At 61.3% G+C, this 57,671-nt stretch carries 47 protein-coding genes and 13 pseudogenes (1 of these 60 running past the window's edge); 23 read left to right on the forward strand and 37 right to left on the reverse strand.

Annotated elements, in window-relative coordinates:
- From NKJ09_RS17665 to NKJ09_RS17680, 4 genes and pseudogenes are all read left to right on the forward strand, one after another.
- Positions 1-476: TCP-1/cpn60 chaperonin family protein (locus NKJ09_RS17665; RefSeq protein WP_352763128.1), on the forward strand; the 476-nt coding region annotated here is incomplete at its 5' end.
- Positions 477-597: 121 nt separating this feature from the next.
- Positions 598-1,016: pseudogene (locus NKJ09_RS17670) on the forward strand (sulfite exporter TauE/SafE family protein); the annotation flags it as partial.
- Between the two features lie 38 nt (positions 1,017-1,054).
- A pseudogene (locus tag NKJ09_RS17675) lies at positions 1,055-1,339 on the forward strand (3-oxoacyl-[acyl-carrier-protein] synthase III C-terminal domain-containing protein); the annotation flags it as partial.
- Between the two features lie 445 nt (positions 1,340-1,784).
- Positions 1,785-2,389, forward strand: a pseudogene (locus tag NKJ09_RS17680) (IS5 family transposase); the annotation flags it as partial.
- An 843-nt stretch (positions 2,390-3,232) separates the two neighbouring features.
- Here the strand turns inward: NKJ09_RS17680 and NKJ09_RS17685 are convergent.
- From NKJ09_RS17685 to NKJ09_RS17705, 5 genes and pseudogenes are all read right to left on the reverse strand, one after another.
- The gene (locus tag NKJ09_RS17685) at positions 3,233-3,517 is read right to left on the reverse strand and encodes a hypothetical protein (RefSeq protein ID WP_023723021.1); all 285 of its coding nucleotides are present in this window, start codon (positions 3,515-3,517) and stop codon (positions 3,233-3,235) included.
- Positions 3,518-3,759: 242 nt separating this feature from the next.
- Positions 3,760-4,110 (reverse strand): annotated as a pseudogene (locus tag NKJ09_RS17690) (transposase); the annotation flags it as partial.
- A 143-nt stretch (positions 4,111-4,253) separates the two neighbouring features.
- Positions 4,254-4,494 (reverse strand): annotated as a pseudogene (gene nifH, locus NKJ09_RS17695) (nitrogenase reductase); the annotation flags it as partial.
- Between the two features lie 382 nt (positions 4,495-4,876).
- Positions 4,877-5,122, reverse strand: a complete 246-nt coding sequence (locus NKJ09_RS17700; RefSeq protein ID WP_023723018.1) for a hypothetical protein — start codon at positions 5,120-5,122, stop codon at positions 4,877-4,879.
- A 28-nt stretch (positions 5,123-5,150) separates the two neighbouring features.
- A complete protein-coding gene (locus tag NKJ09_RS17705; protein WP_023723017.1) occupies positions 5,151-5,354 on the reverse strand; it encodes a hypothetical protein in 204 nt (67 codons plus the stop codon).
- A 28-nt stretch (positions 5,355-5,382) separates the two neighbouring features.
- Here NKJ09_RS17705 and NKJ09_RS17710 point away from each other — a divergent pair, with 28 nt between their 5' ends.
- Together NKJ09_RS17710 and NKJ09_RS17715 are read left to right on the forward strand one after the other, a co-directional pair.
- Complete coding sequence (locus tag NKJ09_RS17710) at positions 5,383-5,661, forward strand: Fic/DOC family N-terminal domain-containing protein (protein WP_245278789.1); 279 nt, start codon at positions 5,383-5,385, stop codon at positions 5,659-5,661.
- A 160-nt stretch (positions 5,662-5,821) separates the two neighbouring features.
- On the forward strand, positions 5,822-6,103 hold the full coding sequence (locus tag NKJ09_RS17715) for a Fic family protein (protein WP_352485048.1): 282 nt from the start codon (positions 5,822-5,824) through the stop codon (positions 6,101-6,103).
- Between the two features lie 694 nt (positions 6,104-6,797).
- On the opposite strand, the gene NKJ09_RS17720 is transcribed toward NKJ09_RS17715, so the two are convergent.
- From NKJ09_RS17720 to NKJ09_RS17790, 15 genes and pseudogenes are all read right to left on the reverse strand, one after another.
- A complete protein-coding gene (locus NKJ09_RS17720) occupies positions 6,798-8,180 on the reverse strand; it encodes an AAA family ATPase (RefSeq protein ID WP_352485047.1) in 1,383 nt (460 codons plus the stop codon).
- A 102-nt stretch (positions 8,181-8,282) separates the two neighbouring features.
- Positions 8,283-8,524: pseudogene (locus tag NKJ09_RS17725) on the reverse strand (AAA family ATPase); the annotation flags it as partial.
- A gap of 1,172 nt (positions 8,525-9,696) precedes the next feature.
- Positions 9,697-10,949 (reverse strand): annotated as a pseudogene (locus NKJ09_RS17730) (type II toxin-antitoxin system HipA family toxin).
- A complete protein-coding gene (locus NKJ09_RS17735) occupies positions 10,924-11,253 on the reverse strand; it encodes a helix-turn-helix domain-containing protein (protein WP_502901807.1) in 330 nt (109 codons plus the stop codon). The pseudogene NKJ09_RS17730 and the gene NKJ09_RS17735 overlap by 26 nt, the downstream one beginning before the upstream one ends.
- A gap of 348 nt (positions 11,254-11,601) precedes the next feature.
- Entirely contained in the window at positions 11,602-12,651 is a 1,050-nt protein-coding gene (fni, locus tag NKJ09_RS17740) for a type 2 isopentenyl-diphosphate Delta-isomerase (RefSeq protein ID WP_352483742.1), read from the reverse strand.
- Between the two features lie 102 nt (positions 12,652-12,753).
- Positions 12,754-13,638: pseudogene (locus NKJ09_RS17745) on the reverse strand (terpene synthase family protein); the annotation flags it as partial.
- Complete coding sequence (locus NKJ09_RS17750; protein WP_352763132.1) at positions 13,635-15,185, reverse strand: hypothetical protein; 1,551 nt, start codon at positions 15,183-15,185, stop codon at positions 13,635-13,637. The pseudogene NKJ09_RS17745 and the gene NKJ09_RS17750, both read right to left, overlap by 4 nt.
- Positions 15,186-15,331: 146 nt before the next feature.
- On the reverse strand, positions 15,332-16,324 hold the full coding sequence (locus NKJ09_RS17755) for a polyprenyl synthetase family protein (protein WP_352763268.1): 993 nt from the start codon (positions 16,322-16,324) through the stop codon (positions 15,332-15,334).
- Positions 16,325-16,478: 154 nt separating this feature from the next.
- A complete protein-coding gene (locus NKJ09_RS17760; RefSeq protein ID WP_352763135.1) occupies positions 16,479-17,822 on the reverse strand; it encodes a cytochrome P450 in 1,344 nt (447 codons plus the stop codon).
- Complete coding sequence (locus NKJ09_RS17765; RefSeq protein WP_352763271.1) at positions 17,822-18,667, reverse strand: SDR family oxidoreductase; 846 nt, start codon at positions 18,665-18,667, stop codon at positions 17,822-17,824. The genes NKJ09_RS17760 and NKJ09_RS17765 overlap by 1 nt, the downstream gene beginning before the upstream one ends.
- Before the next feature lie 168 nt (positions 18,668-18,835).
- Positions 18,836-18,979, reverse strand: a pseudogene (locus tag NKJ09_RS17770) (ferredoxin); the annotation flags it as partial.
- Positions 18,963-20,252, reverse strand: a complete 1,290-nt coding sequence (locus tag NKJ09_RS17775; protein ID WP_352763138.1) for a cytochrome P450 — start codon at positions 20,250-20,252, stop codon at positions 18,963-18,965. The gene NKJ09_RS17775 and the pseudogene NKJ09_RS17770, both read right to left, overlap by 17 nt.
- A 92-nt stretch (positions 20,253-20,344) precedes the next feature.
- Complete coding sequence (locus tag NKJ09_RS17780; protein WP_352591431.1) at positions 20,345-21,547, reverse strand: cytochrome P450; 1,203 nt, start codon at positions 21,545-21,547, stop codon at positions 20,345-20,347.
- A gap of 153 nt (positions 21,548-21,700) precedes the next feature.
- Positions 21,701-21,894, reverse strand: a pseudogene (gene nifH / locus NKJ09_RS17785) (nitrogenase reductase); the annotation flags it as partial.
- 431 nt (positions 21,895-22,325) lie between these two features.
- On the reverse strand, positions 22,326-22,490 hold the full coding sequence (locus tag NKJ09_RS17790; protein ID WP_156937376.1) for a hypothetical protein: 165 nt from the start codon (positions 22,488-22,490) through the stop codon (positions 22,326-22,328).
- 732 nt (positions 22,491-23,222) lie between these two features.
- Between NKJ09_RS17790 and NKJ09_RS17795 the strand changes: the two genes are divergently transcribed.
- From NKJ09_RS17795 to NKJ09_RS17825, 7 genes are all read left to right on the forward strand, one after another.
- A complete protein-coding gene (locus NKJ09_RS17795) occupies positions 23,223-23,756 on the forward strand; it encodes a peroxiredoxin (protein WP_352466644.1) in 534 nt (177 codons plus the stop codon).
- A 70-nt stretch (positions 23,757-23,826) separates the two neighbouring features.
- Positions 23,827-25,263, forward strand: a complete 1,437-nt coding sequence (gene rpoN, locus NKJ09_RS17800; protein ID WP_352542089.1) for an RNA polymerase factor sigma-54 — start codon at positions 23,827-23,829, stop codon at positions 25,261-25,263.
- A 57-nt stretch (positions 25,264-25,320) separates the two neighbouring features.
- Positions 25,321-26,538, forward strand: coding sequence for an MFS transporter (locus NKJ09_RS17805; protein ID WP_352763140.1), 1,218 nt, complete (start codon positions 25,321-25,323; stop codon positions 26,536-26,538).
- Between the two features lie 89 nt (positions 26,539-26,627).
- On the forward strand, positions 26,628-26,957 hold the full coding sequence (locus NKJ09_RS17810) for a hypothetical protein (RefSeq protein WP_352763142.1): 330 nt from the start codon (positions 26,628-26,630) through the stop codon (positions 26,955-26,957).
- Between the two features lie 31 nt (positions 26,958-26,988).
- Positions 26,989-27,267, forward strand: a complete 279-nt coding sequence (locus tag NKJ09_RS17815; RefSeq protein WP_352710455.1) for a type II toxin-antitoxin system RelE/ParE family toxin — start codon at positions 26,989-26,991, stop codon at positions 27,265-27,267.
- Between the two features lie 93 nt (positions 27,268-27,360).
- A complete protein-coding gene (locus NKJ09_RS17820; RefSeq protein WP_023801991.1) occupies positions 27,361-27,756 on the forward strand; it encodes an XRE family transcriptional regulator in 396 nt (131 codons plus the stop codon).
- A gap of 66 nt (positions 27,757-27,822) precedes the next feature.
- Positions 27,823-29,166 (forward strand): hypothetical protein, encoded by a 1,344-nt coding sequence (locus tag NKJ09_RS17825; RefSeq protein WP_352763144.1) that lies wholly within the window; start codon positions 27,823-27,825, stop codon positions 29,164-29,166.
- A 127-nt stretch (positions 29,167-29,293) separates the two neighbouring features.
- Here NKJ09_RS17825 and NKJ09_RS17830 read toward each other — a convergent pair.
- The 17 genes and pseudogenes from NKJ09_RS17830 to NKJ09_RS17910 form a co-directional block, all read right to left on the reverse strand.
- Positions 29,294-29,925, reverse strand: a pseudogene (locus NKJ09_RS17830) (IS91 family transposase); the annotation flags it as partial.
- A 3-nt stretch (positions 29,926-29,928) separates the two neighbouring features.
- Positions 29,929-30,782 (reverse strand): annotated as a pseudogene (locus NKJ09_RS17835) (tyrosine-type recombinase/integrase).
- 449 nt (positions 30,783-31,231) lie between these two features.
- Positions 31,232-32,263: an IS110 family RNA-guided transposase gene (locus NKJ09_RS17840; RefSeq protein ID WP_352763147.1), complete on the reverse strand. Its 1,032-nt coding sequence runs from the start codon at positions 32,261-32,263 to the stop codon at positions 31,232-31,234.
- A gap of 430 nt (positions 32,264-32,693) precedes the next feature.
- Complete coding sequence (locus NKJ09_RS17845) at positions 32,694-33,425, reverse strand: PP2C family protein-serine/threonine phosphatase (protein WP_352710451.1); 732 nt, start codon at positions 33,423-33,425, stop codon at positions 32,694-32,696.
- 4 nt (positions 33,426-33,429) lie between these two features.
- Positions 33,430-34,872 (reverse strand): hypothetical protein, encoded by a 1,443-nt coding sequence (locus tag NKJ09_RS17850; RefSeq protein WP_352763149.1) that lies wholly within the window; start codon positions 34,870-34,872, stop codon positions 33,430-33,432.
- Positions 34,862-38,215: an AAA domain-containing protein gene (locus tag NKJ09_RS17855; protein ID WP_352763152.1), complete on the reverse strand. Its 3,354-nt coding sequence runs from the start codon at positions 38,213-38,215 to the stop codon at positions 34,862-34,864. Before NKJ09_RS17855 ends, NKJ09_RS17850 begins: the two co-directional genes overlap by 11 nt.
- 727 nt (positions 38,216-38,942) lie before the next feature.
- Positions 38,943-39,863: a Kiwa anti-phage protein KwaB-like domain-containing protein gene (locus tag NKJ09_RS17860; RefSeq protein WP_352763154.1), complete on the reverse strand. Its 921-nt coding sequence runs from the start codon at positions 39,861-39,863 to the stop codon at positions 38,943-38,945.
- Positions 39,864-39,865: 2 nt separating this feature from the next.
- Positions 39,866-40,462: a KwaA family protein gene (locus NKJ09_RS17865; protein WP_352763156.1), complete on the reverse strand. Its 597-nt coding sequence runs from the start codon at positions 40,460-40,462 to the stop codon at positions 39,866-39,868.
- A complete protein-coding gene (locus NKJ09_RS17870) occupies positions 40,462-41,043 on the reverse strand; it encodes an ATP-binding protein (RefSeq protein ID WP_352710440.1) in 582 nt (193 codons plus the stop codon). The genes NKJ09_RS17865 and NKJ09_RS17870 overlap by 1 nt, the downstream gene beginning before the upstream one ends.
- A gap of 212 nt (positions 41,044-41,255) precedes the next feature.
- Positions 41,256-42,389: a hypothetical protein gene (locus tag NKJ09_RS17875; protein ID WP_352763159.1), complete on the reverse strand. Its 1,134-nt coding sequence runs from the start codon at positions 42,387-42,389 to the stop codon at positions 41,256-41,258.
- On the reverse strand, positions 42,383-42,733 hold the full coding sequence (locus NKJ09_RS17880; protein ID WP_352763162.1) for a hypothetical protein: 351 nt from the start codon (positions 42,731-42,733) through the stop codon (positions 42,383-42,385). The genes NKJ09_RS17875 and NKJ09_RS17880 overlap by 7 nt, the downstream gene beginning before the upstream one ends.
- A complete protein-coding gene (locus NKJ09_RS17885) occupies positions 42,723-43,043 on the reverse strand; it encodes a hypothetical protein (RefSeq protein ID WP_352763165.1) in 321 nt (106 codons plus the stop codon). Before NKJ09_RS17885 ends, NKJ09_RS17880 begins: the two co-directional genes overlap by 11 nt.
- A gap of 655 nt (positions 43,044-43,698) precedes the next feature.
- Positions 43,699-43,806, reverse strand: a pseudogene (locus NKJ09_RS17890) (ABC transporter permease); the annotation flags it as partial.
- A 252-nt stretch (positions 43,807-44,058) separates the two neighbouring features.
- A complete protein-coding gene (locus tag NKJ09_RS17895) occupies positions 44,059-44,679 on the reverse strand; it encodes a nitrogen fixation protein NifQ (RefSeq protein ID WP_352763276.1) in 621 nt (206 codons plus the stop codon).
- Between the two features lie 360 nt (positions 44,680-45,039).
- Complete coding sequence (locus NKJ09_RS17900) at positions 45,040-45,234, reverse strand: ferredoxin (RefSeq protein ID WP_352763166.1); 195 nt, start codon at positions 45,232-45,234, stop codon at positions 45,040-45,042.
- 40 nt (positions 45,235-45,274) lie between these two features.
- Positions 45,275-46,492 carry a cytochrome P450 gene (locus NKJ09_RS17905; protein ID WP_352763168.1) on the reverse strand — a complete coding sequence of 406 codons (1,218 nt, stop codon included), beginning with the start codon at positions 46,490-46,492 and terminating at the stop codon, positions 45,275-45,277.
- A gap of 853 nt (positions 46,493-47,345) precedes the next feature.
- The gene (locus tag NKJ09_RS17910; protein ID WP_352494970.1) at positions 47,346-48,413 is read right to left on the reverse strand and encodes a hemin-degrading factor; all 1,068 of its coding nucleotides are present in this window, start codon (positions 48,411-48,413) and stop codon (positions 47,346-47,348) included.
- 726 nt (positions 48,414-49,139) lie between these two features.
- Here NKJ09_RS17910 and NKJ09_RS17915 point away from each other — a divergent pair.
- The 10 genes from NKJ09_RS17915 to nifA all read left to right on the forward strand — a co-directional run.
- Positions 49,140-49,460 carry a HesB/IscA family protein gene (locus NKJ09_RS17915; protein WP_023678237.1) on the forward strand — a complete coding sequence of 107 codons (321 nt, stop codon included), beginning with the start codon at positions 49,140-49,142 and terminating at the stop codon, positions 49,458-49,460.
- Positions 49,461-49,724: 264 nt separating this feature from the next.
- Positions 49,725-49,970: a NifU family protein gene (locus NKJ09_RS17920; RefSeq protein WP_352646939.1), complete on the forward strand. Its 246-nt coding sequence runs from the start codon at positions 49,725-49,727 to the stop codon at positions 49,968-49,970.
- On the forward strand, positions 49,921-51,138 hold the full coding sequence (gene nifS / locus NKJ09_RS17925; protein WP_352763171.1) for a cysteine desulfurase NifS: 1,218 nt from the start codon (positions 49,921-49,923) through the stop codon (positions 51,136-51,138). The genes NKJ09_RS17920 and nifS overlap by 50 nt, the downstream gene beginning before the upstream one ends.
- Positions 51,135-52,340 carry a homocitrate synthase gene (gene nifV / locus NKJ09_RS17930; protein WP_352763173.1) on the forward strand — a complete coding sequence of 402 codons (1,206 nt, stop codon included), beginning with the start codon at positions 51,135-51,137 and terminating at the stop codon, positions 52,338-52,340. Before nifS ends, nifV begins: the two co-directional genes overlap by 4 nt.
- The gene (gene nifW / locus NKJ09_RS17935) at positions 52,337-52,717 is read left to right on the forward strand and encodes a nitrogenase stabilizing/protective protein NifW (RefSeq protein ID WP_352763279.1); all 381 of its coding nucleotides are present in this window, start codon (positions 52,337-52,339) and stop codon (positions 52,715-52,717) included. Before nifV ends, nifW begins: the two co-directional genes overlap by 4 nt.
- Before the next feature lie 187 nt (positions 52,718-52,904).
- Positions 52,905-53,756, forward strand: coding sequence for an electron transfer flavoprotein subunit beta/FixA family protein (locus tag NKJ09_RS17940; RefSeq protein WP_352763175.1), 852 nt, complete (start codon positions 52,905-52,907; stop codon positions 53,754-53,756).
- An 18-nt stretch (positions 53,757-53,774) separates the two neighbouring features.
- Positions 53,775-54,884 (forward strand): electron transfer flavoprotein subunit alpha/FixB family protein, encoded by a 1,110-nt coding sequence (locus NKJ09_RS17945; RefSeq protein WP_352763178.1) that lies wholly within the window; start codon positions 53,775-53,777, stop codon positions 54,882-54,884.
- A gap of 9 nt (positions 54,885-54,893) precedes the next feature.
- The gene (locus tag NKJ09_RS17950) at positions 54,894-56,201 is read left to right on the forward strand and encodes an FAD-binding protein (protein ID WP_352763281.1); all 1,308 of its coding nucleotides are present in this window, start codon (positions 54,894-54,896) and stop codon (positions 56,199-56,201) included.
- Positions 56,202-56,212: 11 nt separating this feature from the next.
- Positions 56,213-56,512, forward strand: coding sequence for a ferredoxin family protein (locus tag NKJ09_RS17955; protein WP_023678245.1), 300 nt, complete (start codon positions 56,213-56,215; stop codon positions 56,510-56,512).
- Between the two features lie 181 nt (positions 56,513-56,693).
- A protein-coding gene (nifA, locus tag NKJ09_RS17960; protein ID WP_352763180.1) for a nif-specific transcriptional activator NifA crosses the window boundary here: on the forward strand, positions 56,694-57,671 show its 5' portion. It continues 786 nt past the right edge of the window; 978 of the gene's 1,764 nt are visible here — the first part of the coding sequence; its start codon is at positions 56,694-56,696; its stop codon lies beyond the right edge, outside the window.

Here is a 57,671-nt window from a genome sequence, read left to right on the forward strand (position 1 = left end):
GCGTCGATGACGCCCTCAACGCGACCCGCGCGGCCGTCGAAGAAGGCATCGTTCCCGGCGGCGGCGTCGCCCTGCTGCGCGCTTCGCTGGCCATCACCGTCACCGGCGCCAATGCCGACCAGACCGCCGGCATCGCCATCGTTCGCCGCGCCCTGCAGGCTCCGGCCCGCCAGATCGCAGCGAACGCAGGCGCCGAAGCTTCGATCGTCGCCGGCAAGATCCTCGACAACAAGGGCGCGACCTTCGGCTTCAACGCCCAGACCGGCGAATATGGCGACATGATCGCCATGGGCATCGTCGATCCGATGAAGGTCGTGCGCACGGCTCTCCAGGACGCGGCCTCGGTCGCCGGCCTGCTGGTCACCACCGAAGCCATGATCGCCGAGGCTCCGAAGAAGGAGTCGGGTGGCGGCGGCGGCATGCCTGGCGGCATGGGCGGCGGCGGCATGGGCGGTATGGGCGGTATGGATTTCTGATCCAGCCAACCTCCAACTACAGGAAAAGGGCGGCAGCGATGCCGCCCTTTTCTCTGGCGCGGATCCAAGCCGGCTGCCCGATCCACAGGCCTGCATGCGGCGCACTTTATGGCGGACACCAATGACTGAATTCATTCTGTTCGCCATAGTCGGCTTTCTCGCCCAGGCGGTCGACGGTGCGCTTGGCATGGCATACGGCGCGATCTCCTCGACGGTTCTGCTTTCCTTCGGCGTTCCGCCGGCGCAGGCTTCGGCCGCGGTGCACGCGGCGGAAGTGTTCACCACGGCCGCATCCGGCACGGCGCACCATTACCACCGCAATATCGACTGGAAGCTGTTCTGGCGGCTTGCACCGTTCGGCATCCCCTCGGCGGCTGCCTCGGCGCCTTCGTGCTGACCTTGTTTCGACGGCGACATGGTGAAACAGCTCCGGTGGTTCCGCAAGATCCCCAACAATCCGGTTCCTACCTGCCTGGTGGCTCCGCTGGGCGCCGCAGGCGCGTTCCTCCACCGGCCGGTGGCGGTGGTTGGGGTCCGATGGTCGGCGGCTGAAACACCGCTGGGGGCAATGTTCAACGGATTTCCTGGCCGAGCACGGCCTGACCCCGCATGGCATCCGCCGGTTCTGGCTGCATCAGGCCAATGCGCGCATGAACGCGATGATCCTGAAGCTCTCCTTCGGCCATGATGTCGGCATGACCGGGCGCCAATGGTGCTGGAGCGGCTCGGCAACACGGCGGCGGCCGGCGCGATCATCGCCTTCAAGGAAAACCACGAGGATATGAAGGCGGGCGATTACGGCCTGCTCTGCACCTTCAGGGCGGGGATACTCGATCGGCGGCGCACTGCTCAAGAAGCTTTGACGGGTTTTGCCCGCTCGTTGGCCGGCGCTCTCATGCGCGGCACACGTGAAGGCTGTTCGCCAGTTTGTCACTCGCCCGACCAATGCTATTCTGGATGGACTGGAGCTTCGGACGGCTTGTTCATGAAGGCAGTGTTTCGCCATGCCGGTTTGCCTTGGATCGTCGGGCTCGCGGGCTTCGCGCGTTATGCTCGACGATCGCGAGACGCCGAGCATAATCCGATCCGTCAACCGCACGGCACTATCAGCAAGGCTACGGCGGGGGGCCGCTATCCTCACGCACCTCGGTCATGCCGCAAGCCGCCCTCGCATTCAATGTGTTAGTGGATTCGTGTGAATCTACATCCACACAAACATGTGCTCCAATATTGATCTCGCCGAAGGGGTTGAGCAGCTGGCGCGGTCGTGATTCCAACGGGTTGTCGAAGCCTGATTGGAGAGACCTGATGTGGACGCCAGCTACTCGCCGCCAGCATAACCGCGGAAGCCTGCGTTACGAAACAGACATGACGGACGCAGAGTGGAGTTTGATCGCGCCACTCATGCCCACGGCGCGCCCGACGGGGCGACCGCGCAAATGGCCATTGCGCGAGATCGTGAACGCGATCTTCTACGTCATGCGCGGCGGGATCGGGTGGCGTCTTCTGCCATCGGATTTTCCGCCGAGGAGCACGGTGTTTCGCTGGTTTTGCTTGTTCCGTGACACATGCCTGTTCGAGAAGATCAACCACAAGCTCCTGATGCTGGATCGCGAACGTTGCGGCCGAGAGGCTTCACCCACGGCCTCCGTCATCGACAGCCAGACCGTGAAGACCTGCGAGAGTGGCGGGCCGCGTGGCTATGACGCCGGCAAGAAGATCAAAGGCCGCAAGCGCCATGCGCTGGTCGACACCGACGGTCGGGCTCTCGTCCCTTATCCGCATCCCGCCAGCATCCAGGATCGCGACGGCGCCGGCCCGGTCCTGAACGCCTCGCGGCGACCATTCCCCTTCATCCGAAAGGTGTTCGCCGACCTGGATATCAGGGACCGCGTGTGGCCGAAGGCACCAGTGCGGTTACCAACCCGCGGATAAGAGCTGGATCAACCGTCGTCTTAAGCCCCATCTCGTCCCGTGCTGCCCATCAACGAAGGACAAACCTGTGACAAAGGACATGGGGCGGAAAAGCTCATCCATCACCCTTGACCACGGTCCGCTCCGTCGTCTGCTCCGTCGTCTGGCGGATTGCACAACAAAGATTTAGGAAATTTCTCACATTTCCGTCCCCCGTTGTAAGTGGCGCCCGGATCCGGAGCGGTCGTTACCAGGGCCAGCGCGATCGCAGGAAGTATCGGGCGCAGCCAGTCAGGCCGAAATTTCGTCGACGGTTTCGGGAGGCCCGGGGCCGCGACATCTTTTGGTGACGGTGTCATTGTTGCCTTTCTCTCGTTCTTTAATGTTTTGCGGATGATCCGGTGTCGTTTGCCATCTGCGATCGGCACGTCGGACGGTTTTGGTAAGGTGACTGGTTTCATAAGGTCGCCAGTTGTTGTCCCAACAACAACCCTTTTGGCAGAGCTAGCTGACAGTAGCCTCAAAAGCAGTCAGCGAATTTCACGACGTAGTGGTCGAGGCCGAGATCGTCTTTGGTGCGCTCGAAGCCATTCCTCGACCGCCCAGCGCAGGCGGCGGCACCGGCCAGTTCGGCCAACGCCGTGCCCCAGACCAGATAGTAGGCGAGCTTCTCCGGCTCCTTGCGGTGGTCGGAATGACGCTGCTGCCAAAACCTGTGGCGACGAAGCCGAGATCCCCCGCTTCATCGCCGGACCAGCTCTAGCCGCACACGCCTTTGATCCTATCGAGTGCCCGGTCGCGTCGTAAGGAACATCCTGACAGGCTGCATAAACGACATGAATCTACCAATCTTCAAAACAGGGCCATGGGCGGATGATGACCGGACGATAGATCACCGGCCGGTCCCAAGGATCGAAAGCGCACGCGCTTCTCAGGTCCGCGCGGCGCTCGAGCTCGATGCGCTGCAGACATTCGGCGAAGGCATCGTTCCCGACGAAGCCGTAGGACCGGCATTGCGCCTCGTCCGCGGCACGGCGGTCCTCGTCCGCGGCACGGCGGTCTTCCGCCGTCATGCAGCCTGTGCAGATTGTGGCCAGCGCGACCACCATCGCCGTCTTATACCACATACTTTCCTCCTCGACACAAAAGTTGATTGTAGAGATTCTGGGAAGCATTAGATCGCCCGCGGAACCTAGCCCGCTTGATGCACGGCGAAGAGCTTTCGGCGGCCTGAAGCGGCGATCTGGTTTCCTTTGCTGTGCGTTTTCCCAAGCCTCATCAGGCGCCGGCGGTGATCCGTCGTGATGGAAGGCGAGGGTTTGCGGGTTGAGGTCAGCGGGTTTGTTCCGGGACGTCTGCGCCCCATTGCTTATATCGCGAGTTGCGGGATGCGACTGAGGACGATGCGTAGAATGCGCTGGTCCGGGCAGGATGTCGGCAGGTGCAGGCGGATTTGGGTCTTCATGTCGACCATGCGAGCGGCGATCTTGATGAGGCGCAGTCGCAGCGTGTCGAGTTGAGCGACTGCAAAGCTGGAGCGTTTCGGCATCGCGGCACGCAGGCCCCCCATAAGCCAGTAGGCGCCGGCATGCAGGAACAGCCGGAACTGGTTGGCCGTCGCTCTTGTGCCGGAGGTGCGGTCGGCGGCGAGATGCGTCTTCCACGACTTGATGTGGTTCTCGGCAGCGCCGCGCCGGCAGTAGACATCCTCGTAAAGCGCCAATGGGCATGGAGTGCCTGCCATGCAAAGCGAACGGCAGTCATGATGATATCCTTTGCGAGCTCATAATGGAGCGACGATTTGCGCGACAATGCATCAGGTGTCCTCACAGCATGCTGTACAACAAGTCAGGATGCATGGAAGTAGCCGGCCTTGAGCACGTCCTGGAGTTCGAGATCTTCCACCGGGCCTTCTTGTGCTGCGAGGTGCAGGACGTATCCTGCGCCTTCGCGTTCAGGATCAGGCGGGTGGAGTCGGCTTTGTGGCCGCAGCCGACGATGAGGATCCTTTGCCCGAGGTCGACAAGGGCGGCGAGCGTGGGACGTCGTCGACTTTGCCGATGCCCCCCTTGCCGTAGAACGCGATCTGACGCAGACGTGACATGTAGCTTTCCTTCTTCTGTTCCATTTGCGGCTGCCCGCGCCATGAAGGCAGCTCGCCGCCTTGCACCAAGGGCTTCAAGACCCGTGCCAACTCGGCTGAGTTGGGCCGGAGCAAAATTTGTGAATACTTTTCAGCTGCTTAGCCCGAGGCAACAAGAGATTGGCTAAGCAAACCGTGTGTAGCGGACCCGACAAAGACGACAATGTGTCGGATTCCGTTACTTGCGACCGCTATTGATCTCCCAGGAGCCCGACAACTGGCCGGCCTCCAATCGGGTGATCCATGTTGAACGTTAGCACATGCTTGGTCTCTGCGCCTCGCTGCGGCCGCATTAGGTAAGCGTCAGCCGCTGGGTGACGTTGACGGCGTAGATTCTTCACGGCTAGACACCCGAAATCGGCGTGTTGGGCGGGTTCGGGATAGGGGAGAGCTTCGCAGTGTGGATCGGCCCGCCGGTTAAGGAATCGTACTCGCTGGCGATCCTGACCGCTTCCTCGGCCGTTCTGCCCGCGTGCAGCGGGCCCAGTGCAAACTCCGTGCCGGAGCCGATCGCGAAGAATGGCGCCTCGAGCGGCCCGGTAAAGCAGGACCAATGGTTCCAGTAGTGGACGGTGCCGTCGGTCCACACCAGCAGCGCCTTGACGCCGATCTTGCTGTCATGGGTGGGGATGGCCTTCGTTGACCACCTGGCTGCACCATTTGGCGAAGGCGTCGGTCTGGCCGCCGTGGCTCGCGGCGTCGGTCTGGCCGACATCACTCGACGAGGACGCGACCAGGGCGCCATTGGGCAGGACGTGCAGGTTTTTCTTGAAGCCGATCGGGCTGCCGTCGCTCGAATAGACGCGGCTGTCCGTTGCCATGATCCCATCTCGGTACACAATGGTCGTCATGGCAATCACCCGAGGTCGACAAGGGCGGCGAGCGCTGGCGATATGGTGCCTTGACCTCGATTGGTTCATCTATGCCTTCGTGCGCAAGGAGGCAGTGATCTCGTCGCAGATCGAGGGCACGCAGGCAGCACTCGTGGACCTTCTGGCTTTCGAGGCCGAAGAGGGGCCGGCACCCAACGCCGATATGGAAGCGGTCACGAACTACCTCGACACGCTCGCCTATGCCCGCGACCAGCTTGCGTCGAAGCAGGGGCTGCCGATTTCCATGCGCTCCTGAACGAGACGCACAAGCGGTTGATGCGCGTCGTGCGTTGTTCGAACAAGAAGACGTACGCCGCAGCCAGAACTGGATCGGGGGAAGTCGGCCAGGCAATGCGACCTAGGTCCCGCCGCCACCGGATAAGCTTCCCCAGCTTCCCAGCGAATTTGAGAAATACATCCACGTCGACGATCCGCTAGCGAAGCTGGTGCGGGCAGGTTTTCGCCACGTGCAGTTCGAGATCATTTATCCCTATCTCGACCGCAACGGGCGGATCGGGCGACTCCTGATCGCCCTGCTCTTGGAGCACTGGGGCTTACTAAAGGCGCGGCTCCTCTATCTCAGCCTGTTTTTCAAGCGCCACAGGGAAGAGTACTACCGGCGCCTCGATTTTAATCCGGTGGAAGGGAACTGGGAGGGCTGGATAGACTTCTTTCTCGATCGCCACCACTTCCGGTGAAGCCGTCGCTTCGGCGCGTGAACTGTTCAATCTCGTATCCTCGCACCGGGTGCGACTGCTCCAAGCCCAATCCGCCTCCGGCTCCGCAGTCAGACTGTTCGAGCAATCGCCGCGTCATCCGGTCGTGAGCGTTGCCTCGGTCATAAAGTTGATCGGCGTAAGCAAGCGACCGCGATCCGTGCGATCGAGGCGCTGACCGAAGCCAATATTCTCGTGGACACCATGGGGAAGAAGCGCGACCGCAGCTTCGCCTATCGCGCCTATCTGGAATGCGTGCGAACCGGAACGGAATTGGACAGTGGCTGATCGCTACCAACCGCGAAATCATATCACGCTGTCAATGACCGTGGAATCCCGACCCCCCATTTTCGCGTGCTCATTCCATGAAAATCACACCACGCTGCGCGAACGACTCCTGCAGCCTCGCCAATTAGTGGCGACGCTTCGGCTATCGGAGGCTGTTCATCCAGGGCTGGCAGTGCGCAAGCGTCGTTCACGACGAACACTGACTGCGGCGGATCGGAGCGGTGCGGGACCGCTCCGCAGGTGAGCCGCCAGGTGAATTCGGGCACTCATCGTTCCTGGCCTCGCATCGAGCCGACCAGGCATGGCCGAGGGGCGCCCACTGGCGCCTTGCGCTGATTAGAGCGAAGTCATCGAAAATCAGCACAAGGCGCACTCGGGCCGCAGAACTTTAGCCGCAGCAGTCACTGTCATCTTCTTCGGCCTTTTTTCTTCTTGACGCCTTGTCGGTGAGGCCGACGATGCGCCTGTTGAGACGGCTGGACAATACTCCGGAGTCGCCGAAGACCACCTCCACATCGTCGCGCGAGACAAAATGAGAGCCATCTCGCGCGAGGCTCCGTTGGGCCAGACGACGGACCATCTCCTTGACATAGACCGCGCTGCTGCCGTCTGAGCGTGCGACGGCATCGGCCACCGCTCCGCTCTCGAAGGTGAGAGCACCACCATAGAGCGCTATCAGCCGCTCGCGGCAACCAGCGTCGGGGAGCGGAATTTCAATAGCTTCGTCCACGCGGCCCGGGCGCGAAGCGAGCGCTTCCTCAATGTCCTCCGGCCGGTTCGTCGTCAGGAAGAAAAAGATATCTGTCCCTGACTCAAGACCGTCCATCTCGTTCAACAGACGGTTGAGGAGGCGTTCGGCCTTTTGACCATGAACATCCTCTCGCGACCGGCCCACCAGATCGACGTCCTCCAGCACGACGATGCTCGGCTGCAAGGTACGCGCCAGCGCGATGTAGAACCCAATCGCAATTGTCTGCTCAGCCGTGACCAGAACGGTAGTGCGGCCAGGCAGGTTGGCACAAACATGACGGATGACGTGCGTCTTGCCTGTCCCAGGAGGTCCGTAAAGCAGAATACCCTTTTGCGTCGATTGGCCGAGACGCTTCAGCTCCTCTCGGTGTCCATCGAAATCGAAGATGTGGGCATCAAGACGCGCCATAGTTGCCTCGGAAAGCACCAGGTCGTTCCGGCATACGGCAGGAAGACCATGAACCCGCATCGTACCCTGCATCCCAGAGGTTCCTGCATCTTCTTCGAAAGAGAGGACCTTGTTGCGATAATATCGTGAGCTCTCGCAGCCCTCCTGGATCTTGCGAAGAAATTCGCGCGAGAAGTCGCATGCCTGCTCGCCGGGCAGAAAAGCGATTTCCACTTGAACGTATGTCATGCCATTGTATGGGGCGGTGAACTGCGACAGAAAAACCGCAACCGGCTCGTCGCCGATCTGGAACAACCACAGGCCGTTGTGCAGAGACGCATAAGGCTCCTCTTCGCCGATGTCGATGTCCTGATATTGCAAGGGTGTTATCGGAACGACGGCATGTTCCTGGCGAATGATAAGGTCTGATAGCTTCATGGGCTCAGAGTCGTAGAACTGGTGGACGCCGACCAGCTTGGGAGACAGAGGCGCGATCTGCTCTTCGATCATGGTTTGAAGATCCGGCAGGAGATGTGGATAAAACCGTCGGTGGGAGCTCGTCAGCTCCATCAAATCATCGGTTTTGAAATGGGCATGAAGTGCCTGCCAGGTAAAGCGAATAACCTCAGTCATGGTGATATCCTTTGTGAGTTCACAATTGATCGACGATTCGCGCGACAATGCATCAGGTGTCCTCACAGCATGCTGTACAACAAGTCAGGATGCTTGGAAGCAGCCGACCTTGAGCACGTCCTGAAGTTCGAGATCTTCCACCGAACCTTCTTGTTCTGCGAGGTGCAGAACGTATCCTGCGCCTTCGCGTTCAGGATCAGGCGGGTGGAGTCGGCTTTGGGGTCGTAGCCGACGATGAGGATCCTTCGCCCGAGGTCGACAAGGGCGGCGAGCGTATTTTGGGACGTCGTCGATTTGCCGATGCCCTCCTTGCCGTAGAACGCGATCTGACGCAGACCTGACATGTAGCTTTCCTTCTTCTGTTCCATTTGCGGCTGCCCGCGACATGAATGCGTTGGCAGCTCTCGCCGCCTTGCACCAAGGTTTTCAAGACTCGTGCCAACGTGACTGACTGGGCCGGAGAAGAAAATTCGTGAATTCTTTTCAGCTGCTTAGCCCGAGGCAACAAGAGATTGGCTAAGCCAGCCTGTGTCGCGGACCCGACAAAGGCGACACAACGTGTCGGCTTCCGTTACTTGCGACCCGCATACCTCGCAGACCGGAAAGAAGTTGGGAATGTCAGGCAGCGAGTCTGAGGCGATTTTGATCGGGGAGACCGCAGCAAGGACGTCGGTCTACGCATACCTCTGTATCGCTCCAGCCTGCCATTGATCTGGGCCGGCCGTTCGCACATTGAACACGAGCTGGCGCTCAACCGCGACCAACACATCTGCCGCTTTTTACAATGCGTTCGTTGACGGCTCGACCTCGCCTGTCTTGTCTTGGCGCACCCTGGTTATCTTCAGATAGTGGTGCCGAGCGGAATTTCTTACACGCCGCCCAAGCGGTCGTTGGGCCGTCGCGCTGGTGTTGTCACTAATCGCACGTATGATGGCACTCGTGCTGCACCCCGATTTGCAGCTGCTGCTGGGCCAGCTTCTGGTGCTCCAATTCGGCTGGAGTATCGCCAATCATGTCGCCGCGCAAGCCAAGAGGTTCTTGAGCTGTCCCGGAGCGTCGGGTCCTGCAATCGTGACACGCGCCGGGGGTCTCATTCTGAACCGCAGTCGCGTCGGTCCACACGGCGCATATCTGACGGGCACTCGAGAACGCTCAGTTGATTTTGTCGCTTGTCGGAGATGACTGTCGGGCCGCTTAACCGCAATGTTGGATGAGTTTTGCCGGAGCCATACTTTCTAACGCTATCTTTGTTGGTCCAATTCGCCGCAGCCAGAGCACCGGATAAACATCATCTGCATGCGACAAGCGTTTCCCTCAGCACCTAAGGCTCGCAGCGGAACCTGCATGTACGTGTTTTATAAAGAACATCATAGTTCTACTGCGACTATGTCGCAAATCCGACATCGTTGGACAGCGGACAAAACTGACGCGCAACAAAAAGGGAGAAGCCTGCCAAGTGAGGCTGGGCCACCGGCGCTGGCGATCATTCCGCCAACGTTAAGCCAAGAGGCTCGGCTCACTTCTCGGCGCAGGAGTTCAGTATCGGCGTCATCGCCTTCACATGCTCGTCGATCCACCCGAGCACTTTCCCCGCGACAACGTCGCGCTCAGGCAGATGCCACCAGTGCTCGTTGACGAGTTCGACGGTCTCGACCACTGCCTTCAGGACTGGCGGCTCCGGATTGCACGGTTCGCAAATGCTTTCCATCGCGGTGCTGCTAGCGCCTTGAACGAGCGCTCTCCTCCAAGCGAAAGCGCCATGGCGTCGGCGGGACTATATGGCACGGTCGACAGAACGTCGTAGATTGGTGCAAGCACCGGCTTGTCGCCTTTACCGGGATAGATCAACGACCAGTTCTTCAGGTGCATGTCGCCATTGCCGGTGATGACAGTCAGCGCCAAGCGGCGGACGAATTCGAGAGCCGCCGTAGTCAAGACGGCCACGCCAAGAGCCGAGGCTATGTCATGGTAAGCAGCGCCCTCGTATTTGCGCGAGGAATAGACACCGAAGACCTGAGCAAAATCCTCAATGTGAATCCTATCGCCATCGGCGCCGCGATCGAAACGTTTGACGAGAAGGACCTTGCCCTCCGACAGCGTGTTGAATTCTTCGGGAATGCCCTCAAAATTGGACTTCTCGACCAGTTCGCATTCAGGCACCTCCATGCCGATTGCTGCGGCCAGCGCCAGGTTGGCGAATTCGTTCTCCGAAACGCCCGGAAACACCGTTGAAGAAAACTTGGCGATGTACCGGCCTTGCTCGTCGTCCATCGGCAAGGTAAGGCCCCCGCCTTTTCCAGTTTCCATTCTGACCGACAGCTTCATCTGCACGCCGGCAAGTGAGAACCGTGCCTTGGGCTTATCCTTTGAAGCATCCTGCGAAACCGCTATCGCGCCGTCACTTGGCAACGCCCGTACGGCTCCCGGCAGATCGGCGCCCAGCGCCGCTAAGAGATCGAAATCATTGCCTGGCCGGACATTGCCTTCGTGGTGCTTTTCCATCGCCTCGCGTAGCTTCTCCTCCGGTAGGAGGTTCGCGAAAAAGGCCGGCAAGGCGCCCGCCAGAGGCTTCGGTCCTTTCCGCAATCCTCCGGTCGCTGCCCGGAACGACAGGCTGAAAACCGGAAAGCCGCCCGTCGCGCGGTAGGCCTCATCGAAGTTGAATGCATTGAAATCGCCCGGCGTCCTAACGATTGTGCCGATCTTCAGTGCGTTCAAGAGCACGTCCAGCGACGGGATCGTCTTAGGTGCGTGAAAGACTGGAGCCATGATCGTCATCGTCAGATTGAGGAACAAAGGCGGGCAGGTCGTCATCATCATGCGGACGCAACAGAGCCTGGACAGCCGGCACCATGACTTGCGGAACCAGCATCATTTCCAGACCGAGCGCGCGAGCGATATTCATGAGCGTCGTCGCACGCGCCGCCGCGGCTCCCTTTTCGATGTCGCGATAGCGGGGACGGGATATACCCGCCAAATCAGCGACCTGCTGCTGCGTCATGGCAGCGGCCAGCCTCACCTGCCTGAAAAGCCCACCGATTTCGCGCAGAATTTCCGATTCAGATTCCACCATGATACCTATACGATCTATTCCAATGCCCGATGATACGCAAAGGTATCTCATCAAGCGAGCAATTCAAACCTTCAATGATCTGTTCGCGTATCATATATGAAGATAATGATATGCAGAGAGATCATTCCTTCATTCGAGGATCTCCCAGGATTAGCGCTGCACAGCGAACGGCGTTCCTCCGAGAACAGCTGCCATGGCCACGGCCCAAAGCGTTTCTACCGAATGGGCGCGGTGCGTACGTCGCTGCGAAAACGGCTAACGGAAAGAACATTCAGCGGACGCCTAGTTGAACCTCGGCGATGCGCCCGACGGTGGCTCTATGAACGCGAAACAGACGCGACCGCGGCATCAACCGGCGGGCAGATGCGCCGAAGGCAACAAGCGCGCCTGACGCAACGCCGCCAGATCAGCCGACCCGGTGCAGAAGCAGGCGACGGCCAACTGGCGGATGACGATCTCGAAATGCGCGACAACCGCCTCGGTGGATACCGTAGCCGCGCGCAGCACGCCGGCCGCCTGCCCGGCGATGTCCGCGCCCAGGCGGATGGCCTTGGCTACGTCGACGCCGTCGCGGATCCCGCCCGACGCGATGAGCTTCACCGTTGGCAGCGCCCGACGTACCGCCTGCACGCTGGCCGGGGTCGGACCCCCCCAATCGGCGAACGCCATCGCCACTGCACGGTCGGCTGCATCGCGGGCGCGCTCGCCCTCCACCGCGGCCCAACTGGTGCCGCCAGCGCCGGCGACATCGATCACCGCCACGCCAGCCTCGACGAGCGCACAGGCCACAGAGGCGGACAGGCCCGATCCCACTTCCTTGACCACGATCGGCACGCCCACGCTGCGCGCGGCGCGAGCGATCTGCGCCAGGACGCCGCGCCAGTCGCGGTCGCCCTCCGGCTGTACCGCTTCCTGCAGCGGATTGAGATGGACGATGAGTCCATCCGCCTCCAGCGCATCCACCGCCCGGCGCGCCAGTTCCAGGCCGTCGGCCTCGCGCAGTTGCGCGGCGCCGATATTGGCCAGCAAGGGAATGTCTGGGGCCAAGCGGCGCAGCGCGCGCGACAGCCCCTGGGAGTTGCGGGATTGCAGGCTCACGCGCTGCGAACCGACGCACATAGCGATCCCCAAGGCTTGCGCTGCCTCGCTCAGATGCCGGTTGATGGCCTCGGCGCGTGGCATGCCGCCGGTCATGGAGCTGATCAGCAGCGGCGCGCGCATGGTCTTGCCCAGCAGCGAGGCGCGCAGGTCGATCTGCGTCAGGTCCAACTCGGGCAATGCGCAGTGTTCGAAACGGATGTACTCCCAGCCGGCGGCGACCGTGGCCGGGGCCGTTCGCCGATCCAGCACGATGTCCAGATGGTCGTCCTTGCGCCGGCTCAGGGCGGTGTCGCTCATGCTCGCTTCATCCGTCGCATCGGGCGACGGCGTTGCGTCGGATCGGACCGACGGCAGCGCGGGCACGCCGCCGCGTCCCGCGCGTTCAGGCCGACGCACGCTGCCTCCCCTCGCAGCGTCGCTGCCGTAGCGGCTGGTCGAGGTCTGGTAGTACTGCGCGCGGATGGTCGCCATGGCCTCGATCAACGGTCCCCAGGGCGCGGGAAAGCGTTCTTCCGCCATCACCCGGTGCAGCATGCGCGTATGGCCGGCCAGCTCGTCGTTGAGGAACTCCACCACAGGCATAGCCGGATAGCGCTGCAGCAGCAGGATCGCCGCATTGTCGGCCTCGCTGGCCGACCTGTCCTTGTCGCGTCCATGCAGATCGTTCTGCAGGCGCCCTATCGCGGAGATGAGGCGCAGGACCTGGCGAAACGCCGGACGCGCGCGCAAGGTCGCCATGTCCAATCCCCACAGCAACGACAGGCAACAGAACACGTTCGTGTAGGCGATCGAATCGATGCCGTTGTGCAGGTACTCGGCGTAGGACCAGCGTTCCGCCCCTGCCGCCTGCGCGTGTCCGGCGCGCAGCGCCGCGCAGTAGCACCGGGTATCGTCGAGAAGCTGAGCATAGTCGCGACGATCGTAGGCGAGCGCGGCCAGCGAAGCACGCAGCACAGCGCAGCCCTCGAATCCGGGGAGCGCGCACGGCACGCCCTGCCCCAGCGCCTGCTCCACCGCGGTGAGCTGCTCCGGCGCGATCAGGCCAAGGTCGTTGCAATCGTCGAGCCAGAACAGCAGCGCCAGTTCGCGATAGAACGCCACGATCAGCGTTTCGTCCTGCGGATCGCGGCCGGTGCGGGCGCTGGTGTCGCGCAGGCTCGGGTGGATGCGCTGCAGGATGTACTGGCCGCCCCTGACCGCTTCCACGGCATGCTCGTCGGCGAACCCGGTCAGGGAACGCCCCCACTCCAGCACCTGCTGCAGCGCGCGTTCGGTCTGGATCATGGCGCCGCTCCTGCTCCCTCGGCCGAGACGCGCCGCCCCCAACGAAGCGCCAGCCACAACCCGGCGAGTTCGGCCACGCGCACCACCCGGGTGGGACAATACAGTTCCTTGCCGATCCACAGCGGCGTCTGCGGCAATGCATGCGCCGCGTGGCGGGCGAGCATCCACTCCAGCGCACCCGCCACCGCCTGCGCGATGCGCCGGCGCCCTGTCGGCTCTTCGCTCCCGTCCATCACGTGCAACGCGAACAGCGCATAGGCGGTTTCCTCGAATGTGGACGCGCGACCGGCGCCCCAGCCGCCGTCGTCGCGCTGCGCCTGCAGCAGCGCCGCCAGCGCGCGCTCGTCGCGCCACTGGGGCTTGCCTTGCGCCAGCGCAGCGACCGCATGCGCGGTGGGATACAGCCACGAAACGTGCCATTTTTCGTTGTCCCATAGACCGTGCGGGTTGCGATTGGCCTCGACGTAGGCGCTGGTGCCGGCGGCCGGCTTTCCCAACATTCGCAACGCATGCAGGGCATGGATGTTGGTCGACACCGAGGCATTGCGCTCGCCGGGGAAGGTGACGAACAGCTCGCCGATTTCGAAACGGCGCAATGCATCGACTGCCGGGTCGCGGCCTGCAAGGCGCAGGACGCACAACGCAACGGCGGTGTCGTCCGCATCGGCCACGAAGTGCAAGGCCGGGCCCAGACCCCGCACGCCCAGCCGGGCGTCGAGCTCTGCGACGATCCCTTGCACCGTCTCGGCGAGCGCGGGATGCGCGAACAGCCCGGCCAGATGCAGGGTGTACAGCGACCAGCATGGCTCGAACACATTGATCGGCCAGACGTTGGGAACGACACCTTCGATGCCGCTGCGCGTCGCCCGCGATGCCGCCTGCAGATACGCGTCGGCGCACCCGACCTGCGGCGTGCTCCCCTGTGTCACGGCGCGCGCACGCCACGCAGCGGTGGCCGCCGGACTGATGCCGATGCTGCCGTCGTCATCCGGGCATGCGGTGGTCGGCGACGTCCCCCAGGCTTCCCAGGAGTGCAGCAACGGATGGCCGCTCGTCAACCTCCCCACCGCCCCCAGCTTGACCAGGCACGCTTGCCGCAACGGCAACAGCGCCGGGTGGCGCGGAAACGCCACGCCGGCCAGCAAGGATGCGGCCTCGCCGCATAACTGCGGCAGGATCAGCTCCGCGCCGATCGGCGCGTCTTCCGGCACCGCATGCAGGTAGGGATCGGGCTGGCGCTCGAGGAACCGGGTTGCAGCCTGGACTGCGTCGGCAGCGCCGGGAACAGGATCGGCACGCTGCAATGCCAGCAACGCCGCCCACGTGGGCGCATGGCGGAACAGCGGGAAGTCTGCGCTTCCCCATCCGCCATCGGCCTGTTGCTGCGCGATGAGCCACGCGTATGCGTCCTGCCGACCGGTGACGTTGCCGTGGAACTGCAGAGCTCGCGCCGTGTCGTAGACGGACGGACCGACGCTGCCGCCGTCGCTCATCTCGCTCAGCAGGTGGCGCAATTCGGAAAGGATCTGTTCGGACAGCGCGTTCACGCGGGATGTTCCTTCTGCAGACGGTTGGCGAGGACCAGGAGCGGGCAACGGCTGCGATGGGCGCCGCGGACTCGGACAAAGAGCAGCATGCATCGCCCGCCGACCGGTCGCAGCAGCATAGGGCGAGTCCATGCGGACGGGCGCGCTCATGCATATGGCGCGGACAGATACACGTTGGCCCGCTGCAGCATCTGCGCCAACCGTTCCGCACGCGGCCCCAGCGGGACGATGGCTTCCCCGGCGCCGCGCAACAAATCCAGCGCGAACTGGCGCGCTGCCTGCAGCCCCATGATCGACGCGCAGGTCGGCTTCTGCGCCGCCGCGTCCTTACCGGGGGTCTTGCCCAGCGTCGCGGTATCCGCTGTCGCGTCCAGAATGTCGTCGACCACCTGCAACGCCAGGCCGAAACAGGCGGTGTAGCGATCGAGCGCACAGTACAGCGCAGCGTGCGCGGCATCCTCCGCGATGGCGCACAGCGCGCCCATGCGAACGGACGCGCGCACTAACGCTCCGCTCTTCATCCGGTGCATCGCCACGATCCTGTCCAGCTCGGCGTGCTTTCCGACCAGCGACAGATCCATGGCCTGCCCGCCTGCGGCACCCTCGGCGGACACGGCCTGCGCCAGTTCGCGCACGAGCGCGATACGGTTGTCGCCCGGCGCATCCAGGCTCGCCAGGGTCAGGAAGGCGTGCGCCTGCAGCGCATCGCCGACCAGGATCGCAGTGGCTTCGCCGAACTTGACGTGCACGGTCGGAAGGCCGCGGCGAAGCACGTCGTCGTCCATCGCGGGCAGGTCGTCGTGGACCAGGGTACAGGCGTGCATCATCTCGATGGCTGCGCCGACGTCGTCGAGCATGTGCGCCGGCGTGTCGGCCAGTGCGCCGGCCGCCAGACACAGCAAGGCGCGGGTGCGCTTCCCGCCATGCAAGGTGGCGTAGCGCATCGCCGCCATCAGCTCGGTCTCACCGTCGTCTTCGGCGCAGAGAAGATGCGCCAGCGCCTGTTCGACCCGCTTTGCGCCGTCCTGCATCCAGATCTCCGGCAGCAGCCTGCCGGATGCGCCGCGCGCCTGCGCGCCCAATCCGCAGAGCGCGGAAACGCCAGTTCGGTCGTCGTGTAGCGTGGAACCGGTCTGCATGTTTTTCATGTCCTTGTACCTGACACGAGATGGCCACAGCGAGCGCCAAGCCGCAGCGGTGTTGCCGGCGGCGCACCGAGCGCGTGCGCTGAGTGCAGCAATGCCGCGCCTCGCCGGCGCCGCTGCCTCGCCACACGGGGCATGCGATGCCAGCTCATGAGAAGCCTATGCGGATTGCCATGGACGGATGTGCGGTCGGGTAATAGCGCCGGCCTTTTTCGACGCCGCTCAGCAACCGCGGCCGCACCCCGGCCTTGTGCATGATCAGCGCCAAGGCGATGCAGAACTGCACCATTTCCAGCCATACCAGGTGGTAGCCGATGCAGACGTGTGGGCCGGTACCGAACTGCAACATGTCCACCGGCCGGATCGGCTCCGTGCGTTGCAGCCACCGCGCCAGGCGGAACTGATCAGGCGCCTCGTGCAGCAGCGCCGAGGTCGAGAAATGCAGCAGCGGGATGCACAGATGGGTGCCCGCGGGAATGCGCCGTTGGCCGAGTTGCAATTCCTGCAGGGCGCGACGCGGCAGGAGCGTGGTCGCCGGATGCAGGCGCAGCGTCTCGCGGAACAGCGCCTCGGCGACCGGACACTCCGCCAGATCCGCGTGCCGGGTCGGCACCGCGCCCACGCGTTGCGCCTCCTCGACCAGGGCGTCCCACAGCACAGGCTGCCGCGCCAGCTCGATCACCATCCAGGCCATCGTCGAGGCAGTGGTGTCGTGACCGGCAAGCAGCAGCAAGCGGATATTGGCGACCAGGACGTCATCGGAAAGCGCATCGTCGCTGCGGTCGAAGGCGCTCACCATGTCGTTGATCAACCCGGTGCGCGCGGCATGCGCGCGCGCGTCGCGGATGAACTGGCGTGACTGCGCGTCGATCCAGTCTCGGGCGGCGCGGCCGCGCCGCAAGGGCAGTCCCGGCAGGTCGACCGGGGGCGCGACGATCAACTGCAGCAGTTGCCGGTACTTGCGATGCCATCCCGGCAGGTCCTGCGCGGGGATTCCCATCAGGCTGAAGATGAGCTTAAGCATCAGGTCGCCGGTTTCGCGCAGGATGGTCACGTCGCCGCGGTCGCGCCACGCCTGCACCCGCCCCCAGATGACGGGCGCGAACAGGTCGCCGATGCCGGCCTGGGTCAGCCCCTTGGGCAGGAACGCCGCCTTGATCGCATCGCGCGCCTGCCGGTGCGCGCCGCCGTCCTGGGCAACCAACGTTCCGCCAAGCAATTCGGGCGCGATCTCTTCGATCAGGGCCGAGGACACGTCCTTGTGCCGGAGCAGTGCGAACGCATCCGGATGCACGCAGGTCATCAGGTGTCCGGCAGGGCCGAAATCCAGCCAGAAGTGGCTGCCCAGCGTCCGTTCCGCGCGCCGCAGCAGGCGCGGCAGGTCGCAGACGATGGCGGGAAGATGCCCGACCAGGGGGAAAGCGCCGGGCATGACTGGGATGTCGCATCGCAGCCGGTGCCGACGATTGAGCGGGTTGAGCAGCATGTCCATCAGCAGCGCGCCGCCGCGGCCGCTTCGGCGGTGTCGCCGGCAGGCCGCGCGGCGCAGCTGTTGCCACCGTCGGCGTACGTCGGCACATGCGCCAGCATGCCGCCGTCGATGCACACGACCTGGCCAGTGATGAACGCAGCATCGTCGGAGAGCAGGAACGTCACGAGCGCGGCCACGTCCTCGGGGCGGCCGACGCGCTGCAGGAGCTGGTGACGGCGCAGATGCCGTTGCATGCACTCGTCCAGCTTGGCGAGGAGACGCTCGGTCATGACGAGACCCGGCGCAACGGCGTTGCAGCGGATCTGCGCATGACCGTACTGGGTGGCGAGCGAGGCCGACAGCATGTTCATCGCCGCCTTCGACGCGGCGTAGGACGTCTGCGCCGTGTCACCGCTGAGTCCCTGGCACGACGACATGTTGACGATCGCGCCACCGCCGCGGGCGATCATCCGTGGGATGGCCTGCCGGCAGCAGAGCAGCGTGCCGCGCAGATTGGTCGCCATGGTCTGATCCCAGACCGCCAGGTCCAGGTCGAGGATCGCGCGGTCGCGTGAGGTCAGATGCATGGCGCTCGCATTGTTCACTAGGAGGTCGACCCCACCGAAGTGCCGCTCCGCCGTCTCGAACAGCGCTGCCACCGCCTGCGCATCGGCGATATCCATGGCTAGGGGCAGCGCGTGGCCTGCTTCGGCCCCGATCTGCGCGGTGCAGGCGATGGCCGCCGAGCCATCAATGTCGGCCACCACCACTCTGCCGCCCCCGCGCGCGATGGCGAGAGCGCATGCCTTGCCGATGCCGGCGCCGGCGCCGGTCACCACAGCCACCTTGCCTTCAAACCGTCCCATCGTGTCTCCTGGATTGCATTGGTCTTTCGCGGCATACCGCTCGGCCTCCGCCGGAGAAGGCGCAGGGTCGGCGCTGGCGCGCTCGTCATCGCCAGCGTCGCTTTCGATGATCCGAATGGCGGCGACCGGGCACTGGCTGGCCGCAAGCCGCACGGCGGCGTGCAGCGCCTGCGGGACCGTCGCCACGCACACTTCTGCCACGCCGTCCGGTTCGCGCTGGCGAAAGGTGCCAGGCAGCGTCAGCACACACTGCCCGGTAGTACCGCACAGATCCTGATCGACCAGGACGCGCATCTCAGCCCCCCTGCCCATGCAGCCGCACCGGCAGCGCGCGGAACGTCCTAAGGAACGCGGAGGGCTCCCGGGTCGGCTGCTCGGCCAATGCCAGCGAGGGGAAGCGCGCCTGGATCCGCGGCAGGCTCTCGGCCAACTGCACCCGGGCCAGTTGCGCACCGAGGCAGAAGTGGATGCCATGGCCGAAGCTCAGCATGATCTTCCCGTCGGTCGACATGCCAGGACTGGTGCCGTAGAACCGCGCGGGATCGAAGCGGTCGGGATCGGCGAAGGCGTCCGGGTCGCGATTGCCGGCCGCGATCAGCACACGCACGTCCGCGTTCTTCGGGATCACCACGCCGCCCAGTTCGATGTCGTGCTGGGCGATACGCGGAATGGAGCTGAACATGGCGGGCGCGTCGCAGCGCAGGACTTCTTCGACGAACGCCTTCACCCCCACGGCATCTCCCTGCAGCCAGTGCCGCTGTTCGGGATACGCCAGCATCGCCAGGACCGCATGGCCGATGGCCGCAGCAGTGGTGGCGAAGCCGCCCAGCAGCATGCCCCACAGCATGCTGATCAACTCCGCATCCGACAGCATGTCGGCATCGTCGTCGTGTGCGCCGACCAGCATTGACACGATGTCGTGGCGGGAATCGATGCGCTTGCGCTGTATGAGGTCGCCGAAGTAGGCCTGCACCCTGGCGCTGGCCGCGTCCGCCGCGGCGAGCTGGGGATCGCTGGCGTGCGGGCTCAGGCCTTCCAGAATGGCGCTGATGCCGGCGACGAGCCCCAACATGTCTTCCTGGGGCATGCCGAACAGTTCGCCGAAAACCAGCATGGGCAAGGCCAGCGCGAATTCCCGATGCAGGTCCACCGCCTCCCCGCGCTCCAGCGCGGGCGCCATGCCGTCCAGGCGCGCTGCGACGATGCGAGCGATGGTCGGCCTCAGGTTGTCGATCTGGCCCATGGTGAAATCGCGCGAGATCAGCCGGCGCAGACGCGTATGCGTCGGTGGTTCCTTCATCGCTAGCGTGGACGCCAGCAGATTGAGTGACAGGCTTGTCGCCGCACGCGGGAAATAGCGCGCCAGTTCGCCCGGCGCCGGTCCCCGGAAAGCATCGCCCGTGGCCTTGAGCGCCCAGTAGATGTCGGCGTGGCGGCTCAACAGAAAGAGGCCCGACGCCGCGCGATGCACCGGATCGTGCTCGCGCAACCACCGCATGAACGGATACGGGTCGTGGATGCACGCTGGCGACGCCAGTTGGGCGAAGGCGTCCCGGCATGCTGCCGTGGTTTCTTGCACGTCCATCTTGGTTACCTGTTGGCTGGCTGATCGGACCGGCGCGCCAGGCGCGCCGGCAAATTGCGGAGAAGATCGCGATTCCCGGCGGCGTCCGCGCATCACCAGAGCACCGGGAACTCCTCGAACCCGCCAGTGATGATCTCCTTGCGCAACTTTAGTTCTTCGGGCGCCACGGCCAGGCGCAGCGCGGGAAAGCGCTGGAAGATCGAACCGAACACCACCTTGAGTTCCAGCCTGGCCAGCGCCGCGCCGATGCAGTAGTGCGGCCCATGGGAGAACGCCAGGTGCGGGTTTTCGTCGCGTCCGATGTCGAAGATTTCCGGGTCGTCGAAATGGCGCGCATCGAACGACGTCGCCGGCAGGCCGACAAGCACCTTGCTCTCCGCAGGAATATCCACGCCCGCGATGGTCACGTCGGTCCTCGGATAGCGCATGATGCCGTCCCAGCCCGCGCCCGGCGGGTACATGCGCAGGATTTCCTCCACCGCCTTGTCCACCAGGGATGGATCGCCGACCAGGCGTTCGCGCTGTTGCGGATGGCGGAACATGGCCAGCAGGCCGAATTCGATCTGCGCGACGGTGCTCTCGTGCCCCGCCACCAGCATGCCCGTCGCCAGGCCGATCGCCTCTTCCTCGGTCGCCTTGCCCTGGTCGACCGCCGCGAGCAGATCCGTCAGCAGGTTGTCGCCAGGATCCTGGCGCTTGTCCCGCATCTTGCCGCGAATGTAGGCGCGCAGTTCTTCCCAGGCCAAGCGCGACGCGCTGCGCGGGCCGCTTTCATGCTGGTGCGTCATCACCTCGTCGGACAGCCCGGCGAAAAAGGCGTGATCCTCGTAGAGCACGCCCATCAGCGCGCTGATGACCATGGCCGGAAGTGGAAAGGAGAGGTGGCGCCGCAGGTCGGCGGGCTGGGGCTGGGCCGCCAGTGTCTCGAACAACTGCGCGGCGATCACCTCGACCTGCTGCGCGAGCAGCTTCACCCTGCGGTTGCTGAAGGCCGGCGCCACGATCGTGCGTAACCGGGCATGCTCGCCCCCCTCGTGCGAGACCAACCACCCCGGCGACCCGAGAATCACCGAATCCGGGGTGAATGCCGCCGGCGGCATTCCCGAGGGCCGGAACGCCGCGTCGGACAGCACCGCCTTGGCTTCATCGTAGCCTGTCACCCACCAGCCTTCGTGCCCGGACGGGAAGCGCACGCGGTGGATCGGACCGTTGGCGCGTTGCGCCAACATCTCGGGCGAGGGCTCGATGTGATCGACGCGCCACATCGGCAGCGTCGGCAAGGGTTGTTCGGACATGGTGGCACTTGATCTCTAAGCGATGGAAGGGCGGGAGGTGACCGGCAGGCGCTGCGGGCAGCGAATGGCTTAGGAAGGCATGTAGACGACGTCCTCCGCAGCGTAGCCCGATTCGATTATCAAGGTCGGCCAACGTGTAACTGCCTAGGCATACCGCGCGGCGAGATGCAGAACGTTATCCTGCGCCTTCGAGTTCAGGATAAGGCGAGTGTGGCGGGCCTTTGAGTCGCAGCCGGCCATCAAGATTTCCTGCGCAAGGGTCGACAAGGGCGGCGAGCCTGTTTGGTAGCGGGCGTTTTCGCCGAGGCCCCCTTCCCATAGAATGCTACTTGATGCGGATTTGACATTTGCTTTTCTTTCTTCGTTCCATCGATCGCGGTGCCATCCACGAAATTAAGGTCGGTCGGCAGCTCCCGGCCCGCAACGAAGGAGCTTCAAAACTCGTGCCAATTTGGCCGACCCAGGAGAAGAAAAAAATTGTGATTGCTGTTCATCGGGTTAGCCTGAGGCCAGACAAGAGCTCGGCGAAATAGGCCGGTGTCGCGGGCCAACAAAGGCGACAGAACAGTGTCGGATAGTACGCCTCGGCGACCTTTCGGTCGGGCTTGCGACATTCTGGTCCAGTTTCGAACATAAGAGGGTGGCAAATAGACACGATTGGGGAATTCGATCCTCACGGAGTCAGGCGCTTGCCGAAGCGCGCGCTCATGGTTGCTGCGACAGGCGCATGTTCGCGAAAGCCGAGCCTGCGCACGCAAGAACACGTTTGCGGCAGACGCTACGAAATCGCTGCAGTGCCCGCCGGTGTGAGGTAGGGCATCGGCTCGGCTTTCGGTTCGTCTTTGTCCAGCCGGTGCGGAAGCGCCGCATATCCGCACCATACAGCACCCTTGTCGAGCGTGCTGACGAGGCGGTTATAGGGCGCGCCCGGTCTTGAAGACACGGTCCTCCCAAGAAAAAGGATCGCTCCAAAAGCATCTCTATTTGAAATGGCACGCCGCTTGCTGCTCCTGGTCAGAGCCCATCAAAACACGATGAAAGCGACTTGCGCCATGCCCGACACGCGAAGCTCTAGACCGTGGCCTGAGGAGACGGTGCCTGTTCCCGCTGAACATCGGTACATCATCTCCTCCGGAGGTCCCTCCTCGGCAGCCGCTTTGCGCACGGCTGGTCCGATGGCGGCACGCCAACACATGGCGCTCGCGCAATTGCCGTCTACCGGTTCTGATCAGCATGTGAGTGCCCAACAGCCCCATCAAAGAGCCACCGAAGCCAAGGTCGTGTCACTGGCAAACTTCGACAATACGCCGAACCAGCTCAGTAACGCGGGTCTCTTGCGTGAAGTCACATTTGAGGCCTCCACACGCGTTCGATATTGGCTACTTCGGGCCCGCTATCACTTTGTCCCGGGCACGAGCGCGAGCGATGGATGCCGCTTCCGGCGCCATAGCCGTGGAAAGATTGCCCCAGCGGCTCGACAGCCTCCACTTGCTCAGATCGATGGCGTTCGGGTGACGAAGACCAGCAGCCAAGACGTTCCCATACATCGGGATGGAAAAAGGAGGGTGCGAGCCGCGAGGGCCTCATTTCATGCCCGGCATACGAGCCATTGCTCGGTATTGCGCCAGCCTCTGCCAGAATCCAGCGCGCCAGTTTTTTCCTCAGGAGCAAGTTGATGACCGTTCAAAAGAAGGTTCCCTTCGTCACCTTTCTCACGCGTGTTCGCGATGAGTCAGTCCAGGGCCCAAATCCATATCGCTGGGAAGAAAAGACATCTGACGACTACTTTGCCGGCAAGCGCGTCATCCTGTTCTCGCTGCCTGGCGCCTTCACTCCGACCTGCTCGACCTACCAACTGCCCAATTTCGAAGAGCTCTATGATGAGTTTGAGAAGGAGGGAATTGACGCGATTTACTGCGTCTCCGTCAACGATGCCTTCGTCATGAATGCGTGGGGGAAGTCCTTGGGCCTGCAGAAGGTCGAGCTCATCCCCGATGGCTCAGGCGAGTTCACACGCAAGATGGGCATGCTGGTCGCAAAGGACAATCTCGGCTTCGGGATGCGCTCCTGGCGCTACGCCGCCCTGATCAACAATGGCGTGGTGGAGCAGTGGTTCGAGGAGGAAGGTTTCTCCGACAACTGCGAGGCCGACCCCTATGGCGTCTCATCTCCGCAAAACGTTCTCGAAACGCTGAAAGCCGCCGCATGACCTAGAAAACGTCTCACTGGTGCCATTGCCCGCCCCAAGAGGCTCCCTCGACAGGATTATCGCGCTCACCATGCAATCCTCAGCAAGCCTGCTTCAGCGCCAGAAGCAATCCATGGTCGCATCGCCTCAACTCATTGAGTCGATTCGCTTGCTGCAACTGGCGCATACTGAACTGCATCAGTTCGTGGAGCGGGAAATCGAGAAGAACCCGCTCTTGGAATCTGCGTCAAACGATGGCGGGCCTTTTGGCGATGTTTCGATTTCGGGAGCGGATCAGCGTGTCGGCCCACGCGCAAACGCCGTTGACGGACCGACCGGGGCCGGCTCGCCTGAACGGCTCGGGCAATGGAAATCACTTCGCAACACGACCAACAACCCGCCGGGTAATGGCCCTTCCCTCGACGAGTTTGCCAGCCTCGCCGAGACATTGCACGACCATGTCGCTCGTCAGATCGCCCTCACTGCGTTCACACCACAGGAGCGGCTGATCGCTGGCCAGCTTGCCGCCGATCTGGAAGACACTGGCTATCTTCGGGCAAACCTTTTGGAGCTGGCCGAGAGCCTGAATGTCCGGGAGGCTGATGTGGAACGGGTTCTCGGAACCTTGCAGCACTTTGATCCACCGGGAATTTTTGCCCGAACTCTCGGAGAATGCCTTGAAATCCAGTTGCGCCAGCGAGACCGGTTCGACCCGGCAATGGCAGCTTTGGTTGCCAATCTTGAAATGCTTGCGCGACGCGATTTTCAGGCACTGAAGCAGCATTGCGGCGTCGATGAAGACGACCTTCTCGACATGATGCATGAGATTCGGGCGCTCGATCCCAAGCCTGGAAACCGATTCCAATCCGGTGCGTCTGAATCAATCATACCCGACGTCTGGGTCACGCCCTCGCCGGAAGGCGGGTGGCAGATCGAACTTGATCCGGCCACACTCCCCAAGCTGCTGATCAACCAAACCTACTATGCCGAAGTGTCGCGTCAAACTGTCCAAAATTCGAAAGATCAAGCATTTCTCAACGAATGCTTGCAAAACGCGAACTGGCTAATCCGCAGCCTCGATCAGCGCGCCAAGACGATTGTTAAGGTTGCGGCTGAAATCGTGCGCCAGCAGGATGCCTTTTTGGAACATGGCGTCGCCCACCTGCGGCCTCTCAATCTCAGAACCGTCGCTGACGCGATCGGCGTGCACGAGTCGACGGTAAGCCGGGTGACCTCGAACAAGTACATGCTTACCCCGCGCGGAGTCTTCGAACTCAAGTATTTTTTCACCGTCGCGATCGCGTCCTGCCAAGGCGGCGATGCGCACTCCGCCGAAGCTGTCCGCCATCGGATCAAAGCGATAATTGCCGCAGAATCTCCCGGCGACGTGCTTTCCGACGATGACATCGCTGTCCGGCTGAAGGAAACCGGCATCGATGTTGCGCGCCGCACCGTCACAAAATATCGCGAAGCAATGAACATCCCCTCCTCCGTGCAACGCCGCCGCGAAATGCGCTTGTGTCTTTAATGTGGGTCAAGGCAGCCAACCTCATGTTGCAGTGCATCCAAAGTGGAGACTTCGTTCATGACCCGATCCGCGGCAGGCGTCATGGACGCTGTTCTGCACGACCCAGAAAAGCCCGACCAACCGTCTGGTCCCGCATGGGGTGCGGTCATTTCGCTTTCCTTGGGCACCTTCGGGTTGGTGACGGCAGAGTTTCTGCCTGTCAGCCTGCTCACGCCCCTCGCGCATGATCTCGGTGTCACCGAGGGTGCGGCTGGACAGGCGATGACGGCGACCGCTATCGTCGGGGCGATCTCGGCGCCGACGGTGGCCATCATCACAAAGCGCCTGGACCGCAGGATCGTCATGTGGGCGATGACGCTGCTGCTGATCCTGTCGGACGTTCTGGCGGCCGGCGCGTGGTCGCTGGCGGTTCTCCTGACTGCACGCGTCGTGCTCGGCATAGCGCTCGGAGGCTTTTGGTCGATGTCGGCATCACTGGCGATGCGGCTCGTTCCAAGCCACCTCCTGCCGCGCGCGATGTCGATCATCCTCACCGGCGTTTCCGTCGCTACCGTTTGCGCAGCTCCAATCGGCGCTTATGTCGGCGATATTTGGGGATGGCGAAGCGCCTTCATGCTCGCCGCAGCCTTCGGCGCCGCTACACTGCTGGTGCAACTCATAACCATTCCGAGGCTGCCTCCGGTCGGAGTGGCTAGCTTCCGCAGCCTGCTGGATGTGGCCAAGATTCCGATGGTCAAGGTCGCGCTTTTGGTCGTCCTGCTGGTCGCTTCCGGCCACTTCGCCGGAATCACCTATATCCGCGCCTTCCTCGAGAAGGTTCCCGCGCTGGATGTCAACACGATCTCGCTTGTGTTGCTTGCTTTTGGCATCGGCGGATTCTTCGGCAATTTGGCCGGCGGGCTTCTGGCCGAGTACAGTCTCAAGGCAGTCGCGGCCCTTGCCCCGCTGCTCATAGCGATAGCCGCTGTTTCGCTGCTGACGGCGGGAGCATCGGCCTCGGGCTCGGCGATTGCGGTTGCCGCGTGGGGCTTTGCCTTCGGCGCGGTGCCAGTGGGATTGCAGACGTGGATGGTGCGGCGCGCCGTTCCCGAGCAAGCCGAAAGCGCCGGTGTGCTGATGGTCGTAGCGTTCCAAGTGGCAATCGCAGCCGGCGCGATTTTCGGCGGACTATTGGTGGACAATGCCGGGATTGCCAGTGCCATTGCCTACAGTGCTGTTGCCACGTTCCTCGCCGCCCTGACAGTGTTCCTGCTCGGCCCGAAGCGCGAAACCTAGACCGCCTGACAGAAGAGGTCTCAGCAGCGCAGCGGGACGAGAGATGCAATCGCATGCACGGCGCGGCGCGATCCTCTGCATGATTACGCATGGACCAGCGCAAGCGCCTCGCCGGCTTCACCTCCGGGCCACGCGACCTTCGCCGCCAGACACGCGAACCTCGCCGGCACCGGTTTCCATTTGGCGACGGTGAGCGCTGCCGGCGCGATGGAACCCTTGCTGGCGGTCATATCCTTCACGACAAGCCGGCATTCTGGGCAAGCGACAGCTACGCGCCGGCCATGCCCGTCAGAACGCCGGTGATGATGCCGCTCAATAGCGCAGACAGGTCGCGAATTGCCAGTCGTGTCAACGGCGGCCGGATTATTGTCGACCGCGCGTACCTTGTTTCGGCCGCAGAGTATCGTTCGGCAGCTTGATGATGTTGACCACATAGCCTAGGAGCTATATATGGCTTGGGAAGTCGTTTTTGGCGATGAGTTCGATGGGGAGTTCGAGGCGTTCCTCCAGACCGTCCAAGATGAGCTATTGGCCTCGGCTAAGCTGCTCGGTGTGTTCGGGCCCCAACTGGGGCGACCGCATGCGGATACCTTGAATGACTCGTCGTTCGCGAACATGAAAGAACTTCGCTTCGACGCTGATGATGGTGTCTGGCGGGTTGCGTTCGCATTCGACCGGAAGCGGAAGCCGATCCTGCTCGTCGCCGGCGATAAGTCGGGGCGTGAGTGAGAAGCGCTTCTATAAAAGCCTGATCGCCAAGGCGGACAGGCGCTATCAAGGGCATCTCGACCGTTTGGCGGCGGCGAAGAAGGAGAAGAAGTGATGGGACGCAAGCTTGACGACCTAATCGCTGCGCTCCCCGAGGATCGTCGGGAGCGGGTCGACGCGCGTTTCGAAGAGTTAAGGGGAGAAGTCGAGAGTCTCGGCGATTTGCGGCGTGCTGCTGGAAAGGCCCAGGCCGAAATCGCTTCGGTCCTCAAGATCAAGCAGCCTTCGGTCTCGAAGATCGAGAAACAAGCCGACATGTACTTGTCTACTCTTAAAAGCTACGTCGAGGCGATCGGGGGGCAACTCGAACTCGTCGTTCGCCTTCCCTCGCGCGCGCCCCTCCGTATAGAGCGGCTCGGCGACGTCGTGGCTCCCAAAGCCGTCTCCGTGCGTAGCGTTAAAAGAGCGGCAGGTGGACGTAATCGCACAAAGGCCGCACGCGCCGGCTGACCTCACTCTGTTTCGGCTAAAGACTACCGATGGGGCGAGATGGTCTCGTCGATGCAAGGAGTAGGTATGAGCAACGTCCTAGTTAAGCCAAAGACCGACCTGCCCGCGGTCACACTGCCCGACGTGATCCCTCTCTCCTCGCCCATGCTAGCCCAACTTACCGCCGCGTTGGGAGTCCCCCGCAATTTGCTCGCCGAGGACGACCAGATCGCCCATGCTTGGTCCCAGCTCCCACGCCTGATCAAGAAGATCCCTCCGCACCTGCGCGATGAGCGGATCGTCAAAATGTGTGTCGCCGTCGCCAGCGGTCTGTTCGACGCAGCCATCAACTACGTTTGGAACGCGGCCGTGGTGGAACTGCGTGACAAGGTGCGACGGTTCGGCATCAACGTCGTCCCTCAGATCCTCGACGACAAGTCCTTCGACGAGGACACGCTCCTCGACCTCAAGGACGCCGAGCTGCTCGACCTCTGCCGTAAGCTCAACCTGATCGGTGACGACGACTTCTTCTTCCTCGACCAGTGCAGGGCCACACGCAACAGTTTCTCTATCGCACACCCAGCTGCGGGGACGGTCGACGAAGACGAGTTCCTGAGCTTCCTAAGCCGCTGCCAGAAGCATGCGCTCTCGAGCGCCCACAACCCTAAGGGGGTGGACACAAAGTCCCTGCTCGCCGCGCTGAAAGCAACGAAGTTCAAGAAGGATCAACGACAAGAATGGGAACGCCGTATCCAGGAAACATTCGAGGCCCAGCGCGAGCTGATCTTCGTCATGTTACACGGCATCTACTGTGACCCAGCGTCGGGAGAGGAAGCCCGCCTGAACGCCATCGCAATCTGCGAATCGTTCAGTAACGACCTTAGCCCCCGGACCAGGTCGGCGCTGGTGGATCGACACCAGGACTATAAGGCAAAAGGCGACGAAGCCCGTCAGAAGGCTTCGCTGCAGTTCTTCGAGACGCTGGGCCAGTTGTCGCTGCTGAGCGAAGCCGAGGTTCACAGTATCTTCACATCAGCGAGTAGGAAGCTCTTAAGTGTGCACAATGGCTGGGATAACTTCCACAACGAGCCGCCCTTCGCCGATCGGCTCCTCAAGCTGTCGCGGAAAAACCGCGTTCCGGAAACAGCGCAGGCCACTTTTGTGGAGGCAGTCGTGACGGCAGCGACTGGCAACTCATACGGCGTCTCGAACGCGGCGTCGCCATCCTACAATGAGATGGTCAAGTCGTTCTCGCCAAACGAGGTCAAGCTGATGCTGGATCTACCGAAGGCCTCAACCCTCGTCGCAAGTCGCATCAACTCGAACAGCGGCTGCGAGAAGCGGTTCCGCTCGCTCGTCGCACTCGTTGATGCCAAGACGGTTCCCACAGCCTCGAAGAGCCTTTACGCAAAATGGGTTCCTAAGCCTTGATTCGCTGCGTTCCCGCTGACCCTGTTTCGCCCCTGGACTGCTGTATGTAGGTGACCGGCAACCCGCTGGTTCGCAAAAAGAGGACGGCGGGGTTGAACGAGGAAGAACCCCCGGGATCAGATCCCGTCGCCAAGGCGTCGGCCTTCTTGTCCGCGACCAGCCGGATCAGGAACAGACGGCGGAACAGCTTGCCCAGTACTCTCACTGGGAGAAGGAAGCCCGGCCGCGGCGATATCCACCGGCGTCCGTCCGGCGCAATGCCGCCGCCCGGCACGATCATGTGGATATGGGGATGGTGGGTCATTGCCGATCCCCATATGTGGAGCACGGCGGTGATGCCGATGCGCGCGCCGAGGTGCTTGGGATCCGCCGCGATCGTCAGCATCGTCTCCGGTGCCGCCTTGAACAGCAGGTCATAGACCAGCGCCTTGTTGCCGAACGCGATGGCGGCGACCTCGGCGGGCAGCGTGAACACGACATGGAAGTAGCCGACCGGCAGCGGGTCGGCCTCCCGCTCGGCGAGCCATATACGCGCGGCCGCGCCCTGGCACTTCGGCAGTGCCGGTGCGGTAGGGGTTATAGGCGATGCGCCACTGGCCGCAGTCTTCGCAGGCCTCGACGTGACCGCCGAGCGCCGCGGTGCGGCAATGCTCGATCGCCGACATCACCTTGAGCTGGATGAGGCTCAGGTGACCTGCATGCTCGATAGGCGGGGCCGGCAGCACGGAAGATGTCGGCGACCTCAACAGAGGTGTGCACGGCTCAGCCAGGCGGCGTCTTGCCTTCCATTAGCGCCATCAGCCCGGTCGAGCGGCCCTGCGACCGCATGGATCGTCCGCGTCGAGACCTTGGTGTAGAGCGCGGTCGTATCGAGCTTGCTGTGGCCGAGCAGCCCCTGGATGACGCGGATGTCGACATCCTGTTCAAGCAGGTGGGTGGACTGTGACGCAGCATGTGAGGGCTGACGCGTTTGCGGATGCCGGCGACTTCGGCTGCCTCCTGGACTGCGCGGTGCAATTGCCTCGATGAGATCGGGCGCGGTGAAGCTGCGCCCCGGAAACAGCCAGCCATTTGGGAGCATCACCCCGCGCCGCCTGCCTTCGCGCCACCACAGCCGCAGCAGTTCCAGAGTTGCGGCGAGAGCATGGCGTTGCGGTCCCGGCGTCCCTTGCCTGTTCGACGCGGATCAGCATGCGTGTCGAGTCGATGTCGTCGATCTTGAGGTGCGCGACTTCGGACACGCGCAGGCCCGCGCCATAGGCGACGCCGAGCGCGGCCTTGTACTTTGGTGCCGGGTGCGGCTTCGAGCAGCCGCGCCGCTTCCTCCACGCTCAGCACCTCGGGCAGCTTGCGCTGATACCTCATGATCACCAGCGCACGCGCCAGATCCCGACGCTTCAGCGCACGAGGAACAGGAACCGCAGTGCCGAGACCGCGCGATTGATCGTCGCAGGGCCGACGCCGCTCTCATGCTGATGCAGCTGGAATCGACGGATGTCCTCAGCCGTCGCCGTGTCGGGCGAGCGGCCAAGGAACACAGCGAAGCGCCGGACGTGACGAACGTAGTCCTGCTGGGTATGGGAGCCCAGGCCACACATGAGCATGTCGTGCTGCATGCGCTAGCGAAGCGGAGAGATTGGTGCATCGGTCGACAGGGTAGCCATGGCGAGTTCCTCTCGTTGAAGGGAACTCCATGGTCAGATCGACGCCTCTACCCGCTCAAGTCAAATGGCAGTCGCGCTAGCTCAGGCCGAGGCGCCCCTCCCGCGAAGCGGGTCGTCTAATCGCTCGACCGTCAAGGGGGTAAGTGCAAGGCAGTCTCCTTTTTTGCCGATGCTCGTTCGCATGCCGGGTACAGGGTCGTCTACGCGGTCGATGCAAAGCTGATCGCCGCAGGATGAGTTTCGCTGGTGAGATCTTCCTATGTTCGTTACGCACTCTGCTAAGGAGGCAGTTGCTTCCCGCTTCGCGGAATGATCTCAGCCACGTCCCGGCAGGGACGGCTCGGTGCGTCCTGGAAGAACGCTATCGGTTGAGTGAAGAAATCGTCGCAGGCATATGCAGATCAGGCTGCGGCGGGCATTCCTCCGTGCGGATCGAACAGCTCGCCCGTCCGGAGCATCGCATGCATGATCACTGCCAGCTTGCGCGCCAGAGCCACGGCCGCTCGCTTGAAGCCGAGCCGTTGTTTGAGCTCCAACGCCCAGGTTCGCAGAGTACTGGTATCCGTCGACCGGTTCAGGATGACCGCGGCCGCCTCGTATACCAGTCCGCGCAACTGATTGTCGCCACGGCGCGAGATATGTCCCTCATTATCGACCTCACCGGACTGGTAGCGCCTCGGGGTCAGGCCCACCCATGCACCCACGGCGCGCGAGTTCCTGAAGTTCGCCGGATCCTCCACGGCTGCGGCAAAGGCGGTGGCTGTGACGGTGCCTACGCCGGGCACTGACATGAGCAGACGGCAGTGCTGGTCCTCACGCGCCATAGCGGCCAGCTGCTTGCTCAGCTCTGCTGTTTGGGTTCGCATATTACTCCACGCCTTAAGCATCGGTGCAACGATGCGCACCAGCTTGTCTTCGCCTTCCAGAAGGTCACGAACGTTGCGCTCGAACACGCTGCCTGCGCCCTTGGGCACGACGAGGCCGAACGTCTTCATCAAGCCACGGATTTGGTTGGATATCTGCAAACGCATCTTAAGAAGCTGGCGCCGTGCGGTGATCAGCGTGCGGATCAGCATGCTGTCGAAACCTTTGACCCGAACCTCGCGGTAGAAGCCGACCTCGGCCAGATGTGCCAGGCCATCCGCATCGTTCGCATCGGTCTTCTTCGCGGCCATGTCGAGCGCGGCCTTGGCATGCCGCGCGTCGATGCAGATCACCGGCAGCTCCTCTGCCATCAGCGCATGGTAGAACCACACCGACAGCGGCCCCGTCTCGAATACCACCCGCCGCACATCGGGTGCGCGCTTGCGGATCAGCGCCGCGAGTAGTTGCGGGTCGGACGCGCACTTGCCCCGCCACATCCTTTTGCCGTCCTGCCGGATCGAAATTGCCGTCTCTTTCATGGATACGTCGAGACCGATATACTGCTCCATGGCTGTCCTCCGTTCGATGCCTGGGCCCGGTGTCCATCGTGAGCCCGTTCTTCATCCTATCGGGGGACAGCCAGCCGGCTAGAGCTCCGAACATCGCCGCCACAGCTTTGGTGGCCACCGCTCCCGCGATTACGTCATGTTCGTGCATGAGGCGCATTGCAGCCCGGCGGCTGTTGGGCCGGAAGCAGACTATCCGGTTCTGGAACGAGTTAGCCGGAAACTGCCATTCCATTTTCGACCCTTTGTTGCCGTCGCAGGTCAGTGGCTGCTCTAAACCCGGCGGATGCAAAAACGACTACCAGAATGCCGACGTTAGGAAGTCGCTGCGCTGTTGAGCGATGACCAAGGTGGTATGCATCAAGGTCAAGATTGTCATTGGACCTACCCCCGGGCACGGGCGTGATCGCCTCTGCGACAGTGTTGCGGACCTTTAACTCGAAGACGCTAAGTAACGCAGCAGGACAACGCTGACATTGTCCGGAGCGCCACGAGCCAGGCAGCTAGCCAGTAGGCGCTTGACGCATTCTGCAACATCCGATTCTGAAATGATTGCCTCAATTTCAACGTGAGACAGCACGTCGGAAAGTCCATCCGAGCAGAGCAGTAACCGGTCATGCTTCTCTAAGGTCAAGTCACCCAATGATGGGGCAATCTCTACAAAGAACCTGCCACCTCCAAGAGATTGAGTTATTGAATGGCTTACCCTCATACCCGTCGCCCTATGAGGTACGTGATCTTCCGATATCTGTATCAGGCTTCCTGCTCGGTGCAGATACGCTCGCGAGTCGCCCACGTTGAACCACCGGCATCTGTTGGCGTCCACGGTTATCCCGACAATGGTCGAGCCCATGCCTTGCAAGGCTCGATTTGAGAAGGCCGCTTCGTACACTGCATGATTTGCCGTCCGAAGCGCTGTCTGCGATCCGCCGTCCTTAAAGAGAATCTCTCTCATCGCCTCCAAATGTGCGATAGCGATCTCACTCGCGACTTCGCCACGTGCGTGCCCGCCCATCCCGTCCGCAATCAACACGAACTGCCGTCGATGCGAGGCCTTGAGATTGACAACTTGCCCTTCCGAGATCCTGTGACCCGTTACCGAGACCCGGTCCTCGTTCTGATCGCGCACCAAGCCGGCGGAGGTTACTCCCGCAATCTGCCACATCGAACTACTGCCTCGCTATGCGGTTCAGGTAGCCTGTAATGTGATCCTGGTCATGCATGACGAATCCAGCGAACTGCTCGAAAGACCGGATGCGGCCGTGATTGCTGAGCATCGGTCGATTGGCAACCAAGGCGACTTCATGGTCCCAGGAAAGGTGGTAGTAGCGTTTCTCCTTGCTTTCCTTGACGGTCACGCGATCTGAGAATTTGTGGGCAAGCTGCGCCAGCGTGTCGAAAGCGTGACCCCAGTCTTTTCCCCGACCGCGCCATTGGCTCGCCTCTTCGTTAATGAAAATCGAAACGCTAACGCCACGCCTCACCATCTGATCGATCGATCGTAAGAAGGCCTTATCAACGATATGGGGAGCCAACCCCCGCGTACTAATCGAGAGACTGCTCTTCGTCTCATTGAGTGCGCGACGGAGTAATTCAGCCATTTCGTAAACTGCAGCCGGTCGAGCAGAAGCCTGCATCAACGCATGTCGTGCTTCACCTTCGGCGTTGACGGCGGCCATTATGTCAGTCGGGCTGGGTCGTTGGTCTTCGGAGATCTCGCCACGATCGGCTGCGCTTTCACGCCGCTGTAGCGCCGCACACTTCAGGGCCGCCATTGATACCGCTCGTTGCCTAATCAGATAGTCGTCTTGATCTAGGACTTTCCGGGCTACGTCCTGACCTAGGTGGGATCTAACGTTCGACTGTATGTATCTGTCCGAGAATGCTCTCACCAGACCCCTGCGAAGGTTCCCGCCATGTTCAGCGAAACGTTGCTCCAATTGTTCGTCTGGAACGCCGTTGACGATGAAACGTGTCCTGATCTCCCCCTTCTTCGATCTGTACACCATCGCCACGACTTTTCGGAATACTCGCCGGTACCTAGCGATCCGCTTCACGCGCAGGATATCCCTATCGACGTCTTGACGGCTCATCTGCCCGGCCAGGACGTTGTCGATCTCTGGCAGGTGGAGATCGTTTATGGAAGGCTGGGTTGGCGGTGTAGCCGGAATCTCGGCGACCGCGCCATCCTCGACGTCTCGAGGGAATGCGAAGTCCATCGCTAGGGAGGCGACCGGCTTGCGCATGATGCCGTCGAAGAGAATGGAGAGGACCTCTTCAGTGGGCGTGGAAAGCCCTTCCTTGAGGACCTTTCGTCCCAATTCTGTCACGATAATACTCTCGACCGATGCAACAAATTTGTCCGACATCAGGTCCGACAAGGCACCCTTAACGATGCTCTCGTCGAGTCCTAGAAATCCGACTAAATCATCGGACGAAAGACCTCCTTCAAGGCTGCGAAGGATAAATTCCTTGATAGGCTGAAGACCGCGTCGAATGACGCTTACCGCTTCGACGTTAAGTAGCCATAAAGGGGCTGCTGCTTCCGCGAAATCCAGGAGTTCATAGCCTGGAAGTTCCTCATACCGGCGAGCAATCTCATCAGGCGTCATTGAGGGTCCTAACTTCGCAATCTGCCCGCGTGCGTCCGATGTAGTTGACCACATCGTACATCGGATGATCTGTAGGCAGGGCCTGACAGAACGCATGGTCTCCGACGACCAGTAGGAGGCTTTGTGCCCGTGACAGCGCCACATTTAGTCGAGGCGGCTCGCTCAGGAACCCAGCGTCCCCTCTGTCGTTGGATCGAACAACGCTGTAGATGCAGACATCCGCCTGCGATCCCTGAAAGGCGTCAACGGTGTTGACCCGAACGGTCAGGCCGGTCCATGTGGCCCGATAGTCGCGGATCGCGTCCTCGATGGCCCGCACTTGCGCAGCATAGCCCGCGATAACAGCGACGTCGTATTTTTTCTTGCGGTTGCGGGCAACGAAGTCCAACTGCGCGAGGTGGGTTCTTACAACGCGGCATTCCAACGTTGATGACCAACTGGTTCCGACCCTGTTTTCCGGTTCGGCAGCGACCAAACGGGAAGTGTCGAGCCATGTCACCAGTTTCGGGAAAGTAGGAAACGATATCTCCGGCTTCATGATCGGGCTTTTCAGCTCCCCGCCATAGAAAACCTCGCTGATGAGATCTCCGATGGGCCGCGCCATACGGTACTGGTGGAGCAGCTTGACCTTCGACTCTGCCGGAAGCGTTTTCAGTAGCCGATCGAACACGTTCTCGCGGATTTCTGCGTCCGTAAACTCCGAGAGCGACTCCGATTCCAATATCTTCCGCTCAAAGAATGGCGGTAACTGCTTGGGGTCCCCAACAAGGATAGTGCGACGGCTGCGCGTCATCGGGATGAGTATCTCCGTCGCGGTCGCCTTGGACGCTTCATCCACGATACATAGATCGAACGCGACCTCGTTGACTCCACGTACGCCAGCCAGCGCGACGCAGGTCGATGCCACCACCTTCGCCGACGCGAGCATCGCTGAATGGAAGTCCGAGGATCGGCCCACGCGTTCGAGCCACTCCTCTTGTAGGTGCATGAGCCTCAGGTGCTCCTTGCCCTCCTCGGCATCGCCTACGAGCAGGGCCGCGTAACCCTCCAATTCTTCAGGATCTTGAGAGTTCGCGAGGTCCCTGGCTATACCTGGAAGCTCGCTCAACTCATGTCTGACAGACTGCTCGTCGTGAAGTAGCGAGCTCAGTCGCTCTTTGAAATTAACCGCCTCGTCCAACGCGGACTCCGTACGCCGACGTGATTCCGCTTCGACAGCCGCATTCTGCGGCTCGGAGCCGGATGCGGCAGCTTGCGCCTGCAACCTCGCCGCTTCCGCCACAGCCTGTTCAAGCTTAGTTGCTTGCAGTCGGTCGCGAATTCGAAGGGCCAATTTTATAGCTAGCACACCCGCACGAAGCTCGTTTGGATCAAGCCCGTTCTCGTGGGCACGCTGAGCAAGCCACGGTCGAGCGGCCCTTCGGACTCCGGATGCCCAGATCTCGGCCTTACGTTCCAGTAGGAACTCCGCTGCGGCTGGAGCGATCCGATCATTGTCGATACGCCCAACGCGTACCAGGTTTATGTCCGCACTTCGTTTGGCGAGTCTTTCGAGGACATTATCCAGTGCCGCGTGGGTCTGAGAAGAGAGCAACACACGATGGGTAGGATTGGCGTCCAGGTACTGTGCAATGATTTCTTCGATCAGACGTGTTTTCCCCGTGCCGGGTGGACCTTCGACCACCATGACATCTCTGACGCCGAGCGCCTTTCGCAACACGACGACCTTATCGTCATCAAACTTGTCGCGTGGTCTCGTCCAGGGAACATTTGCCAACGGAGGATGAGCGCCTGTTCCGTTGAGCACGATCTCGCCTAGGTCCGGGTTTATGGACCTATCATATGCCAAGTCATCTAACGCCCTGCGCTGTTTATCAACCGCGCTCAAAGCACGACGCGTATTTACTTCGAGCATACCGTGAGCGGGGATACGGATGGGGTCACCGAAGTTTACCCTCATCGTTACTTGGTCGCCAAGGACCGCCACGACCTCCATCGCCACCGCGACTCCATTGACGTTGATCAGTCGGTCCTGGCCCAAGAGATCGGGTGGCGGAGGGGCAGCCAGCGTTAGGGTAACTTGCGAGCCGTTGACAGTACGGTCGGTAAACCGCAACGCGCTGGCGCGACCTGTCTCATAGTCAGACCGAGCGCGTAGATAAGCCTGCCAAATTCTGTAAACGCGGTCGCGCTCAGATACCCTACGTTCACTGCGCACAACCTCGGAGTGTGCCGACAACGCGAATATCTCATCGAGCGAGGTTTCTGCCGCGGCCACGTTCGACGGAGCACCGTCACTGAGGTCGAGATTAGTCTCATCGGTATTCTCGCGCTGTTTTTCTGCGGCCGCGGAGCCGACTTTGATCGCCTTCTGCACAAGTAGCTGGCCTGGCCTGGCCACCTGCCGTTGGCCCGTGATGACCCATTGTTCGCCAACGATGCGAATGAAATCCGGTCCATCGGAGGAAGCTCTGACACGCGCGAATGTCGTGAAGTCTTCCAGCAGGGCGGCCTGCGGATCCCGTACGTCAGGACCGAAATAACGTTCGAGACTGTAGGCGCAGTTGTCCGTGAAGCTCAAGTGGCACGCTAGCTTCGCTGGTCCCGACCCGGAACGTCGCGAGTCCATCCATTGCTCGATGTCGGCGAGCAGCAAATGCGCGTAGCGAGGTCTCCGCGTCGGGTCATCATGGCAGGCTTGCCTCAATGCCTCAATCGGCGCTTCAGACACCTCCTCGAGCAGCTGCCTGACGTCGCCAAGGTTTCCCGGAGACGTGCCAGAAAGGCAGCTTAAGGCGAGCACTGCCCAAGAGTAGCTGTCGCGGGTGAAGGAGTGGATGCCGTCGTCCAGCTCCGGTGGGGTGAAGGGCGGACTACCGTGCTGCCGAAAGGTCCGCCCGTTCTGCAAAAGCGGCTCATTGGGACGGTAGCTGCGGCTGATCCCAAAATCAGCTAGCTTTGGCTCACCGTTGTCGGTGATGAGGACGTTCTTGGGCTTTATATCGCGATGAGCTAGATGCTTCGTCTGCGCCCAGCAGATGGCATTCAATATCGGCCACCCCAAGGTTCTCCAAAACCGGGTCCATGTCATTGGCCCGGTTTTTGCGATCAGGTCTTCAAGATTCCCTTCAAGCCATTCCATCGCGATGTATGGCTGGCGGGCGCAGTCAAAGCCGTAGTCGATAAGGCGCACCACACTGCGATGCTGCGCCAGCTCCAGTCCCCGATACTCCCTGACGAAACTCTCCTGCACCAGCAGTTCATCTGCGTGCGGCAACATTCGCTTGACGGCGCATATCTCGTCTTCGCCATGCCGATCTACGGCCTTATAGACCCGTGCCATGCCGCCTTCTCGCGGAGGGTCTCCAAGCAGTTGAAACCTACCCCCGACCACCTCGTCGTCGAGACGCGCGTTGTCATCGCTTTTTGTCATATCCCCCCGCTGACGGTGTCAGAGACTACCTCAGTTGACATCGCCAAGGCCTAACCCGCCACCCTTGAGCTGGTTTTTGCCTTTGCCAAGTAAACCCCACTTTTCCAACCATACACTTGCCTCAGGAGTTGTATATCCCAAGACCCGTCAATCGGAGCTGGGCAGGCACCAAGACACCTAGCTACAGGCGCCGTGATATATCCCCGCCGGTGCTGCCGCTGCTCAAGTAACAATAACTGACCGTGAACCACACCCAATATTTGGGCGGTGGACCTGGCCGAAGTTCCTAGCAATTGGTGGACCCGTCACAGTCGTGGGACCGATCCGCCTACTCCGCACAGCCCATTCGCTCGATGTCTGCCTTTGAGGCCGAGAAGGTCTGGCCAATGACCGGCTGCGGCGCATTGCGCTCGGCAGCCTTGGGCCGATAGCTGACTGACTACTGTTTGCGACGCGAAATCGCCATAAGCTGTCACGCTGCGCCCGAGTGGGACTTATACGCTAAACGGCTACTCTTCTATGCGCCGCGATGCTCCGGTTATGATGTCTCGTCCAGAAGCACGGGAAGGGCCAGATCATGATCGGGGAATGGCCACTGTGACGAAGGCAAATCCGGCTTTGCCTGCTCAAAAAGATATCAAGCTACAGCGGTAGCATCGGGCACGTCATAGTGCTGTTCGGAAAATATTGACGACAACCGGTGGTCAAGCAAGGCGCGAACAATATCCGCGCAAGTCTCCGGCGTCGCGACCAGCTTGCCGTCCTGGCCAAACATCAAGTTCAGCCCGCACTTCTGGAAATTGTCGCGCAGCCGCTGCATAAACTGCGTATCCAGATAATGGCCCTTCTGGCGGATGACGCAGGCGCGGCGCAGATGGATTTTGTTCTCCCCCACGAATGTCACGAGTGGAGCGACATCAGAGAAAATGGCGGCAAAAGCAGGTTCCACCTGCAAGGCCACGAAATCCTCGGCATGAGCCTGCTTGTAGCTCAGCACCTTTTCAAATGATGGCTTGCTCAACATGATGATGTCCTCGCCAGCGATGAAGAAATCAACATGGCGGGATATGCTGAAGGCTGGCTCTTCGTTCAGTCCAAGTTGTTCGTCCTTGAATATAACGGAAATGGCGCTGCGAGCCTGCCTGGACTGCCAGGAATTATCCGTGCTTCGAACCGCGTGGACCGCGCTGTCGCCATGGGTTAGCTTCACGACATAGAACTTGGTGTTTTGTACCTCCTTTAACGATCTCACTTTCTTTTCGGCAAGTGGATCCGCCATCTGCGCGGTGATCGCGTCGGCGTGGGTCTCCAAGGCGTCGATCCTGAGAGCAATCCCATCCTGCGCCGCCGCCAGGAGTGTGTAGGGAGTCACGTCCTGAATCGAGTCCCGCGCCTGAGCGAGGGCCACCTTTAAGGCGTTGTCGAGCTCTTCGTCCGTATCGACGCGACGTCCCGTGAACCGCGGCGCACCTTCCGGCGCGATGGATTTCTTGAAGAGCCACACCGATACCGTAGAATTATGTATGTCGAAGTTGGCCAGGCTTTGCGGCAACGGCATGATCAGTCTTCTCCCGTGCTGGATTTGATCACCAGGATGTCCTGAACGGGAATCTGGCGATATCGCGCGCCTGGTTTGATGTTTCCGTGAGCAAGGACATTGGCGCTATGCACCTGCTTCGACGCGGCGTGGTTATAGGAGATGTCGTATAGCTTCCAGCCGAAGACGATCAGCACAGGGTTCAGAATGATCTGGCCGGACTTGTAGCTAATCCAGAACATCCACCCTAGGAAGATAAGCACTCCGATGTGTTTCCCAATATCCTGATAGTCGATGCTCATAAAAGACACCACATAGGGAAGCGTATAGTTCATAAGGTCGGTGGGCACGTGTTTTGCTTCCTGCACAACGATCTCGTCCTTCGGTTTGACCACGGCAAGTGCCCATAAGGTCAGCGCGAAACAAATCAAGCAGGCCACAAAAATGCCAACGGCGAAGACCGGATTTTTCAACGGTATCGAGCAGGCGCTCTCCCACACCTTCCAGCAAAGCGGTCGGCCTAGAAAAGCGTACTCGAAGTCCTGTGCGAGAAGTATGAGGCTCAAGGGTAGGTAAGACCCCAAGAATACCACGAAAGCCGAGATCACCCTGAACTGCATTATGGTGCTCCTGGTGCTTGAGCGTCGATCTTGACCGAACAGAAAAGTCCGTCGATCCAAGCCCTTTGCAAGGTGGTCGCGGGCAGTGTTCCATCTGTTTGGCGCGACAGGATACGCGCCCCGTCGCCGGACCTGAAACGCACTACTCGGCTAATATTGGCGAGGCCGACAAAGATGGGACGAAAACCCATTCCACGGCCCTGCTCGGCTTTTGCTGAGACCCCCTCGCTAAGCGCCAGCTCCAATGCGGTGCACGAGTCCAGAACTCCGGCATAGAGGGGGTTCTTGCGAAGACTTCGCAGAACCCCGATCCCAGTATCGCATACCACATATTCGAAACTGCCCGGCCGGGCGGCATACGCGACCATGCCCGTATCCGCGCGTTCGCTGTGTTCGATGGTGTTGGTGTAAATTTCCTCGAGGCTTGCGATGAGTTGCCAGGATTCTTGCTGCCCCACGCCCACGCTGGTAGCCGCGTTCTTGGCCCTGATCGAGAAATCATGCCAATTCATGGCATTTCTGACGACACTACGAACCGTGATCACACCTTGTTGTCCATCGGCTCTGAACCAGTCCGTCATCGCGATGACATTTGCGAGCTGCTCCCTAAATCCTGGCGCCTCGAGCCACCGGCCAAGGGCGTCCGGCAAATAGCCCAGACGCCAAAGCTCCAGTAGAGGACCAAGCTCGTGACCGGTTTGCGGCGGAATTCGTGCCGCCCATCCCGGTCCACTTGAGGCGGCCAGTCCAATATCGTCAACCAGTTCGAAGGTCAGACTATCTATGGCGCACCTCAGGCGGCTTTGGCCGCCAGCGGCGGTAGGCTATAGTAGGCGGCCCGAAGATAAGCCACCTGCTCCTCAAGATTGATCCTTAGCAATGGATCGAGGAAGGCCTTGGGTGGCGTCTTGAAAGGGACCCACTCAAGAGCACTGTTCGCGACTCTTTCAGCGATGCGACGCTTCTGCGTCTTTATGAAGGCCGTCGTATCGATGTAAATGACCTTGCGGAAATGCCCGCGCAGGAAAGGAATGACCTGTGGGTTGCCGCGCATGATGATGTCGAGCGGACGATTTACAGCGGCGGCCAGTTCGGCAAGGCGATCGAGATGAAATTGCCGTCGTCCAGTACGATCTGGTCCGGTGATGAATTCGTAAGCGAGAGCCTGCACCTCTGGACGCTCGACGACGAAGGACATCCAGCGTTCGAAATCCTGAAAAGTTCGCCCATTAGGATGCAATGCGCATGCTAGGCCGTTCTCTTGGAATTCGGCGAAGACCAGCGCGATACGTTTCATAGCGTGAAGATCGTCCCAACGAGGATGATCTAGAACGAGGCTGAAATTCGGCGTGGTGACCATATGGATGCCGAGCGCCACCAGCCCCCTAATGATCGCCGGACGGGCGGAACCGAGCGACCACCAGGACTCAATCCTATGGTCGTGGTCCACGCCGGTCAGGATGATCTTGCAATCCGGCGCCAGGCGAAACGTCTCACGAAGCTGCTCCGCGCTGGAATGCTTGGAGCGTTTGCGACGGAAGTCCACGACATCCGCCAACCTCAGCGCCACGATATCCGCGTCCAGTGCCTGCGAGCGACGGCTGCCGTGATAGATCAGTTCGACGATATCCCCCTTGAGCGTGATGGCTCGAACAGGCGCGCGCGGCGTGCTGTCCAGGTCGAAACCTCCGATTTCCCGCACTTGCTGGGGGAACAGCACGGTGTTCTTAGCGCAGACTTTCGTGCAGAAGTCGGGCGTGCCGCAGCAGTGATGCAAGCAATCCACAATCTGCGCCTCTAGGCTTAGTCCACCACAGATTCGTCGCTCCGAGCAGATCCCGCAACCCAGGCACATCGTATTTGTGTACGGGTTGTCCGTGAGCATGCGCGTCTGGAGTTCAGTGCTCTTGGTTGCGTCGGTCAGCACAGCGTGACATCCACCTTGCCTGAGATGGCATGAACGCGCTGAACAACCGCGCGAGCAACCCCACCTGACTGTTGGATGGAGGAGACTATCTGCGTTGGCGGATTGTCCATCGAGCCAACGGTGTCGTTGCCCCGCCTGAATGTGATCGAACCGGACTTCCTAGACTCCACTATGAACGACTCGCCTGCCGCGACCGCGACGCCGGAGCCGATTGTACCCAGATAGACTCGGGGCTTCTCCCCAGGAATCGCCGAGAACAGATGAGGCGTCGCCAAAGCCACCCGTTGGATGTCGATGGTCTTCCGAATCGTTTTCTTTATCCGGCTCAGAAACTCAGCGCCCATCGTTCCCTACCTCTACGACGGGCCGATAATATTTGGCACGTCCCTTTGAAAACTCGCGGATCAGGCCACGAGCGGCCAGTCCAGCGAGTCGGTTGTTCCAAGCCGTGGTCTTCTCCGTCTCGCCGAAGCGTTCTTTCAAGGTGTTCGCGTCGGCCTTACGGAGTCTATTAACTAGGTCAAATGTAATCTGTTGTTTTGGGTCAAGTTTACCAACAAGGACAACATCAGAAATTTGGCCGCCGTCGCTCAGATGGCAGCTTATGATGGCATCATTCTTCGCGTCTGCAACCATCTGAAATTCATCATACACCGATTCATTCAGATTTGCTGCGACTGCGTAGAGCTTTGAATCTATCAACCGTAGGTATGACTTGAGTGAAAATACGGACTCGCGAAGATAGCTTGCAGTCGCGACCGTACATCGCGAAAGTCCAGGAAGAGGGGAGAAGCAGTCTCTGGATTGCCGTCGATGCTCTGGATCATGCGCGCGAATGCGAGTTTCCCATTCAAGGCTCCTGCGAGCACAGGCTCCTGATCCGAGCGCAGCATCTGGTATCTCAAGGCCATCATCTATCTCACGTTACATACATGAGATAGGATGGAGTCTCTTCGTCGTCAAGTGGGCCTTTAGATTTGCCCGCTCGGTCTGTTGACAGTTTTGATCCCTCCCGCGAGCGCAGCATCATGGCTAGATTCACGTCCGTTTTCAGGAACCAGGGACGGTACTCTGAATGGCCAAGATTAGGCGCATAGCTGCTAATAAGACACGTAGAGTTAAACGCCTTCGTGCTGACGTGAACCACCTGCCAGGTCGCGAGCGTTAGAAATTCGAAGCCTCCTGAAATCTATCCTAAATCCGAATCTAGTGACCTAATTTGTCCAACAAGCACACGCAATTCGGGTTGAGGCGTGATCCAGAAAGTTCGAAAAATTTCCAGGAACCCCAGCGCGCGCGCTGCCGGAACCTGGCCGAGAATGATGGCGGAGCCGGCAGCAACGAAATTGATGGCCACGCCGGAGACAATCTGGCCGCCCCAATGGGTGAGCGAGGCGAAACTGTGCACCAGCGCGAACAATGACGTCGGTGAACCGCGGCCGCCCAGGCGCCGCAACCGCGAGGCAGGCGAGCAGCAACGGCCCGGAGAACACCAGTTGCTCGGCGGCGATGGTGCGGGTCGCATCCTGCACCGCCATCATGACGGCGCCCGCCGAAGCGAGCATGGCGAGTAATCGGACAGCAGGCACAGCATTCAATCCCCGAAGGTGTCCGTCGACATTCATGGCGCGGCGCGAGCGCTGGCGCTGTACAATCTACGAAGCGGCTCTCAATCCGAGGCGATGCCGTCCTTGATCCGTGTGAGGCGGCTTTCGCCTTCCTCCGGGCCGAAGCAGCTTTCGAAATCATTGCATTCCCGGCAACTGGGCGCGCTGCACAGCGAAAAACCTTCGGCCTCGCAGAGCTTGCGGTAAAAGTATTTCTTCCATTTCATGTTTTGGGTGTTGCCGGCCGCCAGCGTCGGAAAATGCGAGGCGAGCAGGCGGCCGAGGTCGGTTCGATTAAAAAGGCCAAGGTCCTGCCAGAGATGGTCATTGCGCATGGCACGCCGGGCGATGATCTTGGCGAAGCGAGCGCTCGCCGGGTCGCCCGGCCGGGCATGCGCCAGCAGCAGTCCGCGCAGAAGTTCTTCCTCCAGGTCAGGCTCGGGCTCGCTCACCTCTTCCAAGGCAAACGCGTTGATAGGAATAGCAGGGAAACAGCGGGCCAGGACATCGCGCAGCTCGGCGCGCGAAAGGCCGGTTGCCTCCGTCGCCGTCGCCTCGCCGGCCTCGATCTCCTCGAGCGCACGTGAAAGCACACAGGCAAGCACATGCTGGTCGAACCTCCTGTCCAGCTCGATTTGCGGCCATCGGCCGGTGCTGAGCCGGGCATAGTGTTGGGCAAATATGGTGCCGTTCTCCTGGGTTGTCCTATCAAGTCATGCAGAGACCCGGCCGGCCGCAACATGGGTCGGGGAGTTCTTCGGGTAGAGGCAGTCGCGGATCGCCTCGCGGTCGAGTAGTTCGGTAATTTTCGTCTGGTCCTCGGCTCTGTCGCAAATTCTATGATTGGAAGAGGTGTTTCGCGAACCCCCGCCCTGCCGTTTGCGCCTCATGGGGAACACCTCGGCGCCGGAAATGCCCCCGCGGAGTTGGACGTGGACCGTGCTGGGACAGAGGTCGCGTGCTGTTCTTTCCAATGCGGCGAAATGGTCGACCCCATTCAGGCCCGCCAGACTCACGGTTGAATGACGTCTGATTCAAAAGCGTCAGCGGCGGGTGAGTTCCAGCGCACGTTCAGGACAGGATCGCGCGCCTCGCGATGCAGGCAGCTCCTCCCCTTCCGCAACTTCAATGTCACCAGGCAGGATGTAACCCTCGTCATCAAGCTTGAAGATGTCCGGCGCTTGCGCCGCGCATCGCGCGTGACCCTGGCATTTGGCATTTTGGACGATGATGCGCATGGAGCTGACTCCGTTGTCTGTGCCCCTGCTCGGCGCGGGCCTAAGACCAGTCCAGGATCAAATTTTCGATCCCGAACACATGGCCGCCAGAAGTTATCGGTGCCGTACCCTGCTTGATCCTGAAAGCCGGGATGCGCGCCAACCACTCCTCCAGGCCAATGACAATCTCCCGCCGGGCAAGGTGTGAGCCAAGGCAACGGTGGGGACCATAGCCAAACGCTGCGTGGCGGTTGTCCTCCCGCTCCAAATCGATTGTGTTGGGGCATTCGAATTCCGCCGGGTCACGATTGGCAATCATCGTGGCGCAGGAAACATAGTCCCCCTTCCGGATCGGCGCGCCTTCGAAGTCGATATCTTTCGTAGCCACGCGGATCAACTGAATGGGCGGATAGGCCCGCAGCAATTCTTCGGTTGCGAGCGGGATGCGGTCCGGTTCGCTCCGCAGCAATTGCTGATCTTTGAGGTTGCGCGCGAGGTACGCCAAGTCAAAGCCTATAGCTGCTGCGACCGTGTCGAGCCCAGCGACGAAGACAAGCACGCCGATGCCGCGGACTTGGGTGTCCGTCAGCCGGCGGCCCTCGACCTGTGCCTGCACGATAAAGGTCATGAAATCGTCAACCGCCTCCTGGCGGCGCATGGCTGCAAGTTCGTCGATGAATGCCACGATCGTCCGGGCAGCCACAGGTCGTTCCTTATCGTCGCCGTGGAGCAGATCTTTCCCCCAGCCGACGAATGTATCGAGTCGGTCATCGGGCAACCCCAGAAAGCGAAGAAAGGTGCTCACCGCGAAAGGAAAGGCAAAATCCTTCATCACGTCGCAGCTTGTGCCCGCCGCGGCGATCCTTTCGATCAGCTCGACCGCCCGTTCGCGGACAGCCGGTTCCAAAGCCAACACCCGCTTTGGCGAAAGCAGCGGATTGAGCAGTGAGCGAAAGACGCCATGGGCCGGTGGATCGAGCTCAAGCGGGATCGTCGGCCAGTTTTCACCCAGTATGGAGGAGAAGATGCTGCGATGGCTGGAAAAAGTCTCTGCGTCCTGCAGCACTTTCCGCTGGTCCGCGGCACGGGTGATGACCCAGGTACCCCGGCCATCTTGCGTGTTGTAGCGGGAGTAAAAGATCGGAGGCCCGTCATGTACGCAAGCGACAGCTGCGTGTGGATCCCCGTTGGGTGTTGGTGGCATCCCTGGCGATGTAAACAGGCTGAAGTCCCTCACCATTTCGGGCGGGACATGATCTGGAACGGGGTTGGTCGCCATTTTGTTTTCTCTACATTGGCGTTCATGGCTCGATTGAGATTGCACCGCTGTTCATAAAGTCGATTTCCAGCATGGGCACGTCTCTTGTCGGGCGCCTTCTAGATTCTGTCGCCTGATACAGCCCACCTGCACCAGCGCGGATGAGATCGGTTGCGAAGTCGATCAGAAGGGGCATCTCCGCCGCGCTGCGGTCATGAAGCAAAGCCGCCGCTTATCCCCGTTAGGGTTGAGAGGCTGGTCAATCACCTCTGAGCTCCGTGACGCACTGCTGATGCCCTGCTGATCAAATTGTCGAAGCAAGTCGCGTGCCGGATAGGCGTACCCATGGCGCTGCACCAAGCAATGCCAGCCTGCACTAGGCCCGCCGCTGATGATCACCTGTCCATCATTCTTAGGACAACGTCCGACAACCGACATCCGTGGTCGGTTTTGTCGAGTCCGCGACATCGGGCTGTTCGGCTTGGCTGCTGCTGCACAGCCTTCCGGTCGACGAGCGAGGAGATCGCTCGCACGGCCCGGATTGAGCAACGACGCGATCCAGCGCAAGGTTCGGGTGCGGTCCGACAAGACCCGGCCGCGCTTCCGCTTCGGTTCGGCGCTGATGGCATATGCGTTGTTGTAGCCGCTGCAAGGATTTCCGGTCAGACGAGCGATGCACTCGTGCGCAGCGATCCGGCCGGCGACGAGCCTGACTGTATCGATGCGGTCAATTCCGGCGTGCACACCTGACCGTGCGTATGCGCTAACACGGCAAGCTCTATCGCACATGGACCTATATTTCCTCGCGAGCCGCTGTCGGAACGTGGTGCCGAGTCCTATGGCGGCCGGTTCAATCCGAGGGCCTGTCGGCACTCTACACATCCCGGTCGGTCGGACCGGGAACGCGTGGCAGACTCTCGGCCAGAAACCGCCAGTCGCTGCGCTCGCGTTCGCCTTCCTTGCGCGTGCCGAAGAACTGGACGATCATCTTGCCGTCGGCGCCATAGGCTTCAACGGACGTGACGTGACCGTCCCTCGTCGGCTTGCGCACGGCCCAGACCTCGCGGATGTGATGAGTCCTAAGATGGAGATGGAAGTTCTCGTCGAGCACATTGATCCGCGGCCCGATCTGCTTGACCGACTTGATCGGGCCGGAATGGATCTGGATGCAACCACGATTGCCGACAAAGCACATGATCGGCATCTCGTCTTCGGCCGCCTGTTGGAACAGGGCGCCAACGGCATCATTGTCGAGCAGCCAGGCGTAATCCTCGTCGGCCATACGCATCGCCTGGCAGCGGCTGAGCTTCAGGGTCTTCAACATATGGTAGAACTGATGCACGTCGCTCAGCCGGCTCCAGTGCTCGCGTAGGTCGTCGACCGTGGCGGCTTGGTCTGGACTCACTGCATTATCGAGCGCCCCGCTCGCCTCGACCGATATGATCGGCTCCTGGTCGGAGGATACAAGCTCTGCCGCCAGATTCTGATAGGCGTGCAGGTTCGAGGCGGGCCTGAGATGTACTTTGTGCATCGCCTCGCCGGTGGCATCAAAGAATTGCAGGCTGCGGCGGATCTCGGCTCCCTCGCGCTTCTCGACGGCGAAGCCATACGCCCACGCTTTCGGGAAGATGCGCAGGTCGATCTCGTCGCCGAGCACCATGGCATGCGGGTTGCCGGTGACCACTTTGTCGTAGACGCCGATCTTTTGGTGCACGGCACTTTGGTTGCGGGTGACCGCCATCACCTCGCCGACCGCTTCGAGGCCGGTCAGCAGATCATCGACGCGCGGCTCGATGCGCACCGCGCCGTGACCACAATGCGCCGCGACCAATTCGGCTTCCGAAATGCCCAATCGAGCGGCGAGATCATGCTCCCGGATTTTCGGATTGTCTTCGCACGCCCGCCGGATTTCGTCCGGCGACGGTTTCTCGCGCTGGTCCATGTCTTACCCCTGCTTCCACCTACGTGTGAGGATCAGCTGCCCTGCCGGTGAATCTTCAGCCGATCGGGCGCGCCGTAATGCTCGACCCTGATCTGCTGCTGGCCCGTGAACAAAGTGTCGCTGGACAGCGTGCGCACGTCGTCGCACCCGCGCGAAAACCGGGGGTGCTATCGGAGCGGCGAGACCCGAGTGACACGAGCAGGCACATGCCGATGGAATCTCATCGAGGCGGTCGGTGGCCACCGGGCGGTGGTGAGCGATTGTGGGTGTTGTCGCAATCGGCCAATCGGTCATTCGGATGCCACGGGCGGCGCTGCTTCGCCAAACAAAGCGTATCTGACCCAGTCCTGACATGTTGCTCCCTTGCTTCGCCCCATCGATCGCGAGGGCACCCACGACATGATTGTGGATCGGCAGTCTCTTGCCGCCTCACCAAATGGAGCTTCAAAAACCGTGCCAATTGCGCCGGAGCAAGCTCAGAGAGAAGTCTTCTGCATGGTCATTGGTTTAATGTGAGTTCAGCCAAGAACTCAGGCCCAACATCCCCCGTGGCGGACCCGACAAACCCGACAGTACGTGTCGGTTGGCCGACACCTTCGCAGCAATGGACTCACAAGAACCACGGCAGTGTCAGAGATGCCGCGCTGTGTTGAAACATTTTTTCGCTTTGGCACGGTGCATGCAACCTGATGCGCAAGCAGGTCCCGGACTGAGGAGAATGGAGCCATGATTACGCTCACCGACAACGCTGTTGCCGCCATTAAGACTGCTCTTTCCCGCGCCAGCGAGCCGGCGGAAGGCTTTCGCATCATGGTCCAGGCCGGCGGCTGCGCCGGCTTCAAATACTTAATGGGCCTGGAGAGCGTGTCGCGCGAGGGCGACGCGATCACCGAGACAGATGGGATCAAGCTGTTCGTGGACGCGGGCTCCCAACCGCATGTCGCCGGCATGACCGTCGACTTCCTGACCGGGCTCGAATCTTCCGGCTTTGTCTTCGATAACCCCAACGCGCGCGAGAAGTGCGGCTGCGGCAAGTCCTTCAGTTGATCGCCCGAAGCGCCTGTGCGGGTCCATGAAGCGATTGCCGCCGACGGACTCATTTGCGGCAGAGGAGGCTTACATGGCCGGCACAACAGATGTCCCTGTCCTCAAGAACAAGGCAAGGTCGAAGCCGATCTTGGGACCGGCAATCGCTTCAGGTAGGATGCAAAGAACGTCGCCTCCCGAAACAGTTCGGTTCCTGGTGGCACCCAAGCTGCTGGCGGCCAAATCGCGCTGCTGCGCCAAATTCGGCTTATCGATAACGTTGTCGTGTTCGGGCGTCCTTGCCTGCGGGCTGACGGCGGCGACTGCGGACTTGTCCATGTCGACGCCGATCCGGTCTACGTCAAACTCTCGGGCGTCTGCGCCGGCTGCCAGTTCGGGCCCATCATCATCAACGGCATACGCCAGAGGCTCAATGAGGCGGTCGCGCGCTCGCGTCATTCCGGTCAACTGAGGATCGCACATGAAACCTGTCTACCTCGACAACAACGCAACCACACGGGTCGATCCTGAGGTCGTGCAAGCGATGTTGCCGTTCTTTAGGGATCAATTCGGCAACCCTTCGTCGGCGCACGCTCTTGGCGCCTCAGTCAGTGCGGCGGTGAGAAAGGCGCGGAGGCAGTTGCAAGCTCTGATCGGCGCGGAGTTCGACGATGAGATCACCTTCACCTCGGGTGGGACAGAAAGCGACAATGCAGCGCTTCTTTCGGCGCTTGAGGCGGCGCCCAACCGAACCGAGATCGTGACGTCCGCGGTCGAGCATCCCGCCGTGCTGACGCTCTGCGCGCATCTTGAGAAGACCCGCCGCGTCAAGGTGCACAGGATCCCGGTGGATTGCCGTGGCCGGCTCGACCTCGACGCCTATATGGCCGCCCTCACCCCACAGGTGGCAATCGTCTCGATAATGTGGGCGAACAATGAGACTGGTGTGATCTTCCCCGTGGCCAGGCTTGCCGAGTTGGCCAAGGAAGTGGGCGCCCTTTTCCATACCGATGCTGTGCAGGCGGTCGGCAAGCTTCCGATGGACCTGAAGTCGACTGCAATCGACATGCTGTCGCTCTCCGGCCACAAGCTGCACGGGCCGAAAGGGATCGGCGCGCTTTTCATAAAACGTGGCGTCAATTTCCACTCGCTGATCAAGGGGGGCCACCAAGAACACAACCGGCGTGCTGGCACCGAGAATACGCCCGGCATAGTCGGGCTCGGCATGGCGGCCGAACTCGCCTTGAAATTCATGGACGACGAGAGCACACGGGTGAAGTCGCTCCGCGACCGTTTAGAGGACGGGATTCTCCAGCGCATCCCAAGCACCTGTGTCACTGGTGATCACCTGGACCGGTTGCCCAACACCGCAAACATCTCCTTCGAACATGTCGAAAGTGATGGGATTCCACTTCTCCTCAGCCGCGTGGGCATCGCGTGTTCCTCCGGCTCCGCCTGCACCTCCGGCTCGCTGGAACCGAGCCATGTCCTGAGCGCGATGAAAACGCCACACGCGGCAGTCCGCTTCTCCTTGGCGCGGGACAACGGCGAAGCGGACGTCGACCGGGTGCTCGAAGTCATGCCGGCAATCGTGGAGAAGCTGCGTGGCTTTCCCAGTTCTGGGCCGGGTAAGCGAAGCTCCGAAGACGTTCAATCCGGTCCATGCCTGAGCGGCAGCAGAACAGGCTACCGTTCATGACCCGTCATGTCTTTCTCAACGATACGACCTTGCGCGATGGCGAGCAGGCGCCCGGCGTCGCCTTTACCACGACGGAAAAGCTGGAGATCGCCGAGTCTCTTGCGGCGGCCGGCGTCACAGAGATCGAGATCGGCACGCCGGTCATGGGCGCCGACGAGATCGAAACAATTCGCGCCGCGGTCGCGCGGCGTCTCCCGGTTCGGCTCATGGCCTGGTGCCGGATGACGTCCTTGGATCTCGATGCAGCGATCGAGAGCGGCGTCCACGCCGTCAATCTATCGCTGCCTGCGTCGGACATCCAACTTGCCGCCAAGCTCGGCCCCGATATGGCGGGAGCGCTCCAGGTCATCGAGCATATGGTCAGGCGCGCAGCCGCCGCCGGCTTCTTCGTCGCGGTGGGCTGCGAGGATGCCTCGCGGGCCAATCGGGATCATCTCGCCCGCGTCATCGAGACGGCTGCACGCGCCGGCGCAAGCCGCGTCAGGCTAGCCGACACAGTAGGTGTTTTCGACCCGTTTTCGACCTTCGAACTTGTCGCCCAGCTCGTGGCGCAGTCTCCAATCGACCTTGAATTTCATGCGCACAACGATCTCGGACTTGCTGCCGCCAACACGCTGGCCGCGATCCGCGCAGGCGCGCGCCATGCCTCCGTCACCGTCCTGGGGCTCGGCGAGCGTGCGGGCAATGCCGCGCTGGAAGAGGTGGCCGCCGCGATGGCGGTCCTCGACGGCGCGGATACCGGCATCGAGCTGACCGCATTGCCCGACCTCGCCGCCCAGGTGGCTTGGGCCGCCCGCCGGCAGACCGCGGCCATTAAGCCGGTCGTCGGCGCCGATGTTTTCACCCACGAATCCGGCATTCACGTCGCAGGGCTGCTGAAGGACTCGCTTACTTATCAGGGGCTCGATCCGGCTCTCGTGGGCCGCTGCCGGTGTATCGTCATCGGCAAGCATTCCGGCGCCACTGCGATTGCCCATGTGCTGAGCGAAAGCGGTCGCGATCTCGACCCGGATCTGGCAGCCGCGATGGTGGCCCGCGTCCGGCGCGAGGCGGCCGAGACGAAATCGACCGTCACTGCAACTCAACTGGTCGAGCTCTACGATGGAATGTGCAGCGAGGCATCCCTCGCGGAGCTGTGCGGTCCAGGTCAGCCGTGCGCGAGCGCACCGACACCACAGTTCCGACCAGGGAGAATGCAATGAATTGTTCCGCTGACAGCCGCCCCATCGATTTCACCGACATCCTCGCACGACTGAAGCGCCTGTCGGCTGCGGAGGAGTTCTTCGCAGTCCTTGGCGTCTCCTATGACCCGAAGGTGCTGAATGTCTCGCGGCTTCATATCATGAAGCGCGTGGGCCAATACCTTGCCGAAGAAGATTTCTCCGGTCTGCCCGACCAGGTGATTGCCGCGCGGGTGCGCGCGACGCTCGAACGCGCTTACGAGGACTTCGCGATTTCCTCGCCGCTCACGCAGCGGGTCTTCAAGGTGCTCAAAGACCACGATCCGACCAAACCTGCCACGCCGGGCCGCACCTTTGTCCCGTTCGACTCCGTACTGAAGCGGTTCGGACAGGAATGACCGCGACACGGGTTGCGACGCGACAATGTCGAGAAGCCAACAATCCGGTCATCACCACGGCGCCGTCAGAAGCAAGCAACCGAAGTTCTAGGAATACGGGGCAGCGCAAAACAGTTGGCACGAATGATGCGCACCAAAGAGATAACCGCCAAGCCCGCATCCGGACAGGAGCCTCGAGAAACCGCCAATGCACATCGTAATCTGCATCAAGCAGGTGCCGGACTCGGCACAGATAAGGGTCCATCCGGTGACGAACACGATCATGCGCCAGGGTGTTCCGACCATTATCAACCCTTACGACCTGTTCGCCCTCGAAGAAGCGCTCAGACTGCGCGACGCCTATGGTGGCGAAGTCACCGTGCTCACTATGGGTCCGCCCATGGCAGAGGACGCGCTGCGCAAGGCGCTCGGTTACGGCGCCGACCGAGCGGTGCTCTTGACCGACCGCTATTTTGCCGGCTCCGACACGCTGGCGACCTCCTTCGCCCTTTCCCAGGCAATCGCGAAGGTTGGCGAGACGTTCGGCACGCCAGACCTCGTCTTTACCGGCAAGCAGACGATCGATGGCGATACCGCCCAGGTCGGGCCCGGCATCGCCAAGCGCCTCGGACTCCTGCAGCTGACCTATGTCGCGAAGATCGCCTCCATTGATATTGCTGCGCGCGAGATCAAGGTCGAGCGCCGCTCCGAAGGCGGCACACAGATGCTGAAGAGCAGGCTCCCTTGCCTCATCACCATGCTGGAAGCCACAAACGAGATCCGCCGGGGCTCGATCCATGACGCCCTGTGCGCCGCGCGCAGCCAGGTCTTGAAATGGAGTGCGGCCGATGCCGGCATTGAGGATCTCACCAAATGCGGCCTGCGCGGCTCACCGACGGTCGTCAAGCGCGTTTTCGCGCCTCCTGCGCGGGCGGAAAAGGCGGCAAAAATCGACACCGCCGAGATGGCCTTACGCGATGTCGCTGACGAACTCATCACGGCAATCTTCACCCGCCAGCCGGCATTGGAACATGAGCTCGCCTTCAACGGCGGCGCGTGAGAGGGCAAGGAGCAGACGATGTCGACCGCGAACCGAGAAACCCCTCGCCCTGCCGCCGGCCGTGCCGGCATAAAGAAGGAGCTGCCCGCGCATTTCAAGGACTACCGGCACGTTTGGGTTTTCATCGAGCTCGAACGCGGCCAGGTCCATCCCGTATCATTCGAACTGCTCGGCGAAGGCCGCAAGTTAGCAGACAAGCTTCAGGTCCAGCTTGCGGGCGTCGTCCTTGGACCGCCGGGAGAGGCCATCGGGAACGCCGTTGCCGAAGCGTTCGCTTATGGCGCCGACCTTGTCTACATCGTCGAGGCGCCGCTGCTCGCCGACTATCGGAACGAGCCATTCACCAAGGCGATGACGGATCTGGTCGATACCCACAAACCCGAGATCCTTCTTCTCGGTGCCACCACACTCGGCAGGGATCTTGCCGGCTCCGTGGCGACGACCTTGCAGACAGGGCTCACGGCCGACTGCACCGAACTCGATGTGGATACCGACGGTTCGCTCGCCGCCACCCGTCCGACTTTCGGCGGTTCCTTGTTGTGCACGATCTATACGCTCAATTTCCGACCCCAGATGGCGACAGTGCGACCGAGGGTCATGCCCATGCCGCAGCGGGCGGATAAACCGGTCGGGCGTGTCATCCGGCACAAGCTCTCGGTAGCCGAGGACGAGATCGTTACCAAAGTCCTGGGCTTCCTGCCGGATAGTCAGTCGGCAAAGGCAAATCTTGCCTATGCCGACGTCGTGGTTGCGGGAGGCCTCGGTCTTGGCGCGGCGGAGAACCTGCAGCTTGTGAAGAATCTCGCGCGGGCAATCGGTGCCGAGCATGGCTGTTCGCGCCCGTTGGTCCAGAAGAGCTGGATGTCGGCTGATCGGCAGATCGGCCAAACTGGCAAGACCATCCGGCCGAAGCTTTACATAGCGGCCGGGATTTCCGGCGCCGTCCAGCATCGGGTTGGCGTCGAGGGGGCGGATCTCATCGTCGCCATCAACACCGACCCGAACGCGCCGATTTTCGATTTCGCTCACCTCGGGATCGTCACCGACGCGATCCGCTTCCTGCCCGCACTGACGGAAGCCTTCACGCGGCGGCTGTCGCCCCACAGTCGCGACAAGCTTGCGAGCTAAGGGATGGACATGATTGACGAACAATTCGACGCCATTGTTATTGGGGCCGGCATGTCCGGAAACGCAGCTGCTTACACCATGGCCAGCCACGGCCTGAAGGTGCTGCAGTTGGAGCGGGGTGAATATCCGGGGTCCAAGAATGTCCAGGGTGCCATCATGTACGCGAACATGCTGGAGAAGATCATCCCGGATTTCCGGGACGATGCGCCTCTCGAGCGGCATTTGGTTGAACAGCGGCTTTGGGTGATGGACGACACGTCCCACACCGGGATTCACTATCGGTCGGACGACTTCAATGAGGCGAAGCCCAACCGCTACACGATCATTCGTGCCCAGTTCGATAAATGGTTTTCGCGTAAGGTGCGCGAGGCCGGCGCGACGGTTCTGTGCGAGACGACTGTGACGGAACTCATCCGTGACGCCAAGGACAGGGTGATCGGCGTCCGCACAGACCGGGCCGGCGGAGCCATCTACGCGGACGTGGTCGTCCTCGCAGAAGGTGTCTGCGGACTGCTTGGCACGCGGGCCGGCCTGCGCGAGATGCCGAAGCCGCAAACCGTGGCGCTCGCCGTCAAGGAAATGCATTTCCTCCCCGAAGAGGTCATTGAGCAGCGGTTCGGCCTCAAAGGCGATGAAGGCTGCGTGATCGAGGCGGTGGGCACGACCTCCCGCAGCATGGCCGGGCTCGGCTTCCTCTACACCAACAAGGAGTCGATCTCACTGGGCATTGGCTGCCTCGTCTCCGACTTCGCCGCGATGGTCGAGAGCCCTTACGTCCTCCTCGACGCCTTAAAAACCCATCCTTCGATCCGGCCGCTGATTGCCGGCTCGGAAGTGAAAGAATATTCCGCGCATCTCATTCCCGAAGGCGGCTACAAGGCTATTCCGCAGCTCTTTGGCGACGGTTGGGTCGTGGTCGGCGATGCCGCGCAACTGAACAACGCCATTCACCGCGAGGGTTCGAACCTCGCCATGACCTCCGGCCGCATCGCGGCTGAGGCAATCATCGAGGTCAAGAGCCGCAACGGTCCTATGACCAAACGGAATCTCGCCCTTTACAAAGCCATGCTGGACAAGTCCTTCGTGGTCAAGGACCTAAGGAAATACAAAGACATGCCGGCCTTGCTCCACACCAATTCCTGCAATTACTTCACGACTTATCCGCGGTTGATGTCGCAAGCCGCGCAGAACTTCATGCGTGTCGACGGCACGCCGAAGATCGAGAAGGAAAAGGCGACCACGGCGGCCTTCATCAAGGCGCGCTCGCGCTGGGGGCTGGTCAGCGACGCGGTCCGCCTTGCATTGGCGTGGCGCTGAGGGGAGACGAAATGACGATCGCAGTGACGAAGTCACGTGTCGAGGACAAGCTTTACCAGAACCGCTACTTGGTGGATTCCGGCCGTCCGCATATCAAAGTGCGACCGCACGAGAGGCCAAGCGCGAACTTGCTCGCGCTGACCCACGTCTGCCCCGCGAAATGTTATGAGTTGAACGACAAAGGTCAAGTGGAGATCACTGCCGACGGCTGCATGGAGTGCGGCACCTGCCGGATTTTGTGCGAGACCAGTGGCGAGATCGAGTGGAACTATCCACGCGGCGGCTTCGGAGTCCTCTTCAAATTCGGATGAGGACGCACGCACCGTATCAAGAGGGTCAATCTTGGTACACATGAGGTCGCGACCAACGCCAAGTCTATCTTTGCTTGAATTGCCGCGCCACGAAGAGAAGCTCGTGAATACTGTCCTTTCAGAATTCAGACTCAGACACAAAAGGAGGAGCACTCTGGACGACAACCGCTGAGGTGTTTCCATGGCTCACGTACCGCAAGATCGGGTCGACGAGGTAGCACCTCGGGATACCCGCCCTGAACCGCCCATCAAAAGCATGCCCCAAGCAGATATCGCGCTCAGGGGACTCTACGAGATATCGAAGGTGCTGACCGCCCCCAGCGAGCTGGAGATTACGCTCGCCAATGTCGTGAACATCCTGCCTTCGTATCTGCAGATGCGTCACGGAGCAATCGTCGTCCTGGACGCTGAAGGAGAGCCGGAGATTGCCGCAACTGCCGGCAATACCGACGCACCTCAATCAGGCACTCGCCGCGTCATACCACAGGCCATAACAGATCAAATCGTCGCTACGGGGACGCCGCTCTTCATCCCGGACGTCCGCAAGTCCCAACTATTTCAGGCTGACCTTCAAACATCTTCGAGCAGCGGCACCATCCCAATTGCCTTTATCGGTATCCCGCTAAAGGCTGATCATAAAATCCTTGGGACATTGTCGATCGATCGCGCCGGAGACGGCGCCACCGACTTTCGCGACGACGAGGACACATACTTCCTGACGATGGTCGCCAACCTTGTCGGCCGGACGATCCGTCTCCATCGCATCCTGAGTACAGATCGTCAGCGGTCTGTCCATGAGCAATGGAGACCGGAGAAATCGCCCAACGAGGGGAGGACCTACGACCCTGCCCGGCATGCGGATGTCAAAATCGACGGGATCATCGGGGAAAGCCCCGCACTCAAGCAGGTGCTCGAAACCGTCTCGGTCGTAGCAGGGACCAATTCCACCGTGCTACTGCGGGGTGAAAGCGGCACCGGCAAGGAATTCTTTGCGCAAGCCATCCATAAGCTCTCACGTCGGAGGAAGAAGTCTTTCGTCAAATTGAACTGCGCCGCACTGTCTGAAAGCGTTCTGGAGTCAGAACTGTTTGGGCATGAAAAGGGCGCTTTCACGGGTGCTATCTCCCAGCGCGCCGGTCGTTTTGAATTGGCAAATGAG

The sequence above is a fragment of the Mesorhizobium sp. M0189 genome (genome assembly GCF_040322135.1).
GTDB lineage: Bacteria > Pseudomonadota > Alphaproteobacteria > Rhizobiales > Rhizobiaceae > Mesorhizobium.

Bases quoted from the DNA above. Each gene is read 5' to 3' on its own strand.
- NKJ09_RS17945 (WP_352763178.1), top strand. From the start codon at position 53,775: ATGTCGACCGCGAACCGAGAAACCCCTCGCCCTGCCGCCGGCCGTGCC.
- NKJ09_RS17850 (WP_352763149.1), bottom strand. From the start codon at position 34,872: ATGACGCCTGATGAGATTGCTCGCCGGTATGAGGAACTTCCAGGCTAT.
- NKJ09_RS17825 (WP_352763144.1), top strand. From the start codon at position 27,823: ATGAGCAACGTCCTAGTTAAGCCAAAGACCGACCTGCCCGCGGTCACA.
- nifS (WP_352763171.1), top strand. From the start codon at position 49,921: ATGAAACCTGTCTACCTCGACAACAACGCAACCACACGGGTCGATCCT.
- NKJ09_RS17870 (WP_352710440.1), bottom strand. From the start codon at position 41,043: ATGACGGACTGGTTCAGAGCCGATGGACAACAAGGTGTGATCACGGTT.
- NKJ09_RS17685 (WP_023723021.1), bottom strand. From the start codon at position 3,517: ATGTGGTATAAGACGGCGATGGTGGTCGCGCTGGCCACAATCTGCACA.
- NKJ09_RS17855 (WP_352763152.1), bottom strand. From the start codon at position 38,215: ATGGCACGGGTCTATAAGGCCGTAGATCGGCATGGCGAAGACGAGATA.
- NKJ09_RS17805 (WP_352763140.1), top strand. From the start codon at position 25,321: ATGACCCGATCCGCGGCAGGCGTCATGGACGCTGTTCTGCACGACCCA.
- NKJ09_RS17820 (WP_023801991.1), top strand. From the start codon at position 27,361: ATGGGACGCAAGCTTGACGACCTAATCGCTGCGCTCCCCGAGGATCGT.
- nifV (WP_352763173.1), top strand. From the start codon at position 51,135: ATGACCCGTCATGTCTTTCTCAACGATACGACCTTGCGCGATGGCGAG.
- NKJ09_RS17775 (WP_352763138.1), bottom strand. From the start codon at position 20,252: ATGGACGTGCAAGAAACCACGGCAGCATGCCGGGACGCCTTCGCCCAA.
- NKJ09_RS17780 (WP_352591431.1), bottom strand. From the start codon at position 21,547: ATGTCCGAACAACCCTTGCCGACGCTGCCGATGTGGCGCGTCGATCAC.
- NKJ09_RS17905 (WP_352763168.1), bottom strand. From the start codon at position 46,492: ATGGCGACCAACCCCGTTCCAGATCATGTCCCGCCCGAAATGGTGAGG.
- NKJ09_RS17795 (WP_352466644.1), top strand. From the start codon at position 23,223: ATGACCGTTCAAAAGAAGGTTCCCTTCGTCACCTTTCTCACGCGTGTT.
- NKJ09_RS17840 (WP_352763147.1), bottom strand. From the start codon at position 32,263: ATGGAGCAGTATATCGGTCTCGACGTATCCATGAAAGAGACGGCAATT.
- fni (WP_352483742.1), bottom strand. From the start codon at position 12,651: ATGAGCGACACCGCCCTGAGCCGGCGCAAGGACGACCATCTGGACATC.
- NKJ09_RS17950 (WP_352763281.1), top strand. From the start codon at position 54,894: ATGATTGACGAACAATTCGACGCCATTGTTATTGGGGCCGGCATGTCC.
- NKJ09_RS17880 (WP_352763162.1), bottom strand. From the start codon at position 42,733: ATGGGCGCTGAGTTTCTGAGCCGGATAAAGAAAACGATTCGGAAGACC.
- NKJ09_RS17955 (WP_023678245.1), top strand. From the start codon at position 56,213: ATGACGATCGCAGTGACGAAGTCACGTGTCGAGGACAAGCTTTACCAG.
- NKJ09_RS17940 (WP_352763175.1), top strand. From the start codon at position 52,905: ATGCACATCGTAATCTGCATCAAGCAGGTGCCGGACTCGGCACAGATA.
- NKJ09_RS17910 (WP_352494970.1), bottom strand. From the start codon at position 48,413: ATGGACCAGCGCGAGAAACCGTCGCCGGACGAAATCCGGCGGGCGTGC.
- NKJ09_RS17815 (WP_352710455.1), top strand. From the start codon at position 26,989: ATGGCTTGGGAAGTCGTTTTTGGCGATGAGTTCGATGGGGAGTTCGAG.
- NKJ09_RS17760 (WP_352763135.1), bottom strand. From the start codon at position 17,822: ATGGACATGCTGCTCAACCCGCTCAATCGTCGGCACCGGCTGCGATGC.
- NKJ09_RS17720 (WP_352485047.1), bottom strand. From the start codon at position 8,180: ATGACTGAGGTTATTCGCTTTACCTGGCAGGCACTTCATGCCCATTTC.
- NKJ09_RS17810 (WP_352763142.1), top strand. From the start codon at position 26,628: ATGGACCAGCGCAAGCGCCTCGCCGGCTTCACCTCCGGGCCACGCGAC.
- NKJ09_RS17710 (WP_245278789.1), top strand. From the start codon at position 5,383: ATGGCAATCACCCGAGGTCGACAAGGGCGGCGAGCGCTGGCGATATGG.
- rpoN (WP_352542089.1), top strand. From the start codon at position 23,827: ATGCAATCCTCAGCAAGCCTGCTTCAGCGCCAGAAGCAATCCATGGTC.
- NKJ09_RS17860 (WP_352763154.1), bottom strand. From the start codon at position 39,863: ATGCCGTTGCCGCAAAGCCTGGCCAACTTCGACATACATAATTCTACG.
- NKJ09_RS17755 (WP_352763268.1), bottom strand. From the start codon at position 16,324: ATGCAGACCGGTTCCACGCTACACGACGACCGAACTGGCGTTTCCGCG.
- NKJ09_RS17765 (WP_352763271.1), bottom strand. From the start codon at position 18,667: ATGGGACGGTTTGAAGGCAAGGTGGCTGTGGTGACCGGCGCCGGCGCC.
- nifW (WP_352763279.1), top strand. From the start codon at position 52,337: ATGAATTGTTCCGCTGACAGCCGCCCCATCGATTTCACCGACATCCTC.
- NKJ09_RS17705 (WP_023723017.1), bottom strand. From the start codon at position 5,354: ATGGCAACGGACAGCCGCGTCTATTCGAGCGACGGCAGCCCGATCGGC.
- NKJ09_RS17915 (WP_023678237.1), top strand. From the start codon at position 49,140: ATGATTACGCTCACCGACAACGCTGTTGCCGCCATTAAGACTGCTCTT.
- NKJ09_RS17735 (WP_502901807.1), bottom strand. From the start codon at position 11,253: ATGGTGGAATCTGAATCGGAAATTCTGCGCGAAATCGGTGGGCTTTTC.
- NKJ09_RS17845 (WP_352710451.1), bottom strand. From the start codon at position 33,425: ATGTGGCAGATTGCGGGAGTAACCTCCGCCGGCTTGGTGCGCGATCAG.
- NKJ09_RS17865 (WP_352763156.1), bottom strand. From the start codon at position 40,462: ATGCAGTTCAGGGTGATCTCGGCTTTCGTGGTATTCTTGGGGTCTTAC.
- NKJ09_RS17900 (WP_352763166.1), bottom strand. From the start codon at position 45,234: ATGCGCATCATCGTCCAAAATGCCAAATGCCAGGGTCACGCGCGATGC.